We start from the raw sequence: 57,671 nt of genomic DNA, 5'->3' as shown, positions 1-57,671 counted from the left end.
GCATGCGCCGCGTTATACTCCGGCCCCAGGCCGTTCCCGTAATAGCCGCAGCTCGCCGCCAGCATGGCCTTTAGCCAGGGTTGCGTTTTTGCTCCTTTCCAGCCGTTCAGCACCGTGACGCGCTCTCCGTTTGCCAGCCGAAAAGCGGCGATATCCAGCGCCTCCGCCGTGGCATGTTCACTGCGTCGCGCGTCGGGGCGGTGATAAATATTGCGGCAGGCAAAGCTGCCGAGGTGATCGATGCGCGTCAGGTCACTGCCCATAAAGCGTTTTGTCAGTGGCCGGGCCTGCTGGTGGATATAGAGCGCTGAGCCGAGCGCCAGCGGACAGCTGGCAAGGAAACTGCTGTTCAGGCTGACCGGGCCAAAATCGCGCACGCGCACGACGTTGTTAAGCGGGCACGCTCCGCCGCTGTCCACCACCGGCTGGGAGCGGATTAGTGCGCGTTGGTTAGCCTGGGACAGCAGACTCGTGCATGCCTCGGGGGTTAAACGCCGCAGCTTATACTGGGTGATTCGGCCGGGTGGGTCGTCAAGCGTCAGCGGTATGAAAGGGTTGTAGTAAGGCGGCAACCAGTGGTAACCCACCGTTGCGACTGCGATAAGAATCAAAACGGTCAGCAGCGTTTTTACTTTCACTCGCCCCCCTCAACATTCCCCAAAACATTATGGCAGAAGGTCGCGAAACCCGCCGGGCATCGTGGTATGTTATTGGCTTTTCGTCAGACTGGAAGAGAGTGAGATGGCTAAGCAGCGCGTAGGTATTGTCTTTGGGGGAAAATCAGCGGAGCACGAAGTGTCATTGCAATCGGCCAAAAATATCGTCGATGCGATCGATAAAAGCCGTTTCGACGTGGTGCTGCTGGGCATTGATAAACAGGGCCAGTGGCACGTTAACGATGCCAGCCAGTATCTGCTTAATGCCCACGATCCGGCACATATCGCCCTTAATCCTTCGGAAATTAGCGTCGCCACCGTACCCGGCGTCGTGAAGGGACAGCTCATCGACGCAGGTAACGCACAGGCTCTCGCCCAGATTGATGTTGTTTTCCCAATCGTTCACGGCACCCTGGGCGAAGATGGTTCTCTGCAGGGAATGCTGCGCATGGCCAACCTGCCGTTCGTCGGCTCGGATGTTCTCGGTTCCGCCGCCTGCATGGACAAAGACGTCACCAAACGCCTGCTGCGCGATGCCGGGCTGAATATTGCGCCGTTCGTCACCCTGACCCGCGCCAACCGCGACAAACACAGCTTCGCGCAGATTAGCGAACAGCTGGGTCTGCCGTTGTTTGTGAAGCCGGCCAACCAGGGTTCCTCCGTGGGCGTCAGCAAAGTGACAAACGAGGCACAGTTCACCGAGGCCGTCCGTCTGGCGTTTGAGTTCGACCATAAAGTGGTGATTGAGCAGGGCATCAAAGGCCGTGAAATTGAATGCGCCGTTCTGGGCAACGATTTTCCGCAGGCGAGCACCTGCGGCGAAGTGGTTTTAAACAGCGACTTCTATTCGTACGACACCAAATACATTGATGATAAAGGCGCCCAGGTGGTTGTGCCTGCGGCTATCGATCCGGACATCAACGATAAGATCCGGGCGATCGCCATTCGCGCCTATCAGACGCTCGGCTGCTGCGGCATGGCGCGCGTGGATGTGTTCCTGACGCCGGAAAACGAGGTGGTGATCAATGAAATCAACACGCTGCCGGGCTTCACTAACATCAGCATGTATCCGAAACTGTGGCAGGCCAGCGGCCTGAGCTACTCAGACCTGATCACCCGCCTGATCGAACTGGCGCTGGAGCGTCACGCCGCCGACAGCGCGCTGAAAAGTTCCGTAAACGGTTAATCGGCTCTCTTCGCCGTTTCCGTCTCATCCGCTGTCGTCTCTTCAGGACGACGGCGGATAATCAACCCCGCCAGCCAGAAACTGATGACCCAGGTCACCAGCCCAACAGCATAGGTTTGCCACCCTTTTGCCTCAAATCCCAGCAGGCCCACGACACCGTTAAGAATAAAGATGAGCCCGATAGCAAAGGCGTAGTAGTGCCAGTCTCGGCGTAGTTTGGACGTGAGCTTCATAACAACTCCGGCAGGAAAAAAAGACATCCTCTCACAGTTTTACGGTCAGGTCTGTGGCAGATGCGGAAAATCTGAAACGCGACGCAATTTCACTTAAGTGACAAAATTGTGATGTGCTGCAGAAATCGACAATCCAGGAGAATTCCGGCAGGGAAATTACCACGATTCTGATATTGACAAATGCGATGACCTGTCAAACTCACCCCGTAAGAGGCTTATTGAAACAGAGTGATATTTTCGGGAGGTCATATGGCTGACTTTACATTGTCGAAACCGATTTTTGGCGGCAAACCAAAAACCTCCACGGCGGGTAATATCGCTTATGCCCTGTTTGTCCTGTTCTGCTTCTGGGCCGGCTCGCAGCTGCTCAATATGCTGGTCCATGCGCCAGGCGTTTACGAACACCTGATGCAGGTCCAGGACAACGGACGCCCGCGGGTTGAGATTGGATTGGGTGTCAGCACCCTGTTCGGTCTGATCCCCTTCCTCGCGGGGTGTATGATTCTCGGCATGGTGGCGTTAGTTCTGCGCTTTCGCCGCCGCCATTAAAGCCCCATACAGCGAGCCCGGCGGTCATCCACGCGTTTTGCGAACCATGCGGTGGTCAGGTTACGCGTGATCTTCGGGCTTTCCAGCTGGATGCCCGGCAGGATAGCCCTCGGTAGCGTTTTCCCGCTTTTCTTCTCTGCCAACGCAAACACCTTTCTGTACAGATCCGTTTTCTCAAATGCCAGGCTGTCGCCTTTCTCAAGCTGACGGCGGATGTCGCTGTTGCTCATGCCAAGCGTTGTCGATAATTTCCGTACTGCCAGTTCGGTGCTTCCCGCCTCGCTGCTTCCGTAAGCGATGAGATCGCCATCCAGCGCCAGCTTCACGCCGCTTGCGCGGCTGACCGCACTCTGAAATGCCGCATTACGGCTGGCATACCAGCCCGCGTTAAAGTCGGCAAAGCGGTACAGCGGCTCATCGTAGTTCGCCGGGTAGTTCAGCAGATGATATGTGCCAAACCACAGTCCACCGCGCAGGGAGAAGACCTCCTGGCGCACCGTACCGTCGATTTTCCACGGGTAGCCGTCAGTATGCTTCTCTGCGAACGCAATACTCACCTGCATCGGGCCGCCGGTATGCACCGGGTTAAGTGAGCCAAACAGCTTCTGCCCCATCGGCACCATGTTGATGAAATCATCGAAAATGGCGCTGAGCTGTTTTTCGGTTTTCACCGTATCCAGCCGGTCACTGTAGCTTTTGCCGTTCGGCGAGGTAATTTTAAGCGCGGTGTGCACGAGAAATACCGGGATATGCATGGATTCCGCGCGACGGTCGATCTCTTTCCAGGCAATTTTATTCAGGCCCGGCACAACCGGGTCTGACTGATACATCGACTCCTGCTGCGCCACCGCCAGCACCGAGCAGATATTCTCCTCAGTGGGGGCAATCTTTTGGCTCTCAAAGGTTTTTGCCAGCGCGTCTGCCCAGGCGTTGCGATCCTTCACGCTGGCGGGCATTTTCTGCCGTACCACGCTTGCCACATCGACGGGCTTCTCCCCTTTTTTCAGCGGAGCGGCCCCTTTTTCGGCACAGCCCGCCAGGACGAGGGCGGCCAGTAAAGACAACGGTAACGCGCGCGGTACGGCAAAAGACATAGCAACTCCCTGTATTAGCTAAACGTATTGGTCACTTCCTGCAGGTCACGATCGTCCAGCTCGCGTTCAAAGCTGCGCAGACGTTTGTAGATGGACATCAACTCTACCAGCGTGGTCCAGGAGCTGATCAGGTACTGGAACGACCCACGAACCTGACCGAAAACGTTGGTGATCTGCGTCATCAGACCGAGCGTAATCGTACCCGCAACAATCGACGGGAACAGCAGGAACAAACCGAAAACGTTATCCACCTGCAGATACAAAATACGGGCTATGTTGAAATACATATAGTGGAAGTAGAGTCGGAAGTAGTTACGGCGTACGGCGCCAAACAGCTCGCGGACGGTCGGCGGCGAGGCGCGGTTGGCATCATCTTCACCGTAAACCAGCTCTTTACGGTAAGCGGCTTCCACGCGTTGATTTTTAAACTCCAGACCCGGCAGTTTGATCCCCACCACCGCCAGCAGGCCCGTCCCCATCAGCGACCAGACGATCGCGGCAATCACCAGACCATACGGCAGATGACCAACAATCGGCAGATCCGGCACGTGCGCCGAGAGCGTTACCAGCACGGGCAGGAAAGCAATCAGCGTCATGATGGCATTGATAAAGCTGACCCCCATGTCTTCAAGGGTGGAGGCGAAACGCATGGTGTCTTCCTGCACACGCTGCGCGGCGCCTTCGATATGGCGCAGGTGCTGCCAGTGCGCCATGTAATGTTCGTTCATAGCGGTACGCCAGCGGAAAACGTAGTGGCTGACGAAAAAGTTGTTCATCACGCCAATGACCACCGCAATAAGAGCGATACCGAGGAAGATCCCCACTTCATGGTAGAACTGGTTGATGGTTACCTTATGCGGTGAACTCAGGGCAGTCTGGATCAAATCGTAGAACGGCGCATACCAGGCGTTCACCGCCACGCCCACTTCCACGAGGAACCAGGTCACAAAGATAATCAGCGATGTGCCGAGAATTGACCAGTACTGCCAGCGGTGCGGAGAATAAACAAACCAGAACAGCGCAAACAGCCCCACACATACCATGTAATAGGCGTAAAACAGCAGGTAGCTCAGCGACCAGAAGCGCGCGGCGCTAATCGGTACTTCGCCCGTCGCGCCGGTAATGCGAGCCAGCCACGCGCCGCCGCCCGCCTGCCAGAAAATGACAGCGATCAGTGCCCAAATAAATGCCGACAGGAAAAAAGGCCCCGGCTTTGGGAAAAAAGACTTAAACATAATGCTTCCTTCTTGTTGTTATGGCTGTTGCTGTGTACAACACATCACCACACGAAAATCTGCCTGAGCCAGTCTCCCGACGCAGGCAAAAAGGTCAGACCCAGGGGTTGATAATTAGTTCGCTTTCCAGTTTTCGAGAATTGTTTCGGTGCGTTTCACCGCGAGAGGATTCTCCGGCGCAATGAAGTTGCGCCAGACGTCGTTATGGTGGTTGATCAGGATCTGTGCTTCTGCAGCCGGGCGGTTGGATGTGGTATGGGCATCCTCTGCGACGGTGATGTGATACCCGCGACTGACGCCGTTCTTGATTGTCGCGTCAACACAATAATCCGTGGCGCAGCCGCAGATCACAAACTCGCGAATGCCCTGCTCACGCAGCAGCGTCTCAAGCCCGGTGTTGTAGAAGGCGTGACAGGCGGTCTTCGTCACGTAAAACGCGCCGGCTGGCTGGTCCAGCTCGGGAAGCAGGGCAAACCCTTCGCTCCCCTCCTCCAGCCCACCCTCTTCCGTGTGCTGAATAAAGATGACGGTATCGGCCGCCTGCGTAAGCTGGTTGATACGCGAAACACATTTTTCTCGCTGAAGACGAGGGGTCTCAAATACCCCTTGCTGCATATCGACAACCATCACCACACGCTTCTCAGACATACCGTTCTCCGTAAAATTGAGTGACACTGGTGCCTATCATAAGCCCGATGTCACAAAATGGGAGATGGCTCCTGAGTAAATTGTTTATATTTACCCATGGTTACGTTTTTCTCGCTATGTTATGTAATTCGGGGCATTGCGCGACACCGATTAGTAGTATAAATACCCATTACTTTCCTCATTCACTTCATGGATGCTCTTCGTTGAAACGTTGTCTGCTCTTTTTTGCCGCGCTGTGTGCGGTGAGCTTTTCTACCGCCCAGGCAGCCCAACCGCTGACGGCGCCGGTTTTAGCTTCTGATATTGCCGATCGCTACGCGAATCTAATCTATTACGGCAGCGGCGCGACCGGGATGGCGTTGGTCGTGATCGACGGCAACCAGCGAGTGTTCCGCAGCTTTGGCGAAACGCGCCCGGGTAATAACGTTCGCCCGCAGCTGGATTCCGTTATCCGCATCGCGTCCTTAACCAAGCTGATGACCAGCGAAATGCTGGTGAAACTCCTCGACCAGGGCGTGGTGAAGCTCGACGACCCGCTCAGCAAATATGCGCCCCCGGGCGCGCGGGTACCGACGTATCAGGGGACACCGATCCGGCTGGTGAACCTTGCCACCCATACCAGTGCCCTGCCGCGTGAGCAGCCAGGCGGCGCGGCGCATCGTGACGTCTTTGTCTGGCCTACGCGCGACCAGCGCTGGAGTTACCTGAGTACCGCCACGCTGAAGGTGGCGCCGGGTTCGCAGGCCTCTTATTCAAACCTGGCGTTTGACCTGCTGGCAGATGCCCTCTCTACGGCGGCCGGCAAACCCTACCCTCAGCTGTTTGAAGAGCAGATCACCCGACCGTTGGGGATGAAAGACACCACCTTTACCCCTTCCCCGGATCAGTGCCGTCGTCTGATGGTGGCCGAGAAAGGCGCAAGCCCCTGTAATAACACGCTGGCTGCCGTAGGCAGCGGTGGGGTGTATTCCACCCCTGGTGATATGATGCGCTGGATGCAGCAGTTCCTCTCCTCGGATTTCTACACTCGCAACAGCCAGGCCGACCGAATGCAGACCCTGATTTATCAGCGTACGCAGTTGAACCGCGTCATCGGGATGGACGTGCCGGGTAAAGCCGATGCCCTCGGCCTGGGCTGGGTCTATATGGCGCCGAAAAATGGCCGTCCGGGCATTATCCAAAAAACGGGCGGCGGCGGTGGCTTCATTACCTATATGGCAATGATCCCACAGTCAAACGTAGGGGCGTTCGTGGTGGTCACCCGCTCGCCGCATACGCGTTTCGTCAATATGAGTGACGGTATTAATAATTTAGTGGCTGAACTGAGCGCCAATAAAGCCCAGGTGCTCACCGCGTCGAACTGATCTTAATACTCCATGGGCAAGCGGTTGATGCTAACCAGCTTGCCCCGGCTCATGTTGATGTAGTTTCCTTGCCGAAGCGCGGCGAGAACCTCTGCCACCACCGAGCGCGAAATTCGGGTGCTTTGTTGAATATGATTCATTACACCTATTTTTGAGCGCAGCGTTTCATCCCACTCGGCCATATTCAGCAGCATGGCGCGGATCTGGTGGTAGGAATTATTTCCCACCAGTTGCATATCGCGTTTCGCAAGAAGGTAATTTATCCACGATAACCAACTGAAGGCCTCTTTCCAGAGCGCATTCTGTTGTATGAGTTGCCGGGTGGTGTCAGTCGATAAATAAAATCCCGTGCAGGGTGTTTTGGCGACCACGTTGTATTTCTGGCAATGTTTAATCATCACGGTGGACAGGCCAAAAATAAATGGCGCTTTTGCGATACCCACCAGCAATTCATCAGAATGACGATAAATATCCATTATACCGGTTTGTAATACGATCGTGCGGGGCTCATTACACTCACCGGATAGAATGAATTGTTGTGGCGCAGATTGAAAAGGGGTACTGGCTGCTATCAGACACTGTTCGAGCCGGCTTAATTCAGCAAGTGGTTTCGCATTAACGTTCATGCAGACCTCAAGACATCCGTATTTGTCGGTTCAATATTATTTTTTATTTTTATCGATAAAAAAGCGGGGGATAATTTCCCCCGCTGACAGACATTACCAGGTATATTTCACGCCCACACTGGCGCCCCAGTTCTGGTCAACGTCGCCGCCGCCCAGATAAGTGGCATCCGTGTAAGCACTGAAGTTCTTCGTAAAGCTGAACTGTGTCCCCAGTCCCACGCGCACAGCGGAACCTTCTACGCCGTTATTGATGCTGTCACCGTTAATATCAGCATTGTTATCAGCGTCATCATAGACCCAGGCCAGTTTGAAGTATGGCGTCAGAGCCTGCTCACCGCCGTAGTTGAAGGTGTATCCCGCATCAATGCCGAGTTCATAACGCAGGCTATCGTAAGATTGCCCGTCAACGCGCATGTCGTTACTCAGACGGTAATCATCACCCGACTGGAACAGGCCCGAGACGGCAGCGTATGGCGTCAGGTAGCCAGACAGGTTGGGTTTCCAGTCATAGCCCAGTTTCATTCCAAAGCCGACCGCATCTGTCGTGGTATTACCGTCCACGTACTGACCGTTGCTCATAGTTGCGGAAAGATCATTATTGAAACGGGTATAGCTCAGGGAGCTGTCGAGGAACACATCGTTCGCAAACTTCGCTGAGGCATAGATCATCGCCGTCTGGCTATCCTGATCAACCTGACCGGTACGATCGCTGATATCCCCCTTCGCGAACCCTGCCGCACCACCGACGATCCACTTCGCGTTATTACCGTCGATCTGCGTATCCAGACCCACCATAATGCCGCTGACGTCCTGATCGTAGCGGATAACGCCGTTGTCACCGTCGACGTTGCCGCCAAAGTAGCTCACCCACGCCCCACCGTTATCCGCCAGGCCGTGACGGCTGTTGGTCAGACGCGTCCCTACGGTATCCTGCTGCAGGTTCCAGATGTTGGTATTAGCAGAAGGAATGCTCAGCGCCATATTGGCGTAGTCGGTCAGCTCTTTCTGCTGCAGAACGACGGTATCCCCCTGCTGCTTCGCCTGGTAGGTATAAGCGCCTAAATCGGCTTTGTTGGCGGCAGTGAAGCTGGCTGCCGTATCCGCGTTATTGTCATAGACACGGACGATCTCTCGGTTTTTGTAATCGGCAACGGAACCGGCCCCCGTCGCATCGTCGATACGCACCTTGTAGTTGCCTGCGACATCACCGTTCACCGCCAGATGGCCGTCAGAATTCAGCGCCACAACACCATAGTCGTACTCGGCTTTGTGCGTATCGTTAGTGATATAGCGTGCGTTGTTCAGATCGCTGTTCAGCACGTAATCACGGCTGGCTACGTTCAGCACACCGCCATCGGTCAGTACCATATTGTGCGTATCAACCTGACCCAGTCCCAGTGCCAGCTCAGCACCGTTATCGACGGTGATGGTGTTGGCATACAGCTCAGCCGTTTCTTCCGTCAGTGCCGCACGGCTATAGCTGTCCAGATACAGATGGTCGGTCGCCACGCCACCGCTGTCGCCCACGTTCAATGATGAGCCATTGGTCAGGGTGATGGTATCCGCCAGCAGGCCAGAATTTTCAACATTCACCTGCGACTGGTGGTTTACCTTCAACGTATCGATATTCGACTGCTTACGGGTATCCCACTCAGAGCCGTTATCCAGCGTGACGTTAAACAGACCGCTCTGATAAACATCCTCCCCGGCAACGTGACCGTTGCTGTCGTAGGTGGAATCCGGCCAGATACTGTTCGGAGAGAGCGCTCGCCAGTCAACGTTGCTGTATCCCTGGCCATACATTTGTGACGTACCGATGGCCTCAACGCTGGACTGCGCAGCACCCACCCATTTGCTGCCGTTGGTCAGCGTGACATCCAGTTTATCGGTGCCATCCCAGCCGTTGGTGGTTGGGTTATACACGCCGTCTGCGGTGGTATCGGTTGCCGGATCCCCATTCTCGTAGAAGTTATTGTCGAAGGTGCTGGAGAAGAGAATATCGCCCGTCACGGTGGAGTGATCAAACGTCGCGGTCGTTTGCATCGCGTTGTCAGACGCACCGGCAGCAACGATCAGCGCCGCGTCGTCTGCCGCGGTGGCATTATTTTCACCATAATCACTCGGCTTCGCCGTCTGGCCGTAGAACCCGCTGGTGCCCAGATCGCTATAGGCGCCAGATGTCAGAACAGAGTCTTTTACCACCAGGGTATTGGTGAAAACATGGCTATTATTCGCCACGCCTTCAACGCCGTCATACGGGGTGTTATCCGGTTGTTGATAACCCTGCGTCAGCGTAATACCGGCAACGTGAGAGTTATTCTGGATAACAATATCCGATTCCACATCCAGGGTAATCGCATTGCCCAGCCCGTAGATATCCAGTGAGTGGGTATCGGTGTTATCGCCGTTTACAACATCGTAAGCATAATGCTCATAGGCGTCGTTAATGGTGGAGTGATCAACCGTCAGGCTAAAACGATCGTATTGCGTATGGGTTGTACCATCCGGATCCACACCATTATCACAGGTTGTGGTCATACACTTCGAAGTAATCATGCCATTAATGGTGCTGTTGGAAATGCTTAACGCATTTGCCCGACCATTAATACCATCGTCCAGATAATACGTTGAAATAACGCCATTCACGGTGGATTTATTAATCACCGGATAAATATCACCGTCATGACTGTCACCGGCGTAATCCCAGTCAGCATACCCATAATACCAGGGTGTCGTCACGGTATTATCATATCCAAAAGTATTATATGTCGTGTCGGAAATATCTTTCGCATTGGCCTGAGAAGCGATAGCCAGGGTACAGGCTAATGCAAGTTGAGATACAACCAGTTTCTTTTTCCATGTTTGCATTGGGTCATCCCTCCTCAGGGACGTAAGCAAGTTTGTCCATCAAATCATTTGGCAATATTTTATTGCGCAGCGAATTATGCATTTTCATTTCGAAAAGGTTCAATGAATGATTCAATTAAGTCCGGATACAGACAAACAGCATCAAAAACGCGTAAACAAACACGACAAAACAGTCACCTGGGAAATAAACACCCTAAGCACAGGGAATATTTTAAAGAATAAGAAATCATTATTTATGATATATTTATTTCAATACAGAAATTTCACAAATACTTCACGCCGTTAAAAACCGCGCTTTTCGCGTTATATAAAGTTATCGCCTGAAACATCGCAGAACGCATTTCGCATTAACAAAAAGCCCACTTTCGTAAAACCACAGCCGCCACTTTGATGTACACTAGCCCTCTTTGTTCCACAAACATCAGGCATACCATGACCGATTTAATTGCACGCCCCCGCCGCCTGCGCAAGTCACCTGCACTGCGCGCCATGTTTGAAGAGACAACCCTGACCTTAAACGATCTGGTGTTGCCGATTTTTGTCGAAGAAGAGATTGATGACTACAAGGCCATCGAAGCCATGCCTGGCGTGATGCGCATTCCTGAGAAGCATCTGGCGCGTGCAATCGAACGCATCGCCAACGCGGGGATCCGCTCGGTGATGACCTTCGGCATCTCCCACCATACCGACGCGACCGGCAGCGACGCGTGGAAAGAGGATGGCCTCGTCGCCCGCATGTCGCGTATCTGCAAAGAGACCGTGCCGGAAATGGTGGTGATGTCCGACACCTGCTTCTGCGAATATACCTCCCACGGCCACTGCGGCGTGCTGTGCGATCATGGCGTAGATAACGATGCCACCCTGTTGAACCTGGGCAAGCAGGCTGTCGTCGCGGCCGCTGCAGGTGCCGATTTCATCGCTCCTTCTGCCGCGATGGACGGACAGGTTCAGGCAATTCGCCAGGCTCTGGATGCGGCGGGCTTTACCGACACCGCCATCATGTCCTACTCCACCAAATTTGCCTCTTCCTTCTACGGCCCGTTCCGTGAAGCTGCCGGTACCGCGCTGAAGGGCGATCGTAAAACTTATCAGATGAACCCGCTGAACCGTCGGGAAGCGATCCGCGAATCCCTGCTTGATGAAGCCCAGGGTGCTGATTGCCTGATGGTGAAACCGGCTGGCGCGTATCTGGATATTCTGCGCGACATCCGCGAGCGTACCGAGCTGCCGCTGGGCGCTTACCAGGTCAGCGGTGAGTATGCGATGATCAAGTTCGCCGCGCTGGCGGGTGCAATTGACGAAGAGAAAGTGATCCTGGAAAGCCTGGGGGCGATCAAACGCGCGGGTGCGGATCTGATCTTCAGCTACTTCGCACTGGATCTGGCCGAGAAAAAAATCCTCCGCTAATCTTCACCAAACTGCAATACAATCGACATCTCCTCCTTCTACTGTCTGGGCAAGACGGCAGGAGGAGTGACCATGTTTAGCCTCGATAGCGTTCTCGACGATCTTTGGCCTCAGGCGAGGCCTGCACCCTGGCAAAAAAGTCTGTTAAAAAGACTGTTTTACGAAGACGAATTTCAGCAGTTTGCCGCCGCCCACCGCCACCTGAAAGGGCTGGATATGGTGGAGCAGGTTCTGGAACACCTTGATATCGTCTGCACCATTTCCGCCCGCGACCTCGAACAAATCCCCGAACATGGCCCGCTGGTCATTATTGCCAACCACCCGACAGGGACGCTGGACGGGCTGGCGTTGCTGTATGCCGTTTCCCGCGTGCGGCGCGACGTTAAAGTCGTCACTAACCGGATGCTGACCCACCTTGAGCCCCTCAGCTCGCTGTTTATTCCGGTGGACAATATGGGCGGCAGGACGGCGAAAACGTCTCTGGTGCAGATGGAACAGCATCTGCAAAATGCGGGCGTGCTGATCTTCTTCCCGGCGGGCGAAGTCTCTCGCCCCACGCGCAAAGGCATTCGCGATAAAAAATGGCACCCAGGATTTATCAAACTCGCCGGCAAGCTGCGCGTCCCGCTGCTTCCGGTACATATTCAGGCCCACAACAGCCTGCTCTTTTATGCCAGCACGCTGCTCTCCCCAACGCTGTCGATGCTGCTGCTGATGCAACAGATGTTTCGCCGCCGTCACAGCCAGCTGCCGATAAAAATCGGCCAGCAGATTGCGTGGCATCACTGGCATAGCGCCACCCTTTCGTCGCGTGAGATGGCCGAGCAGTGTCGTCAGCACGTGATGCGTCTTGGCAAGGGAGTGCCTGGCATCTTTAAAACCCAGTGCGCCATTGCCCGTCCGGAAGATCGTGCCACCCTGAAACGCGCGCTGGCGCAGGCCGAATGTCTGGGCAAAACCAGTGACGGTAAAACCATCTATCTTTGGCAGCGCAACGGTCAGGAAGATGCCCCGCTGCTGCGCGAACTGGGCCGTCTGCGGGAGATTGCTTTTCGCGCGGTGGAGGAAGGGAGCGGTAAACGTCGGGACACTGACCGTTACGATGATGATTATCTGCACCTGATCCTCTGGGATGATGAGGATCTGGAGATCGTCGGCGCATATCGCTTTATGCCGACCGCCAGCCAGGTTGAACGTCGCGGTCTGGAAGGGTTGTACAGCTACAGCCTGTTCCACTACGACGATAAAATGCAGGACGTGCTGGAACACGGCATTGAGCTGGGGCGCAGCTTTATTCAGCCGCGCTACTGGGGTCGCCGCGGTCTGGATTATTTATGGTCCGGCATTGGGGCTTACCTGGCGCGCTATCCGCACTATCGCTACCTGTTTGGCCCGGTCTCCATTTCCGGCGGCTTACCGCCTGCCGCGCGGGATCTGCTGGTGGCCTTTTACCGCCTGTGGTTTCCGGCGACGCATCCGCTCGCCGCGTCACGTCAGCCTTACCCGGCCTCCCTGCCGGACGTTCTGGCGCAGTTTGGCGGCGTGGATTACGTGGACGATCTGACGAAGCTGAAATCCCTGCTCGGCAATCTTGGCTGCGGAATTCCGCCACTCTACAAGCAGTATTCCGAGCTTTGCGAACCCGGCGGCGTGCAGTTTATTGATTTTGGCAGCGACCCGTCGTTCAACGACTGCGTCGACGGGCTGGTGCTGGTGGATTTGTGTTATCTCAAGGCGAACCGCTATCAGCGGTATATTGAGGCGCATTTAATACCCTCACCCCAGCCCTCTCCCTAAAAGGGAGAGGGTGAAAACCGCACATGGCAGTCCCCTCCCCCCTTTGGGGAGAGGGTTAGGGTGAGGGGATCAAGATGCACGGTAAAACGGTTTATCCCCTAAAATCGTCGCCCGCTGCATAATCCGCCGCTGGGGCAGATAGTCTGCATTGGCATAGTGCTGCGTCACGCGGTTATCCCAGATTGCCAGATCGTTCTCCTGCCAGCGCCAGCGCACCTGGAACTCCGGTTTGGTGATATGCGCGAACAGGAAACTTAACAGCGCCTCACTCTCTTTTTCCGTCACGTCCACAATGCGCGTCGTGAACCCTTCGTTCACAAACAGCGCCTGCTTGCCCGTGACCGGATGGGTGCGCACCACCGGGTGCAGCAGCGGTGGATGTTTCGCAACCGCCTCCTGCCAGCGCTGATGTTCCGCCTCGGTTTTCCGGTACTTGTATTCCGGGAACGACTTTTTGAAGTCATGCTCCGCCCGCAGGCCGATCAGCAACGTCCGGAACGGTGCCGACAGCGCCTCATAAGCCGCGATACCGCTGGTCCACAGCGTATCGCCTCCCGTTTCCGGCAGCTGCTTCGCCGCCAGAATCGCCCCGGCCGGTGGCGTCTCGATAAAGGTCACATCGGTATGCCAGTTATCGTTATCCGGCGGGTTATCGTTGTGGGTATCCAGGACGATAATCTCCTCTACCCCTTCGGCATGCGGATAAACCGGATGAATATGCAGATCGCCAAAGCGCAGGGCCAGCGCACGCTGCTGCTGCGGGGTGATCGCCTGCTCGCGCAGGAATACAACCTGATGGCGCAGCACCGCATGGTACAACTGCTCGAACTGGTTATCGCTCAGGGGACGGGTTACATCCAGGCCCGACACCTGCGCGCCAATAAACGGCCCCAGTGGGGTAATGGTCAGACGTTCACTCATTGTATTTCTCCATGCCAGGGCGTCAGACGGCGCTGTAACGCGCGCAGCCCCAGTTCTAATCCGAAGGCAATCACGGCGATCACCGCGATCCCTGCCAGCACCACGTCAGTCGCCAGAAACTCTCCCGCCGACTGCACCATAAACCCTAATCCCCGCGTGGCGGCGATCAGCTCAGCCGCCACCAGCGTTGACCAGCCCACGCCAAGTCCAATGCGTAACCCGGTTAAAATCTCCGGCAGCGCGCCCGGTAAAATCACGAACAGCAGCACCTGCGTTCGGCTGGCACCCAGCGACTGCGCCGCGCGGATCCTTACCTGCTGGGCGCTTTTCACCCCCGCCAGAGCGGACATGGCAACCGGGGCAAAAATCGCCAGATAGATCAGCAGGATCTTTGACGTTTCACCAATACCAAACCAGATCACCATCAGCGGCAGATACGCCAGCGGCGGCACCGGGCGGTAAAGCTCAATCAGCGGGTCAAGAATGCCGCGCACCATCGGGCTTAACCCCATCGCGATGCCGACCGGAATACCCAGCACCACCGCCGCCAGCAGCGCCACCAGAATGCGCGTCAGGCTTGCACCGAGATGCTGCCAGAGCGTGGCATCCATAAAGCCCTGCGGCCCGGCGATGGTAATCAGTTTGGCCAGCACCTGTCCCGGCGGCGGCAGGAACAGCGGGCTGACCCACGCCTGCGCGGCAACCAGCCACCACACCGCGAGTAACGCCAGCAACGTCCCCATGCTGAGCGTGATCTGGCGGGAGAACGGCCAGCGTAAGCTGAGGCGCGTGCGGCGCGTTTTTTCACTAAAGACAATGCTCATGAGAAAGCCTCCCGTTGGTCAAACACGCGGCTTAAGACGTATTCACGCTGTTCAATAAACAGCGGATCGGATTTGATGCTGCGCACGGGTTCCCCCGCAACGTAGCGGCGGGCAAAATCCAGCGGTAAGCGCTCCCGCACGCGACCCGGCCCCGGTGATAGCAGCACCAGTTCGGTGGCCATAAATACCGCCTCTTCAATATCATGGGTGATCAGCAGCACCTGCTTGCCCGTTTCATGCCACAGGCGTAAAAGCAGGGTTTGCATCTGTTCCCGGGTGAACGCATCCAGCGCGCCGAACGGTTCATCCAGCAGTAACAGCTGCGGGTTGGCCGCCAGCGCGCGGGCAATGCCGACCCGCTGGCGCTGGCCGCCGGAAAGCTGCCAGATAAACCGCTTTTCGGCCCCTTCGAGCCCCACCTTTTTCAGCATCTCCCGCGCGATAGCCAGCCTTTTTTCACGACTGACGCCCGCAAGCTGCAGCCCAAATGCCACGTTTTCCTGCACGTTGCGCCACGGAAGCAGGCCTTCGTTCTGGAAGACCACGCCGCGCTCGGCGCCCGGGCCTTCCACCTTTTTGCCTTCCAGTTGAATGGTGCCATGCTGATACGGAACAAACCCGGCGATCAGATTCAGCAGCGTGGTTTTCCCGCACCCGGACGGACCCAGCACCACCAGCAACTCCCCGCTGTCCAGCGTCAGGTTGATCTCTTCTAACGCGGGTTTACCACCGTAATCGGCAGACAGATTTGTAATATTCAGCATGGCGGACTCCTTATTTCACAAAGCGGTCGGTCACGTACTGGCTGTAATCCGTCGCCACAGCGGGCACTTTGCCCTGCTCTTTCAGGAAAGTGGCCGTATCCACAATCGCTTTGTTTACCGGCCCGGTCAGCTGTTGTACCTGCTGCGCGGGGGTCAGATAGGTATTACCCTTCACCAGCCCCGGCACGTCCGCTTCCGGCACACCACTCAGGCGCGACAGTTTTTCCAGGTTGGCAGGCTGCTTCAGCCACTCATCCGGGTTGCTGATATAGGGCTGCTGGGCGTCAATGGCGCTTTTGGCAAAGGCCTTCACCACCTCAGGATGCTTCTCAGCGAAGTCTTTACGCACGACCCATACGTCGAGGGTTGGCGCGCCCCACTGGCCCACTTTTTCGGAGTCGGTCAGCACGGTGCCCTCTTTTTCCAGCTCGTTCACGGCCGGTGCCCAGACGTAAGCCCCGTCAATATCGCCGCGCTGCCAGGCCGCGATAATGGCCGGCGGCTGCAGGTTGATAATTTGTACCTGACCCGGTTTGATGCCCCAGTGTTTGAGCGCCGCCAGCAGGCTGTAGTGAGTAGTGGAGATAAACGGCACGGCGATACGCTTGCCGATCAGATCTTCCGGTTTGGTGATGTTTTTCTTCACCACCAACGCTTCGGAGTTACCGAGCTGTGACGCCAGCAGGAACACCTCAATCGGCACCTGCTGGCTGGCCGCGACCGCCAGCGGGCTGGATCCGATATTGCCGATCTGCACATCGCCGGACGCCAGCGCGCGCACCACGGCCGCCCCGCTGTCGAACTTACGCCAGTCAACTTTTGCGCCGCTCTCTTTGGCAAAGGTGTTATCCGCCTGCGCGACTTTCGCCGGTTCCGCAGAGGTTTGATACGCGACGGTGACGTCCACCGCCTGCGCCTGAAATGCCCACAGCGCCAGGGCGCCGAGTAGTGTGATTCGCGATGAAATTGCCATAATGCCTGCTCCCCTTGTTGTTATGAGGGCAGTATTTCCGGCGGAGGAATTTTGATAAAGGAATTAAAATGAATCGCTAATAACCATTCGTTTTTAGATAAAAAACGGGAAAGGATAGTGAATTTTGTACGGTGTTTTTTCCCTCTCCCCGTGGGCTGAGGGATCCCCAGTAATTTTTTTACCGAAAGCGACGAAGGTTGTTTCAGGAAAATGAATGAATTACAGCGATGCCCTGGTCCGGCTGTAAATCGCCGAGGCGTTTCCGTAAGGCCGGGGCGAGGCGCAGGGATGCGCCGAGAGGGCGTGGCCTGCAGGGATGCAGGCTCATGCCCGACCCGATAGCCTGAAGGAATAAGCTGAGGGTACCGCGAAGCGGCGATTTACCGCCGGGAGCCCGGGTCGCCAGGGTGGTGGCGATTGAGCCACCCTGGCACGTTCACCGGTCATGTCGTTACAGAGTAGCAAGGTACACAAAGTGAACGGAATTACCTCCACAGTCGTATGTTCCCCCCTCACCCTAGCCCTCTCCCTCAAGGGAGAGGGGGTCGACTGTGCAGACATTATTTTGTGGGGATCCCTCAGCCCCGTGGGAGAGGGTTAAGGTGAGGGCCTCAGCGCTTCGCGTTAAGCTCAGCGATATCCTTCGGCGTGGTGCGACAGCATCCGCCAATCAGCTTCGCACCGGCGTCCAGCCACTGGGGCAGATACCCCGCCAGCGTCTCACACGCTTCGCCGTGGTGGTGCCAGGTTTTGGTCACCGCATCATAATGCTCGCCCGAGTTCGGGTAGACCACCAATGGCAGCGCCGTCAGGCTTTGCAGATGTTTCAACGCCGCCGTGGTGTTTTCCAGAGCGATACAGTTAATGCCCAGCGCGACAATCTGCGGAGCGCTTGCCAGCACGCTGACCACATCACGCAGCGGCGTACCGTCGCTCAGGTGTTCGCTGTCCCGTAAGGTAAACGAAAACCATGCCCGGGCGCGGGGATATTCGGCCAGAAGTGCCGCCAGCGCCCTGATTTCCGCAAAGGACGGCAGCGTTTCACACGCCAGCAGATCGGCACCGGCATCCAGCAGCGCCTCCACGCGCGGGCGGTGGAAAGCAGTGAACGCTTCAGCACTGCGCACATAGTCGCCGCGATATTCCGAGCCATCCGCCAGATAGGCGCCATACGGCCCCACGGAACCTGCGACCAGCAGCGTGCCCGCATGCGGATTTTCAGCCAGATACGCTTCACGCGCCTTGCGCGCCAGCGCCACGCTTTTGCCGATCAGCGCCCGGGATTGCGCTTCATCGAGGCCGCGTGCCGCAAAGCCCGCAGGCGTCGCCTGATAGCTGGCGGTGATGGCCACCTGCGCGCCAGCCCGGTAGTAGTCGAGGTGGACTTCGCGGATAAGCTCCGGGTTTTCCATCAATACTTTGGCAGACCAGAGGTTGTCTGCAAGATTACATCCCCGCGCTTCCAGCTCCGTCGCCATCGCGCCATCCAGCACCACAAACGGCTGTTTTTCGAGGATGGCGGTAAGCGGATTATTCTGCGACATGTTCAGGCTCCTGCGATGTCATATTTCGGGTCAGGTAGTACGCACCATAACACAGGGCGACAAACGGAATCCCGCAATAAAGGGCAATGCGCTGGCTCGGGTCAAACCACAGGCCGACACAGGCCACCACGCAGAGGATAAAACCGAGTACCGGCACCAGCGGATACCACGGCGCACGGTACTGCAGCGCAGAGAGCGGCTGGCCGGACTGCAGATGACGACGACGGAAAACGAAGTGCGACGCGCAGATGCTGATCCAGACCGCCACCACGGCAAAGCCCGAAATTGCCGAGAGCGCCACGAACACCGTGTCCGGCGCCACCACGCTTGAGAACAGCGCCAGCACGCCACCGAGCATGGAAACGGAGAGCGCCGTCAGCGGCACGCCGTTTTTGTTCACCCGGGCAAAGCAGCGCGGCAGCGTTTTCTCATTAGAGAGCGACCAAAGCATGCGCCCGGAGGCATACAGCCCGGAGTTCGCCGCCGAGAGGATCGCCGTCAAAATCACAAAGTTAAAGATGTCCGCCGCGTAAGGAATACCCACTTTTTCAAACACCAGCACGAACGGACTCTTTTCCACGCCCGCCTGCTGCATCGGGATCAGCGCCGCCAGCACAAAAACAGTACCGATAAAGAAGATAATCAGCCGGGCAATGGTGGTACGGATAGCCACCGGGATCACCTTGTGCGGGTTTTCCGTTTCACCCGCCGCGATACCGATCAGTTCGGTCCCGGAGAAGGCAAAGTTCACCGCCACCATGGTCATCAGGATCGGCAGGCCGCCGTGCGGGAACCAGCCCTCCGCGGTAATGTTACTCAAGCCTGGCGCCAGTGAACCGTCCTGCATCGGGATAAAGCCAAAGACCGCCGCCCCGCCCAGGATAATAAAGGCGATAATGGTGATGACTTTGACCAGTGAGAACCAGAACTCACCTTCCGCAAAGAAGCGCGTGGAGATGACGTTAAGGCCAAAAATCACCACGCAGAAGACCACGCACCACGCCCAGACGGGCACCTGCGGGAACCAGTACTGCATACAGAACCCGGCGGCGGTAAAACTCGACCCGAGCGCCACCGTCCAGGTGAGCCAGTAGAGCCACGCCACGGTGTAACCCGTCGCCGGGCCAAGATAACGCGCGGCATAGACGTGGAACGCGCCGGTTTCCGGCATCGCCACGGAGAGCTCGCCCAGACACTGCATCACCAGCCAGACCACCAGCGCGCCTATCAGGTACGCCAGTAGCGTACCGGCCGCCCCGGTCGTCGAAATAATGTATCCGGTATTGAAGAATAACCCTGTCCCAATCACGCCACCCAGCGAGAGCATAATCAGGTGGCGTGTTTTCATGGTGCGCTTAAGCTGCCCATTTTCTTGTTGTGTTTGCATATTACCTTCTATACGTATGGACATCTAAACATCCAAAGAAGGTGTGTTATACCGCGATTGTTAATAAAAAGCTAGATGACCAGACGTAAACGGGCACGCCGCGCGCTGAGTCTGGGGTGGGTGGTGAGGATCACATAGAGAATCGGACGCCAGGCCATAGGCACCTCCGCAAGCAGATACTTACAGCATGGTGCCGGACGAGACGTTCTTCGGTCAGTCGAAAGTAGTATCCATGAAGAGCGGCGTCATACCGCAACGCCACCCGGCGCAAGGGTTGGTAATTCTCACAATCAGTTCTATAGTCGACACAGTTTCTTAGTAACCAGGACTGACTGATGCGCTTTAACGGACTGACCAAAGGTTTCTTTATTTTCATCCTCGCCCTTGTGACATGGGCGTTCTTCGACGTGCTGTCGCCCTACTTCTCCGCCATTCTGTGGGCCGCCATTCTGACCGTCATCTTTAACCCGGTAAAAAACAAGCTGCGCGCCGCGCTGGGGGATCGCAACGGGCTGGCCTCGTTGTTGACCATCGGCATTATCTGTCTGATCGTCTTTATCCCGCTGATGGTGATCCTCTCTTCACTCGCCATTGAGCTGAACGTGGTGTACACCAAACTGCAGGAGAACAACACCCAATTCCCGGAGGTGGTGGCCAGCATTTTCAATCATCTGCCTGACTGGGCCAGCGGTTTCCTCGCGGATCACAACCTGACCAACGCCGCGCAGATCCAGAAAAAACTCTCCGATGTCGCCCTGCAGGGCGGGCAATATCTCGCCGGCAGCGCGTTTCTGATTGGCAAAGGCACGTTTGGCTTCGCCATTAGCTTCGGCATCATGCTCTATCTGCTGTTCTTCCTGCTGAAAGACGGCCCGTATCTGGTGCGCCAGATCCTCGACTCCCTTCCGCTGTCCGATTTTGCCAAGCAGCACCTGTTCGCCAAGTTCGTCGGCGTCTCCCGCGCCACGGTAAAAGGGACCGCAGCGGTGGCCGTGGTGCAGGGCATACTCGGCGGAATTGCCTTTGCGATTGCCGGTATCGACGGCAGCGTACTCTGGGGCGCGCTGATGGCGTTCCTCTCGCTGGTGCCGGCCATCGGCTCAGCGATTGTCTGGGTACCGGCCGCCATTTTCCTCTTCGCCACGCATCAGATCTGGCAAGGGCTGTTTATTGTCGGCTTCTTCGTGATCGTCGTCGGGCTGGTGGACAACATCCTGCGCCCGCTGCTGGTGGGGAAAGACACCAAAATGCCGGACTACCTGATCCTGATCTCCACCCTCGGCGGTATGGAGCTGTACGGCATTAACGGCTTTGTCATTGGGCCGCTGATTGCTGCGCTGTTTATCGCCTGCTGGAACCTCTTCTCCGGGCGCGACCACGAAGGCAACGCCGAAGAACTGGACGCGGATTTCATTGAAGAGGGAAAAAACCCTCCAGATTTGTAAGGATGTGACGATAAAGACCACACCAGGCGGCACTGTGCCGCCTTTTTTTTCGCCTTAAATCAAACGTTTTCTATAATTTGAAGAACGCCGTCCTCTTCATGTTGTAAAAGGATCATCTGGTGCGAATCGCGACGATAACAAACTGGGCCTACGGTGCCACGGTCTGCCTGACTATCGCCTCCGGCATCATCATGCTGATGGCGTCCAATGCCGACACGCTTGAGCGTCAGGCCGTTGAACAACGCCAGCGTTTTGATGCGCTTACGGAAGATATCGAAACCGATATCTGGGCGCAGTCTGATTTAGCCCGGCTGTACGTCATCAAAAAAGATCCGCAGGTTCTCAAAGAATATAACCAGGCCGAAAACAGCCTGAAGCGCATCGAGCTTCGGCTGGAAAAGCTGCAGGATAATGGCGCTTCGGATGAAGAACTGGCCCTGCTGCATGAAGGAATAAAGATCGTCGATGAACTGCAGGACGAACAGCAAACCGCACTGAACAGCCTTGAACAGGGTGACGACGCTCAGGCCGTTGCCCTGCTTTATGGCGCACCCTATGAGCAGGAGCTTGAGCGCGCCCAGAACCAGATCGATCACTTTCGCCAGATACTCGACAAGCGCGTTATCGCCTCCGTTCAGGAGGCGACAAAAAAATCGAAAGCGCTCCGTACGGCTTCTGAAATGATGGTCGGCCTGACCGCCCTGCTGTTCCTGTTTGTCCTTGGTTTTATCCTGAAACGTCGCGTGCTGCGCCCCGTGGTGCGGTTGAGCGACGTGGTGCACCGCCTGGCGTCACAGGATTACGCGGTTGAAACGCCCAATTTCAACCAGATTGATGAGATAGGTGACATGGCGCAGGCCATCCGCATCTTCCGTGAAAACGGGCTTGCGCGACAGCGTCTGGAAAGAGAGCGCGATGCCGAATGGGCCATCCGCGAGCTGCTGGCGCGCATGACCCAGCGGCTGCAGGGGTGTGAGAACGTTAACGATGTGATTAACGTGGCGGAGCTGTTTGCCCCCAATATCGCGCCGGGGATCGCGGGCCGGCTCTACGTCCTCGACCGCGATCCGTGGCAGATGCGCTGCGTCGCGCACTGGTTGTCGCCGACCGGTGAAGAAGCCACGTTCCATCCGGATGAGTGCTGGGCCATACGGCGCGGGCAGAGCCACCCGCCGGTAAACGGTGAACCGGATATTGCCTGCTATCACCTGCCGGCGTCAGAAGGGGACAGTTCGCTGTGCGTCCCCCTTATCGCCCAGGGCGAGGCCATTGGTTTACTCTCCTTCCAGAATATCACTGCAGAAAATGCCCCTTACCGCGCCTATCTGGAACTGATGGCTGAAGCACTTGGGCTGGCGCTGGCCAACCAGCGTCTGCGCGACGCGTTGCTGGAAAAAGCGTTGTTTGACCCGCTCACCGGCCTGCGTAATCGTCATCATCTGGAAGATACCCTGCAAACCCAAACGGCACAGGCGATGCGCAGCGGCGAACCGTTAAGCTGCATGATGATCGATATCGACCACTTCAAGAGCATTAATGACCGGTTCGGCCATGAAGCGGGCGATCAGGTGATCAAAAGCGTGGCGTCGATTGTTCAGCGGGCCACACATGACAACGGGCTGGCATTTCGTTACGGAGGCGAAGAGTTTCTGGTGCTGCTTTCCGGTGCCGATGAAGAAGAAGCGCACGCCTGTGCGCAGAAGATTTACGCCGGCGTGCATGAGCTGTCGCTTCGCTACGGGCTGACCGAGATTGGGCCGGTGGACGTGTCGATTGGGATTGCCAGCTATCCGCAACATGCCCAGACCGACAATCTGCTGCGCGCCGCGGATGTGGCGTTATACCGGGCGAAAGAGCTGGGCCGGTCGCGGATCGTGAGCTTTGGCATGCTGGAGGCAGGTTAGCGGGGTTCGCGCCCCCCGTTAAACGGCTAAAGGATCCTGAGCGGGATAAGCCTCTTTTCTCACAGGGAAATATTCCGTGTCGTTGCTCTGATAACAAGCCAGTGCAGCGAATGCGCCGACCTTACTTCACGCTTCACCGAAGTAAACTACGTCTGCACCACATAGACTGGGCCTTTGTTAATCAGAGGATGAGAAAATGAAAACCCAGCAAGTCGATTTTGCCTCTTTATATTTTGGTACCCCTGTCGCCATTATCTCCAGCCAAAATCCTGACGGTTCAACCAACCTGAGCCCGATCTCGTCGTGGTGGATCCTTGATCAGAATATCGTATTCGGCCTTGGTACCGACGGAAAGTGTTATGAAAATATAAAGGATAATACGGGTATTGTTCTCAATATTCCGGACAGCCGCTTATGGCCGAATATTGAAGCGCTCGCCAATAAAACAGGCAAAGCCTCACCACCAGAATGGAAGAAAAAGATGGGGTATATTTTTGAACAGGATAAGTTTAGCTGCGGAAATTTTCACAAAATGAAGTCGGAGACAGTTAACGCAGTGAGAATTAAGGAGTGTCCGATACAAATAGAAGCTACGGTTTGCGGGATATCGCCCCTTGCCGGTTCCCGGGAAAGCCTGGTATCCGTTGATGCCACGATAACCTGCGCGCACATTTCCGAGACGTTATTAATTCACACCGGGAAAGGGTTAAAATTTAATGTGGAGAAATGGCAGCCCTTATATTACCTGTTTCGTCACTATTTCTCTCTGGGCGCCCGGCTTGGTCATAACTTCCGATGTGATGAGTAACCCCACCATTCTGGCAACGGAAAGTTTTAAACTTTTCGTGATATTCTGTCTTTATGCCCCTGGCCTCATATAATCGAGTCATATTCGCCACTGTATTATCGCCTGCCACGCACAACATATTGTGCATGGCAGGTGATGATAATTTTTATGGAAAAACGTCTATGTCGAAACTGGATTTGAGGTCCAAAAAAACCTGGGGCGCCCTGGCATCGATCGCTGTTGTCGCCGGTACGCTGGCATCGGCTTTTGCATGGACTGCGGGCTGGCTTGGGTCACGCACGGTCAGCCAGGCACTGGTGAGTGAAACACCAAAACCCTTTCCGCCGGGCTTTCGCCGTGCGCATGGCAAAGGCATCTGCTTTGCCGGCACCTTTGTGCCAAACGGCTCAGCGGTTTCTCTGTCCACCTCCCGGCTATTTTCTCAGCCGGAAATCCCCGTAGTGGGCCGATTCTCAATTGGTACTGGCGATCCCCACGCCCCGGATAGTACAACCAAAACCCTGAGCATGGCGCTGTTGCTGAAAACGGATGACAAGCAACAATGGCGGATGGCGATGAATAACGAACCTTACTTCGCCACCCGCAACCCGGAAGGATTTCTGGCCTTGCGCCAGGCCACGGCAGTTGATGCGGCCACCGGCAAGCCGGACCCGCAGCGTCTCGCGGACTTTTTGAAAGCCTACCCGGAGGCAGAGAAATACCTTAAATGGGCGGCGCAGAAACCCGCCCCCGGCAGCTTCGCCGGGGCGACGTTTTACAGCATCAACGCTTTCTACCTTGTGAACGCGCAGGGGGAGCGACAACCTGTGCGCTGGATGATGCGTCCGCACGATCCGTTCTTCTCCCTGAGCGATGAACAGCGAAAGAAAGCGGATGATAATTTCCTGTTCGAAAGCCTGCGCCAGCGCCTGGCACAGAAACCACTCTACTGGGATTACGTTTTGCAGCTCGCGCAGCCGGGCGATCCGGTGGATGACCCTTCCCGACCCTGGCCGGATAATCGCAAGCAGGTGGTGGCCGGTACGCTGGAAGTGACGCGTGTCGAAGCGCAATCCGTGGGCGCGTGCCGCGACGTTAACTTTGATCCCTCTATCGTTCCGGCGGGCGTTGCGGTGACGGATGATCCCGTCTTAAACGCGCGTTCGGCCGCTTACTCGCACTCTTTCAGTCGCCGTGAGCGAGAAATTGGCTATGGCAAAGCCACCGAAGCCGAGCAAAAGCAGGAGGTAAAATGAGCACGAATAAACGTCTGCGTGAGCACGCCCCACAGCATTTCAATACCCTGGCACGAAGCCTGCACTGGCTGATGGCGGTTATGATCCTGGCGATGCTTTTCATTGGTGCCGCCATGATGACGTCGTTACATCATCGGATTTGGTTGATCGACCTGCACCGGCCACTGGGTATCGCCATTTTACTGCTTGCGCTGGTTCGTCTGGTCAATCGGCTCCTGAGCCGCACGCCTCCTCTGCCTGCGGATTTGCCCGTCTGGCAGGTGCTTGCAGCGAAGGCATCTCACTGGGTGCTGTACGCGTTGATGCTGGCAATGCCGCTGCTGGGCTGGGCACAGCTTTCGGCGGCGGGCGTGCCGATCGTGATGTTTGACGGTTTCAACCTGCCTCCGATTGTTCCCGCCAGTCCGGCACTGTATGCGTGGTGCCACGACGCCCATAGTCTTCTGGCAAAATTACTTTTTGCGGTGGTGCTGGTCCATATCTCTGCCGCATTAGTGCATGCGTGGATCTACCGGGACACCGTTTTTGCCAGCATGGCGAAAGGAAACAAGTCGGCATCAGCCGTCCGGGAGGAGCTGAAGTAAGGAAAGCGGTTCTGGACAAGCACACCCGGAATGCTCGTGTCCTCGCTAATCGTCATCCTGAAACGGCAGATTCAACCGGGGCGCGTATTTTGTCTTCAAATTCGCGCCCCCAAAAAGCCACGGATACCCCACCGCTCATGGGGTGGAAGATAATATCAATCAAATAAAGTGATCATTTTTTAAACACAAGAGCATTTCCGCCCGCAATTTATGCTTTTATCAAAACGTTAAGCGGCGCTCGCATAACAAACACCCTGCCAACAGAAACACCTAACTCGTTGATAAAGATGAGTTTACATCAATAAAAACGATAAAAACCCTTGCTCACCAACAAAATATATCAACTCGTGTGATATCTAAATTATAATTCTTATACTTCTGTTAAAAAGGTGGAGGCCGAAATGCGATTAACCTTACTGCTGTTATGCTGTCTGGTACAGAGTGTAACCTGGGCAGGCGAACTGCCAAAACCTGTTGGTAAACCCATTTTAACGATTTACGGTAATATAGAAAATACCAATGAAAATGGAAAAGCAGTGTTTGATCTCGCCAGCCTTGAAAAACTGGGCATGGTAAGCTTTGAGACGACCTCCCCCTGGTATAATGGTCGAACTAGGTTTGAGGGGGTTCCGATGCGTAAACTCATGGATTATGTGGGTGCAAAGGGTACTAACATTAATGTTATTGCGCTCAATGATTACTCAACCGTCATCCCGCTCAGCGACTTTAAAAAATACAATGCCATACTTGCTTTGAAGGTGAATGGCGAATATATGCGCATCCGCGATAAAGGTCCATCATTCATTGTATACCCCTATGACAGTCTTCCTGAGTTGAATAATCAGATTTATTACTCGCGTTCAGCATGGCAGGTTAGCAAAATGAAGATTGAATAGCAGTTCAGGAGAACATAATGAACAGGATACTGGTTGGTATCATTTTTTCTCTTTTTATCACGACAGGATATATTGCATTCCTTGTTTACGATCGCCAGCAGGAATTGCAAAAACTGACTCAGTACACCGAGTCCTGGTCCGTGGCTCAACTGGTATCCGAGTATTACCGCTTTGAATCATGGCTTGGTCTATACGCAACCGATACCGATGACGTTACGATAGACCAGGTCCGCATGCGTCTTGAAATTATGCTCAGTCAGGGCGATTTAATGAAGGGGGGTGATTTAGGTCGCTACATTGACAGCGATAAAACGCATCAGGAGCTCGCTTTACGCTTAGAAAATATACTGAATTATCTGGATAGCCATCTTGAAAACATGAGCCATGCCGAGTTACAGGCCTACCTGAAAAATATGCATGAGCTCGATGCACCGCTCAGCCAGCTTTCTGCCACGGCATTAACAAAAGATATTAACACGGTTAATGAATCCAACACAAAAATACAGATCCTTTACTATATTTATTCCGCGCTTTCATTGCTGCTGGTGATCCTAAGCTTTATTCTTGGCTTTTTAATGATCTACCAGAATAAAAATATTCTCAAAGCGCACATGCAGGTTAAAAGCCTGGCTGACGAACTCCAAATATCAAAAGAAACACTGCAAATTCAGAATGCGAAGCTGGAATATGATGTTTATCATGATTCCCTCACTGGCATGAAAAACCGTCTGTTCTTCTGGGACGATCTCAACAAAATTAATCTTCAGGCGGATAAAAACCATACGCCTGTCACGGTGATGTTATTTGATTTAGACCGGTTCAAAGAGGTCAACGACACTTATGGCCATGATACCGGCGATTTACTGTTGAACCAGGTATCCCGACGTCTCACCTCAATGAGCAGCGCTTCCGATACGTTTTACCGGTTGGGCGGCGACGAATTTGCCCTTCTGTCCAGTGGCTTGACCGAAAACGCGGCAATTTCGCGCGCCAAAGAAATCAGCGATCAGATCAGCCAGTCCTATACGATTAATAACCAGCTGATAAAAATTGCGACCTGCGTGGGTATCGTTTTATCGGATAATGAACGACGCTCTGACTTTCTGTATAAATTTGCCGACCTGGCCCTGTACGAAGCGAAAAAAGCCGGTTCCCAGCAGATAAAAGTGTTCCGTCAGTGGATGATGCAAAAATTGCAGGAGAGCAGAACCCTTGAACATGACATGGCACTGGCGCTCGATCACAATGAATTTGTGATTTATTACCAGCCGATTGTCGATTCATTCAGCAATGACATTTACGGCTACGAGGCGCTTATTCGCTGGATGCACCCGGTAAAAGGGATGCTGTCGCCTGACTACTTTATCTCTGTTGCTGAAAAAACCGGGATGATCAACGCGATCGGCAAAATTGTGCTTGAGCTTGCCTGCCGGGAAGCGGTCTCCTGGGCGGTTCCGGCACGGATCTCGGTGAACGTCTCACCTATCCAGTTGGGTAATAAATCGTTTACGACGATGGTGCAAACCATCCTGAAAGAGACCGGATTACCGGCTAACCGGCTTGAGCTGGAGGTGACAGAGTCTTCGCTCTTCAGTGACAGCACAATGCCGATTACGATCCTCAAAAAACTGCGTTCGCTGGGTGTGAAAATTTCCATCGATGATTTCGGCACGGGATATTCGTCGCTCTCCAGATTGAGTGAGCTTAATTTTGATAAAATCAAAATAGACAAATCCTTTGTGAATCCGATATCCACGCAAGATGATGCGCTTAATATCGTCAAACTGATTACCGGTATGGCGAAGAGCCTGAATATGAGCGTGATTGCAGAAGGTGTAGAAACCGAAGCGCAGCTTGAACGTCTTCAGGCCCTTGGCTGCGATCTGGTGCAGGGATACCTGTTTGGAAAACCACAGCCGGAGATTGACAGCAAGATTAGATGCGGTTGAAATGGTTCGCGGTTGCTTCTGGCCCAACACCATTTAGATGACAGCGAATCAAAGGTTAAAAAATGAAAAAGACCGTCCCGGAATATACACCTGTTGATTTATCTCGTTGGGCAAGGAAGGAGCATTTTGAAGTTTTTCAGTCGTTTGCTGAATGTACCATCAACCAAACGGTTCTGATCGACATTACCGTGCTGCGAAAACATATTAAAACGGTTGGCTGGAAGTTTTACCCCACTATTATTTTCCTCCTCTCTAAAATCATGAACCGGCATCCTGAGTTCCGTATGGCCATGAAGAACAATGAGCTTGTCGTATGGAATGAAATTCATCCCAGCTATACCATTTTCCATCCCGAAACGGAGACCTTTTCGTCATTGTGGAGCCACTACGATGGCAATATGCAACACTTCCAGGACACGTATGCAGAAGATACGGCGCGCTATGGCCATAACCTTTCCTACTGGCCTAAGGAAGAGTCCCGGGAAAATGTCTTTTTCGTATCGTCTATTCCATGGGTAACGTTTACGAACTTTAATATGAACATTGCGCATATGAAGAACTTCTTTTCACCTATGTTCACGTTTGGAAAATACTACGAACAGGATGGGAAAGTGTTGTTGCCTATGGCGGTGCAGGTACATCACTCGGTGTGCGATGGTTTCCATGTGGCGAGGATGTTTAATGAGTTGCAGGAGATGTGTGATGGGCTGCCGGAGCTGTCAGCGGAACTTAACGAATGATGCGTAAGAAGTCGTGATGGTTTCTTTTGGTCGGGATTGAGCATTAAGTCTGCCAGACATCTATGCTAAGCAAGGACTAGCCTGCGCACTGTCATCAGAAAATCGAAAGGGGTCGAGTCCCACAGCTCAGGTGAAAAATCAAATCCATATCGCATTTTGAACTCATCATCCAGCCTGCCTTTATTACACTCAATAAAAGTATCAACTTCTTCGGCTAACGCTTTTAGCATCCAACCGGGGGCTGTTTTTTTATACAGATTAATGATGCCCTCAATGGTATCCTCCCCCTCATTGATGAGGTCATGATCCTGATTGAAATAACCCTGAATCAGCTGATCAAGATGATAAAAGCTTTGCATAATCCTTCTACTCTATAGGTCGGAACTGCACATATTTGTCAGCGCGTGTGAGAAGCCAACCGGCCTTTCATCATTTTATGCGCTTTCCATGAAAGGCCAAGTGGTATCAGATACCAGACCGCAATAACACCAAAAACTGCAACAGGTAAGTAATATAACAGCAGCGAGTACGTATAAAAGACAGGAAGCAAAATCAGCGGTACCAGGATAAGCAACAGACAAATCATCCCACCATAAAAACGCTTACTTAGATCATCCACTAATATTGAAAGCGTTTCGTCAGCATTTTCATCCCTGCTCAATACCTCTTTCAGACGAGATAATTGCTTACTTGAAAAACCATTATCCAGCAGGTCTTTTTCCGTCAGTTGACTGGTCATATGCTCGTCTGTTTTCATGATTGGTATATTCATGAAAGGATAACCTTAAGATGGGATTTTTTAAACACTTGACTCAATGACGAATTGCCGGACATTGCAGGCAGGCTTGAAGATCAACCAGTACGATCGGCGGAGTTCAAGGTTTTCTCTGGGGTTAGCAATTTCTACAAGTCGCACGTTAGACATCATTGTAGGCATCGCCCAAGACTTAACATTGAATGTCCGAAGTTATGCCCCAGCAGTGACTTGGTCCTGGTTGAGTCCAGTTACAGGATATAAAGTACCGTCTATAAACAGCGATAATAGAAACAGAACAACACAGTGCAGCGCAACTAATTGATTAATAATTATTTTATTCTATATGATATTTTTACAGACCCCTTTAATACCCCCAAAGGTTTGTTTGAGGAACATACGTGTTGATTCGAGCCGCGAGTTCTATCAGTGTTTTGACACCTTAAATAAATGGGTATGCTGTTCAGTTTTTTTAGTTGCTCTCAAAAGTATCAGGTGTCAGCCGTGATAGATGGAATCATTCTGTGTAGCAGTCAACAAAATTGGTCGTTTCATTAGAACTTTCCTGCACAGATCTACTGATTCGTTTGGTGGTAATTCACTGTTATGTTCATGTAGCCTGAGCGCCCTTAATTTTTCTAAAATGTAGTCCGTAACTGCGTAATGAGCCCCACAACACATTAAGTAACCTATCACCATCACTCACTCATTAGTATGGTTCCTAATGAAGACATTATTAACTTCGGTGTGTATTAATCAACGGGGAGCAGGTCAGCCGGGCGCTGTGCTATCGGTATGTCATACGATTGTGAGAAGACGACGCCTTGTAGCGCTTCTGGTGGAGCATACGGGGCTATCGGGTAGACTGTTTGCATTGTTGTGGGAAATGGTGCAGAAGGGTGACGGCTAGGCCGGGAGAATATCGCTTGTTAGTGGCTGATCTTTAGCCCGCTTTGGTAATGTTGCTGGAGTAGTTCTGTGTCTGCTGGCAAATGCGCAATTGTGCTTTCAGCAGGTTTGACACGCTGGCAGGTTCAAAGGTTTGAAATCTGAAATTGTGCGATGAACTTGCAAATTCAAACAAAATCCTTGAACAAGAGAACTCACCTAAAATCCTCCCGACTGTCTCCCTTCTGTTGATGAAATAGCTACTGGTTGCCCTGCTTTGCGTCAACGTTCCGAAAAGCAATACCTGCCCAAGCTTGTTGCAGTGAGGCGTGTCGCTGAAGGCATCACGTAGCGATATTTGGCGAAGAAAAGCGCTTTTCACCGAGGGCCTGGGCTGACGGTCTAGCAGATCATCAACAGAGCCGGGGATATTTTGAACAGGAGAATGTAAACTGGAAGGATAAAGCAACGGGACACCCACGGGGGCGGGTTGTGAAAGTATTTCCTGTTGTCTTCGACCTTATTGCACGTAAAATGACCAGACACATTTTGGGAAGGAGTCTTTAATGGATATCGCGCTGCTCAACAGGGGCTGGAACAGAACATGGTCAGATACCATGGTAAATCTGGAAGCCCGGAAACTCGTCGAAACTGCAAATCGGCTATCAGCATTCTATTTGCAAGATGGGATAACACGTATCAAGTTTGTCGAAGAGATAAGGCAGGTCGTAGAGAAAGAATTTGAAACTGCACGACGGGCCAAAACCGATGAAGAATGCATTGTATGCATCAAAAATCTGCGTGCCGAAACAGATAATCTGCAAGAACAAGAACGCCTGTTAAGAACCAGAGCCGCCCAACTTTATGCAAAGGTCGAGTTTGTCAGGGAAAATAATAAAATCGTCGGATACATGATTTCAGCAATCCATATAGTGGTATCTGGAGCAGCATTATTTGGTGGGATGGTTATGATGTCCACTATGATCCCTGTTGGAGTTCTTGCAGGAGCAGTTTTATTTGTTGATGGTATTAACGGTATAACAAAAGAAGCAAGCCATCTTCGCTATGGTGAACAATCCAAATCGGAAGGAATTTTTGCTGATGGCGCAATGGAGACCGCACAATTTATGGGGTTTAGCCCAAAAAGTGGATTAGCTCTTTATAATACGGTGACTCTAGGGGCGAGTGTCTATAGTATCTTCGGCTTAGCAAGGAAACCCGGAGCTTGGCGATTATTCCGTTGGCTGCCGCGTGATTACTACCGAAAAGTTGACACAATGAGCAAGCCTAAGCTAACGATGAAAATCGCTGGATATGGTGTCAAAGCGAAAGTCATTTTTGATCTTCTGGCTACTGATAACAGTACTAATTAAGATTTGTTCGCTCTACAGAATCGCCAAGATTTATAAGCAAGTACAGGCGGCTGTATAAAAATTGCAACCGCTGCGCCACAAGAAAGGCCAATAGCACCAGAGAAAACACTCTGCTCAGATGCGAACATCACAAGAAAAATGAATACAGCAAGGCAACCGGATACAACCCACACGGCAAGAATAAATCGCCTGGCCAGGTCCCTGATTGCATTCCCCAACGTTCCACCATAGCTTTCAACGTTGTTCTTTATCTTCTTCAAATCCGATGGTGTAAAGCCAGAACTCAACAAAGCCTCATCAGTAACATCCATATTGTCCTCTCCGCATTTCTTAACTGGCAATGGCACACATAATCATAGTGATGAACTTTACAGTAATCCACATGATGTTTGTGCAATGTATTAGATTTCAGACAATAGAAGCCATAAAGCCCCGTTAGTGGTACAAGCAACAAACGGAGCGTAGCGACTGCATCAGGCCAACCTAGTTGATTTCGCTTTGCGAAAGCACCAGTGACCAAATCAGATTGTCAGAGGGATCACACCTTATCAGGGTGCTCGTGTACCTTTCGGAGCGTGAGCGAAGCGCTTGGAGAGCCTGCATATCGTGTGCAGGTACGTTTACCACTATTCACCTGTTTACGTGGCTCACAGGCCACACATCGGGCTTAAATGCGTATGATCAATCTGTTTGGCAGCGTCATCAGCTTCGAGTTGATAGCGGTTCGTGGGGACTGTTCACGCTTTGTACCTGTTCGAGCTTTACAACTTCAAGCCGCTACGTGCTAAGATCCCTGAATTGCCACTGTTAACCATAGCGGCAACTGTTGGTCATAGAATCCCTTAAAAAAAGACTGTACCTTGAGAGCGACAATCGTCTCAAGTCATTATTTTTAAAGGATTTTGTTGTGTGAGTGCCGATAATAGGAGTCGAACCTACGACCTTCGCATTACGAATGCGCTGCTCTACCAACTGAGCTATATCGGCTTTGGGGCGCGTAACCATAAAGCATTAATCAATGATGAAATCGCATTGTAGGACAGTTTTGTAGGAGAGCCAATGTCCTCTACAGAGCACTAAAAAACTCATGACGTAAAATAGCCTAAAATGAAAATAATTATAAAACAATATGTTATGTTACCGTTTAAAAATAGCCAACCAGAAGCATTGAAAAGCCTAAGTTCACAAAATAATGTCCCGCTTATTCAACTAAGGAGTGGGAATTATGTCATCAGAAACTAGTTTACGTAGTCAGCTTGAGCTTCCAAATGATCAGCAAATTGATGTCCTTGCTGCGATTCTCGACAAAGAGAACGAACAGGCGACATCAGCCCGTAGTATGTCTACCGAACCTCAAGAAGTTCTTGAGAAACACCCCGGTATTACTCCTTTTAAAGATCTCGTTTCAAAAGCATCAGAGATCGTTTTGACAAAAAATGGTAATGATATAGCGCAATGTCTACGCTCTATCCTTGAAAACAAAAATGATTACCTAAACCATCGAGATGAAGCAGTGTCATTGTCAATTGCGTTGAATATTTCACAATACATAGCTCCGAGATTTCGTGCGCTTCCTCCATCACCTAAAAGAACGTCTGATGATGAACCAAACCAATTAAGCATTGACCGCCAAGTCATCGATATGCACTGGACATGGATACAAGGACAAAAAAAAGCGGTAGGTGCAGAAGAGTTTGAGCACCTATTTCAGCGTGAAGAATTTGACTGGATCTTGGCAGAAAAATTTGCGCGTCTAAATTGGACAACTGACGTAAAAATCAGGGCATTACAGATCAATGTAAACCTTCAATGGGAGTTAGCACAGTATCAATCTAAAAAACACCGTGATTCATGGCGGAAACTTCAAAAAGGAGATGTCCGAGGTGGCAAGTTGCATTCATTGGGGATTGCACAAGTCACGGAGAGACTTGAAGTTTCAGTAACAAAACGGAGAAATCTAGCAAAACATATTCCTCATTGGGTTAATGTTTGGCTTGCTTCCCGCATATCCGATAAATCATACATGAGTTTAGCGCAGATAATGAGATTTATGACAGGGGAAAGCCACGATGAGAAGAGGCTTAAATCATCATTAAAAGCTGTTTTACAACGTTTAGATTCATATGAGAAAAAGATGTGAACTCAAAATTTGAATGAAACGATAGCCTTGAAAAACAATTTACCGAGTTTATGCGCGATTAGTTTACCCAGTATGGGAGCTATCTCTTTTGCCATAAAACCCGCGTAAATCATAGTTCTTTGTATGACTAGGGTATTGCTTAGCTTTCTAACTTTTGTAACTAATTACCCAATAACAGGGTCGCGACTTTGTCGCGACGGGCTGCTTACGCAGCCTGAGTTATCATAGAAGAACAACTCTCGGGAAGGGTGAAGATTCGGAGCAAAATAAAACTGGCAAAAACTCACGGAGTGAGTTTATTTTTTGAATCCACCACAAAAATCATAACAACTTGAATCTAATAATAAAAAACATTAAAAGCGATACGTAACGCCTCTGTAACGCACCCGTGTTTCATGATTATCTATATACAGCCGAAAGAATCAAAAGTCCTAGGGTGGACAGCATCCATTATGGGGATGCAATGTATAAATCCTATTTGCCAAATTTATATCCTTATACTGGCACTACTTCCTAAGCTTATCCCATTTAACAGCAGACACAATTCCCCAATTGCCCGCAGAATTCGGCCTACGCCACTTTGCCGTCTCCATGCTACGGAGATATTCAAGGGCTTCGATAAACGAGCCAAAACGCTTCTGAGCGGCTTTATCTCCTACTGCAAATGAACCATCGCGACTACTCGCCAGTTCGGGATTAAAGCACGTCCCATCCGCCGCATAGGGAACCAGTAGTTCTGGGTCGTTTTCTTCGGATGAGTCGAATACTAACAACTGCCACGGTTCAACACTGAGAGCGCTAGCCAGCACCTCAATGGCATCGAGAGATGCATTAGAACCGCCACGTTCAATGCGGCTCATATAGCTACGTGCAAACCCACACCGATCCGCAAACGCTTCCTGGCTCATTCCGGTGGCAACGCGCAACTCTTTTACCCGCTCGCCAAACTGTATTCTTAGGGATTTTTTCATGCACTGAATGTGCAATTTTGACCACTGTAAGGCCACGCTCCATATGAGACATTTCGAATCTAACGATCCCTATTGTGAGCACAATCACCCTCACGAGAAGTCTGTATCGCTACAATCAAAGATTCAAAATGAATACTATTAGTGACAAATCAAGCCAATATCGTATGATGGCTGTCACAGGTTGGGTGTCTTCAGCGCTCACTATGAGATGTGATGTTGTTTGGCAAATGAGGAAATCATGGCGGGATCAGATTTTATATTACCTATGATAGCGGGAGCCGTGCTCAGTTGGGCCAGTTACAGCATGGTCGCGCACGTTACATCAAAACGGCAGATCAGCACTCTACGAGCAATCTCATGGGGTGTTCTGGGAACGCTCTCACTAGTGCTGGGATTAAGTGCATTCGCAGCTGTTAGCGCTGAACTCCCGGGAGAAAAACAAAATGCCTTGTGCTTGATTAACGAGCCAGAATGCTATGCAAAAGCACATCATAACCCCGTCAAAAAGTGCAAACAGGTAATGGATGAGAAAGCGACATTTCGCCATGTGTGGCTAGATAGCGAAGAGCAACCAGTTTTCAGCACCTACCTCTGGCACGACAAGAGCAAACAAACTATTCAAATATTCGGGCAACAAGCTAAGGCGATTAATAGCCTTGGGATTCAAACACCACTCCAATATTTTTGTGTATTCAACGCCAACACCGGGGAAGTCATCGCGGCTTCATTTGAGTAACCACTATAAGCCCCCCGAACTTATAAGTGGGGGCATTCAACCTCGTCGATCTTCTTTGCTGCTCTAACCGGAAACGGTGTCACAATCTTTCTTTCGTTTTGAATCTCTCACGCTAACCAACCCAAAACTCGGGGTTGCAATGAAAGTTTAGAAGCATTTAAAGCAGCGCGGCTATAGTCGCTCTGGAAACACCGTATTCACGCGCTAACGCACTGATACTGGTCCCGCTATTCTTTTTCTCTATAATCGCCCTACGGGCTTCTGGTGCGATTTTCGACGGTCTGCCCAGCTTCTTTCCTTCAGCTTTTGCTCGTGACAGCCCCGCCTGAGTGCGTTCAATAAGTAGGTCACGCTCCATTTCCGCAACGGCTGCCAGCATAGACAACAGAAGCTTACCGGCAGCAGAAGTGAGGTCAGTAGTTCCAAGCTGGTGGACGATCACCTTGATATTACGCTCTGCCAGTGCCCTGACCGTCTGGAGAACATCAATCGCATCACGTCCCAGACGGTCTAGTTTTGCAACTACCAACGTTTCACCATCGCGAATTTTGCTAAGCATTTCAGAGAACGCTTTACGTTGCATAGCCGGAACCTTCCCACTGACAATATCGGCAAACCAATAGTCAATTTGCCACTCAGCTTGCTCAAGCTCCAGTCGCTGGTTCTCAGTATCCTGCTGCGTTGTTGAAACACGCCCGTAGCCAAAAGTAGCCATTGTTATCTCCTCATCTGACCCCTGCCAGAAAACGAGGCCAACATTAGGATGGCCTGTCAGAAAAGCCAAGGCTATTTTTCCAACAGTGTGAAGGCGTGCGATTGGGAGGTGCCAGAAAACGGTCGATTTCTTACATCATGGTTTCTATTGACTACACAATCAAAGTGGTTATGTTCTAATCGAAACGTAAACATTTCTTTAGCACAGCAAAATAATTTCATAAGGATATTATTAATATGAAAATAAATTTCATTGAAATTAAGAATTTCAGAAAGTTGAAGTCTGTCCGCATAGATATTGCAGAAAAAACCACTCTCTTTGTTGGTGCTAACAATAGCGGTAAAACGGCTGCAATGGAGGCCTTAGGACATTTCCTCGTTGATGCCTCGCGGTTTAGCGTAAATGATTTGACACTTTGCAATTGGGCAAAAATAAAAGATATCACTGAACAATGGTTAACTGAGGAAAATATAGACCTTGCTAAATCACAGGAAGCTTTCTCAGATCTTTTTCCTTGCATGGATATTTGGATCGAAGCGAAAGAAAATGAGCTCCAATATGTCAATCATATACTACCAACGTTAGAGTGGAATGGAGGTTTAATTGGAGTAAGACTGAGATATGAACCCAAGAAATTTGATGTTTTCTTTGAGGACTTCATATCTTCCCGCCAAAATTCATTAGATATACACGACCGAATTTCTGAGCGGATTGATAAAGAAAATTACACAATAGCATTGTGGCCTAAAGATATTTATGAATATCTTTCAAGAAAGTTGAACTCAATGTTTACAATTAAGTGTTATAGCTTAGATCCTTCGAAATTAGAATCATCTGATAATGGAATAGCCAAACCCCAAAGAATAGACAGTCAGCAAACATTACTTGATGGCATACCTCTCAAAGATCTAATAAGAATTGATGAGATCAATGCACAACGTGGCTTTGGAAGCCCCTCTGCTGCCGACAAAGAGAATAGCAAATTAAACACACAGTTGAGAGATTATTATTCGAAACATCTTAACCCAATAGAAAGCCCTGAACTATCAGATATCGAAGCTCTACAAGCCATTCGTGATGCTCAGGATACATTTGATGAAAGATTAAAAAACTGTTTCTCCCAAGCCATAAAAGAAGTTGAAGGCCTCAACTATCCAGGAGTAACTGATCCTAAACTAAAAATCTCTACAAAAATAGAACCAATTGATGGCTTAAATCACGACTCAGCAGTTCAATATGAGTTAACTAATGCTTTAAGCAATGTATCTTTAGACTATTTAAGATTGCCAGAGAGTTATAATGGACTAGGTTATCAAAACTTAATCTCAATTGCATTTAGACTAATGGGGTTCAGAGATAGTTGGATGAAAGTTGGCAAAGCTACAAATAAAAAATTAGCAGACGACAATCAAGAGGATTTTCCAGCTCCCCTGCATTTGGTTTTGATTGAAGAACCTGAAGCTCACTTGCATGCACAAGTGCAACAAATCTTCATTAGGAAAGCATATGATATATTGAGGAATCATAATAATTTAGGCGATAAAGAAGAGCTTCATACGCAACTCATTATAAGCACACATTCGAGCCATATTGCCCACGAGTGTAAATTTTCTTCTTTACGATACTTTAGAAGAATTCCTGCTTGTAAAGAACATGAGATCCCTGTATCAACAGTAATCAATCTTTCCAATGTTTTTGGTGTAAATGATGATACGGAAAAATTTGTAATAAGATACCTAAAGGCAACACATTGTGATTTATTCTTTGCAGATGCAGTAATTCTTGTTGAAGGCCCAGCCGAGAGGATTTTAGTTCCTCACTTAATTAGAAGACACTACCCTTTCTTAAATCAAAGCTACATTACCTTATTAGAGATTGGTGGTAGCCATGCCCATCGACTAAAGAATCTGATTGTTAGTTTGAATCTTTTAACTCTAATTATTACGGATTTAGACCCTAAGGATTCACAAGATGGCAAGGTTAAGCCCTCTAAGAAAGGCAGCGGTTTCGTTACAAGTAATACAACGCTTGCAAGTTGGGTTCCAGAAGTTACCGGTGTCGATGAATTGTATAAACTCACGGAAGATAAGAAAGAAAAGAAATATAATGATTTCTTTTATGTTTACTCAGCTTTTCAGATTCCTGTTTTGGCTGCATTCAAAGGTGTTAACCAAGAATTTTTACCAAACACGTTCGAAGACTCATTAGTCTACAATAATCTAGATTTTTTCAGTAATCTTACTGGTAATGGTTTAGTGAAGAAATTCAAAGCATCAATTACTAATTGCAAAAATGCAGAGGAATTTGGAGAGGAATCATTTTTACACTTATCTAAAGGTAATAAAGCTGAATTTGCATTAGATATACTTTACCATGACGAAAGCGATAAATTAAACACACCTAATTATATAAGTAATGGTCTAAAGTGGCTCGAAGAAAAGATAAAAATAAAACAATTAGAGCTTGTTTCTGATTTAGCCAGTGATGGAGAAAACAAATGACTATCAAACAAACTGAGGAAATATTAGATTCTAATATACATAATTACTTAACGGGCACTCAAAAGCATAGTTTCCTTCTTTATGCTGGAGCTGGCTCTGGTAAAACCAGGACTTTAGTTAATGTTCTGGAAATGATTTTGAAGAGTCACTCAGAAGAGTTCAGGCTAAGAGGAAAAAAAATAGCCGTGATAACATACACCAATGCGGCTTGTGATGAAATAAAAAGAAGAGTTAAATTCAACAAATTAATAGATGTGTCTACAATTCATAGTTTCCTATGGGAGCTAATTAGGCATCACTCCAGTGATATAAAATCTTGGTTAATGGAAAACATTGCTGCGGAGATAGCTGATTTAAGGGACAAACAAAGCAGAACAACTAGAGTTTCACAAGCTTCTTTAGAAAGAGAAAGAAAAATAGTTTCCAAAGAAAAACGTCTGCAAAACTTATCAGATGTATATAAATTCACATACAACCCTACCGGGGATAATAGAACTAAAGACTCTCTAAATCATTCAGAAGTCATTAAACTCGGTTCTTATTTTCTAGACAGAAAATATACAATGCAGAAAATATTGGTTAATCGCCATCCAATTCTTTTAATTGATGAAAGCCAAGATACTAACAAACTGCTAATGAATGCATTACTCGAAGTTGAGAAAAATAACAGAGATACATTCTCGGTGGGTCTGTTAGGGGACATGATGCAAAGGATATACTCTGATGGTAAAAGTGATTTAGAGGCATGCCTTGACGAACACTGGAAAAAACCTGAAAAAAGCATTAACTATCGTTCTCCAAAAAGAGTGGTTGCTTTAATTAATTTAATTAGAAGTCAAGTGGATAATCATAAGCAAAAGGCCAGAGAAGATGCCGAGGAAGGATATGTAAGAATTTTTATAAAAGAATGTCATTCTGATAATAAAGATAGAGATGAATCGTTTGTAAAAAAAAGAATGAGAGAAATTACTTTAGATGATGATTGGGAAAACCATGATTCATTAGTAAACACCCTAATATTAGAACATCATATGGCCGCAACACGTATGGGTTTTATAGACATGTTCACTCCTCTCTATCAAATTGAGCGATTAAAAACTGGGCTTTTAGAGGGCTCTCTGGGTAATATAAATTTCATTTGTGGAATTGTTTCACCATTAATATCCGCCTGTATTAAAAATGATACTTTTACTATCACTAACATTTTACGAACAAATGCACCCTTATTAAAAAGAGAACATCTTTTAAAAAACACAAATAATACCTCGCCACTTACACAGATCAGAAACTCTCTTGATATGTTAAAGAGTTTTATTTCTACAAACCCCGAACTTATCACAATTAATTTACTACATAAGATAAATGAAATAAAATTACTTGACGTCCCAGATTCTATACAAGAAATCCTAGAAAGTAACAATAACTCACAAGATGATATCATTGAAGCTTGGCAGAAAGCGTTTAGCTCTCCTTTATGTCAATTTGATAAATATTATAATTATGTCAAAGGGAAGACAAACATCGATACTCATCAGGGAGTTAAAGGTCTAGAATTTCCTCGTGTTCTAGTTTTAATTGATGATTCTGAGGCTAAAGGTTTTATGTTTAGTTATGACAAACTTTTCGGTGTTAAAGAAAAAACCAAAACTGATTTAGATAATGAGAAAGAAGGTAAAGATACTAGTGAAGACAGAACTAGAAGACTATTTTACGTCACATGTAGTCGAGCACAAAAAAGCCTCGCCATTCTTGCTTATACAGATAATACAGAAATGCTAAGAAAAAACCTACTACATAAAGGATGGTTTGATTCGAGTGAAATAGAAATAATTTAATTAAAAGCAGTAATAGGATATTTTAAAGTGAACTGACATCATAAAAATGTTGGTTCACTTAATACGAACCATCGGTAAGAAACAAAAGTTGGTGTTGAATAATATGTTCACTTATACATCTTGTTATTTTAAGCACACAGTCGACCATTAATGGAGAATAAAATTGAGAACCGTCGAAATACTGCAATACACCTTACGAAAAGGCAGCGGCGCCGCTTTTCACGCCATAATGCAGAAAATCAGTGTTCCCCTGCACCAACGCCACGGGATCGATGTTGTTTCGTTTGGTAACTCGTTACATGACCCGGATTGCTACTATCTGATTCGCGCCTTTGACAGTGCTGAAAGCATGGCTACGGTTCTTAATGCTTTTTACGCAAGTGATGACTGGCGCAGCGGCCCACGCGAAGACATCTTTGGCAGCATAGAGACCAGCATTAAAACAGTGATGAATCTACCATCAGAAAACGTTGAAGGGCTGCGGGTGCAATCGTAGGTCATCAAATTTCACCAAACGCGTTTTGAGCGTATCCAAATTCAGCACTATGAAAATCACCACCCTTAATAAAAAACGCGCCAAAATCGTTCTGAGCGCGTTAGAGCAAAAGAGAAATTCAGGCTATTGCGGTTCTTTTCGCGATTTGTTGCTCTGTTTAATCCGTAGCGCATCAGCTACAGCAACCACACCATCTTCGCAAACAAATGGAGCAACTTCCGGTAGCCCTAACGTAACGCTCTCAAGCACAGCATAGAGGGCTGCTGGTGGATGATCTTTGCTATACCGGTTCTCTGTCTCGCCAGAACCGCGGATATGCCCAACAAACTGCGCACGCGTCTCGCTGTCGATTCCAGCTTGTTTAAGTCTAGTAGAAAACGTGTGACGGAATGAATGGAAAGATTTTTTGCTCTCTTTTTCAAAGCCTAACCGTTCTTTGAGCAACGAGCGATTAAACCAGTCCGAAGCTTTATCGCCATATCCTTTTACAGGGTGGTAAGGAAGCTCGGGAAATAAACGTTCATGGCCTGCTTTCTTCAATGCTTCGCAATAGCGGACTAATCCAAGTTTGATCAATGTCGGATGCAACGGTATTTTCCGCCGCGAATGAATAGTTTTTAGCGACTGATCGGCACGCTCATTGCTGATTTCGAAGAAATAAAACCCGACCGCATCCTGCTTAATATCGTCAAGATAAAGCTGACATAATTCATTTATCCTCGCGCCGGTAAAAAAGCCAATTAGCGGTAGCCAGTAATGAAATGCACGATAATGATGGAATTGCCCCTAACTATTTTTATCGACAGTCCCACGTTTATACCAAGGCATACCAAAAATAGCTTTCAAATCCTCATCAGTGAAATTAGATTTGAAATCCTGATCCATCTTTTCATTTTCAATAGGTGCAAAGAATTTATTCGCAGGAGACTTAATAAAAATGCCTTCTCCATCAGCCCACTGGAAAGCCTCGAAGAGAATTCGCATATATTTACGAACGGCATTATCGCTCATTAGAGGATCACTATTCTCTTTTGCCTTGACAATCAATTCATGAACATCATTGATTTTATATCTTATTTTTGCCAGATCGCGCCTTGCAGGTATCGACCTTAGTAAGCTCTCATATTTACGAAGGAAGTCACGGTCAACTTTTTCAAGCGTTGAATCACCCATGACTTCAAGGAGTAAGCCAAAACCTTCCCGAACTCGATTTTCTGCCTTTTCCGTGAATTTCCCTCCACGCTTGTAGCGAATATATTTTTCACATAACTCGCTCATTTTCACTGAGTAGTATTTACGATTTACATATTCATTATCCGGTATTGATGAGGGCAATAATACAGGGGGAATTGCTTTTGGTTTTTCAGGCATGATTGGAGAAACCGCTGCGCTATGTGACAGCCAAAATAATCGTAAGCGCTCAGCTTGCACACGATGAATCATTAATGAACTAGGCGAGATTTCGACACCGGGAAAGTCAACAAACCAAGCGGCTTTGGATGAAGCCTCTGAGGATTTAAATGCGGTTTCTGCATCCAGCAGCTCGCCAGCGATCATCTGACGTAATATACGTGATAAAACCAGGGGCTGAACATAACCGGTCAGAGAACCTCTGATCCCGATGTTAATGGCACTATCGATGATAAATCCAGAAGCCTCAGGATCATCCTTATCAACGAGTGAAAGATCTTCTACATAGTAGGCAGGACGCCCATCAGCAAGCCAAAAAAGCGGGATATTTGTATCAAGTAGTCGCTGCGCCACTTGTTGCAGGGAAGCGCTCGTTAAACCGCAAAATTCAGCGAGGCTGATCATTCCTTCGCCAGCCAAAGCAGGCGCACTGCTTACCAACTTTTCTCTATCCAATTCTTGATACTCACCCAGACATCGCTGCCAAACAACCAATAGACCTGCGGCAATCGCTCGCGCTTTTCTGATGTCGTTTGTTTCTGTTGAAGCGTGAATCTCACGCTGTCCCGTGTAGAGACGGTATCGGGCGGGAACTGCAATACGGACAACATAAATACCGCTGCTACGGCGATACAGATTATCACGTTGAGCCATCGGCTGTATGACCTCTATGTAGGAGAGGCTACGCGATTTCACTCTGAATGAATTTAAAGTTAATTAAATCAATGAAATAGAAGTGACTGGTGCCGATAATAGGAGTCGAACCTACGACCTTCGCATTACGAATGCGCTGCTCTACCAACTGAGCTATATCGGCCCTAAGAGGCCGGTTACGAATGTAACCACGGGGCAAAAGGTTAGATCTATCCGGGTGATGCGTCAATGCCCTTTTGAATCAAACGGCTATTTTTGCATCACCCGTGATTATTTACGCACGAATCGTATCGTCGCCGAAGCCGATCCACTTATACGTGGTCAGCGCTTCCAGCCCCATCGGACCGCGCGCGTGCAGTTTCTGCGTGCTGACCGCCACCTCTGCGCCAAGGCCGAACTGGCCGCCGTCGGTGAAGCGGGTGGAGGCATTCACATACACCGCAGAGGAGTCCACCTCGTTCACGAAGCGATCGGCATTGCGCAGCGTACGCGTCAGGATAGCGTCGGAGTGCTGCGTGCCATGCTCACGGATGTGCGCAATCGCGTCGTCGAGATCGGTAACGATTTTCACGTTCAGGTCCAGGGACAGGAACTCATCGTCGTACTGCTCCGCTTTTACGGGCACGACTTTCGCCGGGCCATCCTGAAGCAGTGCCAGCGCGCTGGCGTCAGCATGCAGCGTTACGCCACTCTCTGCCATCTGTTTGCTCAGGGCCGGCAGGAAGGTATTCGCGATACCCTGATGCACCAGCAGCGTTTCTACCGTGTTACAGGTGCTTGGACGCTGGGTTTTCGCATTCACGATAATCTTCAGCGCCGGTTCAATCTCAGCGCTGTCGTCCACCACGATATGACACACGCCAATACCGCCGGTGATCACCGGGATCGTCGACTGCTCACGGCACAGCTTATGCAGGCCCGCGCCACCGCGTGGGATCAGCATGTCGATGTACTTGTCCATGCGCAGCATTTCATTGACCAGCGCGCGGTCAGGGCTCTCTATCGCCTGCACGGCGCCCGCAGGTAAGCCACACTCTTCCAGCGCCTGCTGAATAACTTTTACCGTCGCGGCATTGGTGCGCCAGGTCTCTTTCCCACCACGCAGAATAGCGGCGTTACCGGTTTTCAGGCACAGGGAGGCGACATCCACCGTTACGTTTGGACGGGCTTCATAAATCACGCCAATGACGCCGAGCGGCACGCGGCGACGCTCAAGACGTAAACCGCTGTCGAGCAGTCCACCGTCGATCACCTGCCCGACCGGGTCAGCCAGATTGCAGACCTGGCGAACATCGTCGGCGATACCTTTCAGGCGTGCCGGGGTCAGGGCCAGGCGGTCGAGCATCGCTTCGCTCAACCCGTTACGACGCGCTTCCAGCAGATCCTGCTCGTTGGCGAGCAAAATCTCCTGGGACTGGGATTCCAGATAATCAGCGATTTTTTCCAGCACGCGGTTTTTCTCGCGGCTGGAAAGGAGCGCCAGTTTGTAAGAGGCGGCCTTCGCGGCGGCGCCCATTTGTTCCAGCATGTTCTGGCTCCTTAACGAATAATCATGTCATCGCGATGCACGGCAACCGGGCCATATTCATAGCCCAGAATGGCGTCGATCTGCTGCGAGTGTTGACCCGCGATGCGGCGCAGGGCATCGCTGTTATAGCGGCTTACGCCGTGGGCGATGTCGCGACCTTCGAGGTTACTGATACGGATCACTTCACCACGGGAGAAGTTGCCTGTCACGCTTTTAATTCCTTTAGGTAGCAATGAACTTCCACGTTCCAGAATCGCGGCGGTTGCCCCTTCATCAACAACAAGCTCGCCCGCAGGCGGCGCACCAAATATCCAGCGCTTACGGTTTTCCAGCGGGGATTCCTGGGCGTGGAAGCGGGTACCGACGGAGATGCCTTCCATCACGTCACCAATCACCCCAGGGCGGCTACCCGCCGCAATGATGGTGTCGATACCGGCACGGCATGCTACGTCAGCGGCCTGCAGCTTGGTTCCCATGCCGCCCGTACCCAGGCCGGATACGCTGTCGCCGGCAATAGCGCGCAGCGCATCGTCGATGCCGTGAACGTCGGTAATCAGCTCGGCTTCCGGGTTGGAACGTGGATCGGCGGTAAACAGCCCCTGCTGGTCGGTCAGAAGCAGTAATTTATCCGCACCGGCCAGAATCGCCGCCAGCGCAGAGAGGTTATCGTTATCACCCACTTTGATTTCAGCGGTGGCAACGGCATCGTTTTCGTTAATAACGGGAACGATATTGTTGTCCAGCAGCGCACGCAGGGTATCGCGGGCGTTCAGGAAGCGCTCTCTGTCTTCCATATCCGCACGCGTCAGCAGCATCTGCCCGACGTGGATGCCATAAATCGAGAACAGTTGTTCCCAGAGTTGAATGAGTCGGCTTTGTCCCACGGCGGCCAGCAGCTGTTTGGAGGCGATCGTCGCGGGGAGTTCGGGGTAACCCAGGTGTTCACGCCCGGCGGCTATCGCCCCGGAGGTCACAATCACAATACGATGCCCTGCGGCATGTAACTGAGCGCACTGACGTACAAGCTCAACAATGTGGGCGCGATTTAGGCGGCGCGATCCGCCTGTTAACACACTGGTACCGAGTTTTACCACCAGCGTCTGGCTGTCACTCATGATTCTCTGCCGTTCAACGATAAGGGAAAGTAATGTCGAACGAACGTTTTAACAGGAGTCAGCCCGGTTGCCAACTGCCTTAGCACATCGCGAAACACTTTGTTGCGCGGGATCAGGAAGCGTAGCGGTGAAAATTGACACTTTTATTACCGAAATAATAAATCACAGTTTTTTAAAATTATTCTTAGTTTGTCATAAAAGTTTCATTGCAGAGCGATAAAACCCTTCCTGTTTTTTCACGGGACTTAAGCCGACGCTTATCGTCCAGCGAATTTTTTAGCGCGTTTATAAGACAGGATCGAAAATGAAAAAGAGCACTCTGGCATTAGTGGTTACGGGCGTAGTGGCTTGTGCATCGGTTCACGCCGCAGAAGTTTATAATAAGAACGGTAATAAACTGGACGTGTACGGCAAAGTAAAAGCCATGCACTACATCAGTGATGATGATTCTAAAGACGGTGACCAGACGTACGTTCGTTTCGGTTTTAAAGGCGAAACACAGATTAACGATCAGCTGACGGGCTATGGCCGCTGGGAATCCGAATTTGCGGGTAACAAAGCCGAGAGCGACTCCTCTCAGAAAACGCGTCTGGCGTTTGCTGGTCTGAAACTGAAAGACTTCGGTTCTCTGGATTATGGTCGTAACCTGGGCGCACTGTATGACGTGGAAGCCTGGACCGATATGTTCCCGGAGTTCGGCGGTGACTCTTCCGCCCAGACCGATAACTTCATGACCAAGCGTGCTACCGGTCTTGCCACCTACCGCAACACCGACTTCTTCGGCGTGGTTGACGGCCTGGACATGACACTTCAATACCAGGGTAAAAACGAAAACCGTGACGTTAAAAAACAGAACGGTGACGGTTTCGGTACTTCTCTGACCTATGACTTCGGTGGCAGCGATTTCGCGATGAGCGGCGCATACACCAACTCTGACCGTACCAACGCTCAGAACCTGCTGACGCGCGGCGAAGGCAAAAAAGCCGAAGCCTGGGCAACCGGCCTGAAATATGACGCGAACGATATCTACCTGGCGGCAATGTACTCTGAAACCCGCAATATGACCCCAATTTCAGGTGGCTTCGCCAATAAAGCCCAGAACATCGAACTGGTTGCACAATATCAGTTTGATTTCGGTCTGCGTCCGTCCCTGGGTTATGTCCAGTCTAAAGGCAAAGATATCGAAGGTATCGGTGATGAAGATCTGGTGAAATACATCGATGTCGGCGCGACATATTATTTCAACAAAAATATGTCCGCGTTTGTTGATTATAAAATCAACCAGATTGATGACGATAATAAACTGGGTGTGAGCAGCGACGATATCGTTGCCCTGGGGATGACCTACCAGTTCTGATAATGCAGACATAAAAAAACCGGCTTGATGCCGGTTTTTTTATCGGGGATTAATGCGGTCTGGTGCCCTCTCCCACAGGGAGAGAGAAGAGCATCAGGCCGTTAGTTTCGCCGCTTCACTGGAAAAATTATCTGCGGGCTCAAGCTTCAGATCCAGCGTGGCCAGCAAATCTCGCGCCTTGTCGTGGAACTCTTTGAGCGTATATTCCAGGCGATCGATCACTTCCTGATCTTTAATGGTGGTAGCCTGCCAGTTGCCGTCTTTATTAAACAGGCCAAACTGGTAGCTATAGGTAAAACGTTTCTCTTCTGCTTCCATTTCCATCCACCAGCCCCAGAATTCACGTTTTTCGGGTGCAGGCTTCACGTTGACGCATACAGCCAGGCAGTCGAAAAAAAAGCGATTCTCTTCACACTGCTCTTCTCGAATATACGGGCCAAGAGCCATGAACTTCTTAATCAATCTACTTTTCGGGTGTCCACTCGGTAACGTCATTGCGATCTCCTTTTGTGAAGCCACTGTTTTACCAAACCAGCGAAATTTAGCAATCTATTAACACAATCTCTGCGCGATCCAGCGCGTAATCTCTTTCAGCGCTTTGTCGAAATTCTGATAGACCGGGCTGAACGGCACCTCAAGCAATTTGCCATCCGCAGATGACGACGTGATTAAACGCGACTCTTCTTCCGGGCTGAACGGATCGTTCTTCCAGAACCCCGAAAGCATCGGCGTCGGGCAGCGGCGGCCCAGCAGGCCCTGCGTTTTTAACGAGTAGCGATTAAGCTCAACGCGCAGCGCTTCGTCTGATGCATCATGCATACCCAGTCGGCTGGCCAGCACGTCGAGGTACATCTCCGGCACGCTGCCCTGGCGGGCGGGGTCGCTGAGCAGAGCGTGAACCACCGGGCCAAGACAGGCCACGGCTTTCAGACGAGAAGATTCAAGGTAGGCCAGACGCACCGCAACGTTCGCGCCAAAACGGAAGCCAAATGCCGCCACGCGGGTGTGGTCGACCCAGGGAATATTTTCCAGCGCTTTTAGCGCATGCTGGTGCAGCAGGCTGGAATCCTGAGTCAGTTTCCATTTGGATGAAAAACCAATAGAGGGCATATCCAGCGTCAGCATCGCGATCCCTTTTGGTGCGAAGTAACGCTCATACAGGCTGTAATAGTCGATCTGCAATGAATCCAGCCCCCCGCACATCAGTACGGTCGGGAACGGACCTTCACCTTCCGGCATATGCAGGAACCCGGTAACGGATGACCCACCCGGAATGGTAAACTCGAGCTCACGCATCTGGCCCGGCAAGCGTTGAGCCGCCTCTTCATAGGCGCGATTGGCCAGCGCCTGCGCCTGCTCGGCCAGTTCGTCGCCTTTTAAGTGAGGATAGGCGGCAATGGCGTAGAGATTGGCCGCATGCAGCCAGTGCTTGCCGCTGAGCATGGCATCCTCTTCCTGGCTGGCTTTTTGCTGCCAGAGCATCGCCTGTTTAGACCATTCGTAGATCCAGTTTCCGCCGCGGTAGCCCACCACCGTATCGTAGAGTTCACTGTCGGTCCGTTCGGCTTCACTCATCACGATGCGCGCCTGCACATCGAGAATTTCACGGGGGTCGATACCGCGCCAGATCCACATCAGGCGGTTAATCATTCGGTACCAGTGGGGGACGTTTTTACCGTCTAACGCGGACTGGACGGCAGGCTGGGTACCCGGGTTAAAACGGCGCACCAGCGTCGAGGTTTCAGGGTGCTTGAAACGGGGTTTGAACAGCGTCTCGGTGAGATTGGCCTGCGTCATTGCGTTGCCTCCATGGATACGTCATATAGAGACTATTGTAACGCGCGTCAGACTAAAAAAAACAACGCCCGGCATCACCGGGCGTTAAAATAATTGCGGTCTGGAATTAACGACCTGAGATTGGCGGTACGAACACCACGCCCATATCCCATGGCTGTTCAATCCAGGTATCCTGAGGAATATCAATCACGTAATCGTCAACCAGAGGGCGACCCGCCGGTTTCGCGAAGATAGTGACGAAATGCGCTTTCGGGTACATTTCGCGGATGGCCACCGCAGTACCACCGGTATCCACCAGGTCATCAATAACGATGAAACCTTCGCCGTCGCCTTCCGCGCGTTTCAGCACTTTCAGCTCGCGCTGGTTGTCATGGTCATAGCTGGAGATGCAAACGGTATCGACATGACGAATACCCAGCTCACGTGCCAGCAGCGCCCCCGGTACCAGGCCGCCACGGCTGACGGCAATAATGCCTTTCCACTGTTCGGAAGGCATCAGACGCGCAGCCAGTTTGCGTGCGTGGATCTGCAACATGTCCCAGGTGACGACGTATTTTTCGCTCATGTGAAGTGTCCCAGCCTGTTTATATACGGCTTAAAAAAATGAGGGTGAACCAGGTTGCGCGAGATTATAGAGATCTGACGCACTAAAAACCAGTGTTTAGCGCCCTCTGCCTGAGTTTTTACATGCTTTATGCTACCAGCCAGCAGAGAAAGTGGTATTCTCAGTTTCATCTCGCAAGCCTGACTTGTGGTGACTATTAACCTGCTAACCCTGTGACCTGCAACCCTGTTTGCAGAGCATCGACAAGGAGACTTATCGTGTCTGAACTGTCTCAACTATCTCCGCAGCCGCTGTGGGATATTTTTGCCAAAATCTGCTCCATTCCACACCCGTCCTACCATGAAGAACAGCTTGCCGAACATATTATGGGTTGGGCGAAGGAAAAAGGTCTGCACGCTGAACGCGACCAGGTTGGCAACATTCTGATCCGCAAACCGGCTACTGCAGGCATGGAAAACCGTAAACCGGTTGTGCTGCAGGCGCACCTGGACATGGTGCCACAGAAGAACAACGACACCGTTCACGACTTCACTAAAGATCCTATTCAGCCCTACATCGACGGCGACTGGGTGAAAGCGCGCGGCACCACTCTGGGTGCAGATAACGGAATCGGTATGGCCTCCGCGCTGGCAGTGCTGGCTGACGACAGCGTTCAGCACGGTCCACTGGAAGTGCTGCTGACCATGACCGAAGAAGCGGGCATGGATGGGGCGTTTGGTCTTCAGCCGAACTGGCTGCAGGCGGATATTCTGATCAACACCGACTCCGAAGAAGAAGGCGAGATCTACATGGGCTGTGCGGGCGGGATTGATTTCATCTCTACCCTGCCGCTGTCACGCGAAGCGATTCCTGCCGGTTTCCAGACCTTTAAGCTGACGCTGAAAGGGCTGAAAGGCGGCCACTCCGGCGGTGACATTCACCTGGGTCTGGGCAACGCCAACAAACTGCTGGCGCGCTTCCTGGCAGGCCACGCGGCTGAGCTGGATCTGCGTCTGGTGGATTTCAACGGCGGTACGCTGCGTAACGCGATCCCGCGTGAAGCCTTCGCGACTGTCGCTGTACCGGCCGGAAAAGCGGACGAGCTGAAAAAACTCTCCAGCGTTTACCTGGATATCCTGAAAAACGAACTGTCCGCGAAAGAGAAAAACCTGACCGTGGTGCTGGAATCCGTCTCAACGGATAAAGCCGCGCTGACCGCACAGTCTCGTGACACCTTCGTTCAGTTGCTGAACGCGACGCCAAACGGCGTGATCCGTAACTCCGACGTGGCGAAAGGCGTGGTGGAAACCTCACTGAACGTGGGCGTAGTAACCATGAGCGACGACAGCGCAGAAATCATCTGCCTGATCCGTTCCCTTATCGACAGCGGTAAAGAGTATGTGGTGAGCATGCTGGAATCTCTGGGTACGCTGGCCGGTGCAAAAACCTCCGCCAAAGGCAGCTACCCGGGCTGGCAGCCGGACGCAAGCTCGCCGGTGATGGCACTGGTGCGTGAAACTTACCAGCGTCTGTTCAACAGCACGCCGAACATTCAGGTGATCCACGCGGGTCTGGAATGTGGTCTGTTCAAAAAACCGTATCCAGACATGGACATGGTTTCTATCGGGCCAACCATTACCGGGCCGCACTCGCCGGATGAGCAGGTTCATATCGAAAGCGTGGGCCATTACTGGACTCTGCTGACTGAACTGCTGAAAGCGATTCCTGCTAAGTAATAGCCTTACCCCAGCCCTCTCCCATAGGGCTGAGGGATCCCCACAAAATAATGTCTGCACAGACAACCCCCTCTCCCTTGAGGGAGAGGGCTGGGGTGAGGGGGAACATACGGCTGTAGAGGTTATTCCGTTCACTTTATGTTCCTTGCTACTCTGTAACGGCATGACCAGTGAACGTGCCAGGGCGGCTCAATCGCCACCGCCCTGGCGACCCGGGCTCCCGGCGGTAAATCGCCGCTTCGCGGTACCCTCAGCTTATTCCTCCAGGCTATCGGGTCGGGCATGAGCCTGCATCCCTGCAGGCCACGCCCTCTCGGCGCATCCCTGCGCCTCGCCCCGGCCTTACGGAAACGCTTCGGCGATTTACAGCCGGACCAGAGCATCGCTGTAAGTCATTAATTTTGCTGAAGCAACGTTCATCGCTTCAGGTAAAAAATTACTGGGGATTCCTCAGCCCAAAGGGAGAGGGTGAACACCGTCGCGCCACCGGTTTTTTTACAGGCCCAATACCAGCTGTCGCTCTAACTGCGGATCCAGCAACGTGACGTGCAACCCCACCAGCCTGACTCCGCGCCCTGCCCGCCGCTCATCCCAGGCCTTTTTCGCCGTCGCGATGAGATCGTCTTTATTCAGACGCGGCCAGACGTGTTCCTGTGTGGTCTGCTGAAAGTCATTGAATTTCAGCTTGATGCCCTGTCGTGCAATAAGCAGGTCCGGCTTCACCTTGATTAAGCGTCGTTCCAGCTCCGGGTAGAGCTGTTCTGTGATAATAAACTCGCATTCGGACCAGTCATGAATATCTTCACTGAGGGTTCGCTCAACGCCGACGGATTTCCGTAACCGTTCGCTGTTCACATCGCGATCGTCAATCCCCTGGCTGCGCTCCCACAGCACGCGGCCAAACTTCCCAAAGCGTTTGAGCAGCATGGCCAGATCGCTGCGCTGCACATCTTCGCAGGTGCGTAATCCCATACTTTCCAGCTTTGCGGCAGAGACTTTTCCCACCCCGGGAATTTTGCCAAGCGGCAGCGTTTTTAAAAACGCAGGCACCTCCTCCGGGGTAATAACGTACTGACCGTTGGGCTTATTTAAATCGGAGGCAATTTTGGCGAGGAATTTTACGGGTGCCACGCCCGCCGATGCCGTCAGATTGAGCTCGTTGAAAATTGTCTGACGGATCTCCTGCGCCATCAGCGTGGCGGAGCCGTGGCAGTGCACGCTGTCGGTAACATCCAGATAGGCCTCGTCCAGCGACAGCGGCTCTATCAGGGAGGTATAACGGGAGAAGATTTCACGGATATGGTTTGAGGCTTCTTTGTATGCCTCAAACCGACCGGGTAAAAGCGTGAGATGAGGGCAGAGCTTCAGCGCCATCGCCGTCGGCATGGCGCTGCGCACGCCATATTTGCGCGCAGGATAGTTGGCGGTGCTGATGACCCCCCGCTGAACGCGGCTGCCGCCTATCGCAATGGGGATATCCCGCAGCGCCGGGTTGTCACGCATCTCCACTGCGGCAAAAAAGCAGTCCATATCAACATGGATAATTTTGCGCATAGTAAGCCCTCACTCATCACTGGATAAGTATACAGTAAATAAATGAGGGTTGAGAAGTGGATATAAGAACGCCGGGTGGCGGCTTCGCCTTACCCGACCTACCAGACTAAATAATGCGCTGCTGTTCGCGGGCCATCCGTTTTTTGCGCGCATCGCACGGTTCCGGGCAGTCGCACACCTTTTCCATCCCAATGGAAGTAATGCCGCCGCAGCTGCCCTGAAGGCTTTTCCGCTTAACGATCCAGCCTAACGCCATGCCGAAAATGACGAGCACGAAAACCACGAAGGTAGCCAGAAAGGTCAGCATCATCAGCCTCCAAAGTCATCGAGCAGGATGTTCTCATCTTCCACACCGAGATCTTTTAGCATCTTAATCACGGCAGCGTTCATCATCGGCGGCCCACACATATAGAACTCGCAGTCTTCCGGTGCCGGATGCTGTTTAAGGTAGTTTTCATACAGCACGTTATGGATGAACCCGGTATAGCCCGTCCAGTTATCTTCCGGCTGTGGATCGGAGAGCGCCACATGGAAGGTAAAGTTCGGATTTTCACGCGCCAGCTGTTCAAACTCATCGTCATAGAACATTTCGCGCAGGGAGCGCGCACCGTACCAGAAGCTGATCTTACGCTGGCTGCCCAGTCGTTTGAGCTGGTCAAAGATGTGCGAGCGCATCGGGGCCATACCGGCACCGCCGCCGATAAACACCATTTCCGCGTCGGTATCTTTGGCAAAAAACTCACCAAACGGGCCGGAGATCGTTACCTTATCGCCCGGCTTCAGGGACCAGATGTACGACGACATGACGCCCGGCGGGGCATCCGGCACGTTCGGCGGTGGCGTGGCAATACGCACGTTGAGCATGATAATGCCCTTCTCTTCCGGGTAGTTGGCCATAGAGTAGGCACGCAGCGTCGGCTCTTTCACCTCCGACACAAAGCGGAAAAGATTGAATTTGTCCCAGTCGGCACGATACGCCTGCGGCACGTCAAAGTCCGCATACGCCACGGTGTGCGCCGGACATTCAATCTGAATGTATCCCCCGGCTCGGAACGGGACATCTTCCCCTTCCGGCACCCGCAGCTTCAGCTCTTTAATAAAGGTGGCTTTGTTATCATTAGAGATAACCTCACACTCCCATTTTTTGACGCCGAAAATTTCCTCCGGCAGCTCAATTTTCATGTTCTGACGCACCGCGACCTGGCAGGCCAGACGGCAGCCCTCTTTTGCCTCACGTTTGGTGATATGCGCCAGCTCGGTTGGCAGAATATCGCCACCGCCCTCTTTTACCGTCACGCGGCACTGCCCGCAGGAGCCGCCGCCGCCGCATGCTGAGGAGACAAAAATGCCGTTACCCGAGAGCGTATTGAGCAGTTTATCCCCCGCCGGGGTGCGGATCTGATTCTGCGGCTCGTCGTTAATATCAATCACTACGTCGCCGGAATTCACCAGCTTCGCACGCGCCGCCAGAATAAGCCCTGACAGCACCAGTACAATCAGCGTGAACATCACCACGCCAAGTATTATTTCCATCTGTTAGCCCTTATAGCTGCACACCGGAGAAGGACATAAAGCCCAGCGCCATCAGCCCGGTGGTGATAAAGGTGATCCCTAAGCCACGCAGCCCTGCAGGCACGTTGGCATATTTCATTTTTTCGCGGATCCCCGCCATGGTGACAATCGCCAGCATCCAGCCGATGCCGGAACCGAAGCCGTACACCACGGACTCACTGAAGTTGTAATCACGCTGAACCATAAACGAAACGCCGCCGAAGATGGCGCAGTTCACCGCGATCAGCGGCAGGAAGATCCCCAGCGCGTTGTAGAGTGACGGGAAGTACTTATCGAGGATCATCTCCAGGATTTGCACCAGCGCGGCAATCACACCAATAAAGGTGATGAAATTCAGGAAGCTGAGATCAACGCCCTCTACCAGCGCGCCGTCCCGCAGTACGAAGTTGTACACCAGGTTGTTAATCGGCACCGATAAGCCGAGCACCACGGTGACCGCCACGCCCAGACCAAATGCCGTCGACACTTTTTTGGACACCGCAAGGAACGTACACATGCCGAGGAAAAACGCGAGCGCCATGTTTTCAACAAACACCGCCCGCACAAACAAACTCAGGTAATGAGCCATCGTCGGTTACTCCTTTTCCTGCTGTTCTGGTCTCAACGTACGAATCAGCCAGATCAACAAACCGATAATGAAAAATGCGCTAGGGGCCAGCAGGAACAGGCCGTTTGGCAGATACCAGCCGCCGTTTTGCACCGTCTCCAGCACCGTGATGCCAAATAATTTACCGCTGCCAATGAGCTCACGCAGGAACCCCACTGTCAGCAGGATCACGCCATAGCCGAGGCCGTTGCCGATACCGTCCATAAAGCTCGCCAGCGGCGGCATTTTCATGGCGTAGGCTTCCGCACGCCCCATCACGATACAGTTGGTGATGATAAGCCCAACAAACACCGAGAGCTGTTTCGAGGTTTCATAGGCGAAGGCGCGCAGTAGCTGATCGACCACGATAACCAGCGAGGCGATGATCGCCATCTGCACGATGATCCTCACGCTGTTGGGAATGTGGTGGCGGATCATGGAGATAAACATGCTGGAAAACGCGGTTACCAGCGTTACCGCCAGCGTCATCACCACCGCCGTTTCCAGCTTGGTCGTTACTGCCAGGGCTGAACAGACGCCCAGCACCTGCAGCGTTATCGGGTTATTGGCGAGCAGTGGGCCAATGAGAACCTTTTTGACTTCTTTCAGTTCACCGGTATCAGCCATTGTTCAGCGCTCCTTCACGTACGTTTTTCAGGAAAGGCCCAAAGCCCAACTCGCCCATCCAGAAATCAAAACTGTGCTGCACGCCTTTTGAGGTGAGCGTGGCGCCGGACAGTCCGTCTACCGCGTAGTCGTCACCGGGACGTGCCGCCCCTTTCATCACTTTCAGCGCGGGTAGCCCGTTGTCATCAAGCACTTTCTTGCCGATAAACTGCGCCCGCCAGTTCGGGTTTTCCACTTCGCCACCCAGACCCGGTGTTTCCCCCTGGTCGTAATACGTGATGCCTTTTACGGTGCGACCATCTGTATCCAGGGCCACAAAGGCATACATCATTGACCACAGGCCGTTACCGTAGACAGGAAGCACTACTTCCTGAATGCGTTTTTGGGCGTCACGAACGAGATAAATTTCAGCAAGATTGCTGCGACGTTTAATGCCAGCCGGATCCTGTGACGCGTCCAGCGTCAGGCTCATCTGCGGATCTTTCAGCGCCAGCGCCTGGTTATACTTCGCCGGGTCTTTATCCAGCAGTTGTCCGGTTTTTAAATCCACCAGACGTGGCGAGATACGCTCCGCAAAGACCGCCGAGACGTCGTCTGCACTCATCCCTTCCTGCATCAGCCCGGCGACGGCCAGGATATTGCGCTGTTTATCCAGCGCACGTTGCGCCTGCTGCAGGGGTTTTAACCCCACGGCAGAGCCGGCCACGACAATCGAACAGACCAGACAGAGCACCAGCACCACCAGCAGCGTTTTGCTGATGCTGTCGTTATTTTTAACCTCAGCCACGCGCCTTCCTCCGCTTAATGTTGGCCCGCACCACCAGGTAATCGAAGAGTGGCGCAAACAGATTGGCAAACAGAATGGCCAGCATCATCCCTTCCGGGTACGCCGGGTTAACCACGCGGATCAAGACACACATCGCGCCAATGAGTACGCCATAGCTCCATTTGCCTTTATCCGTAAACGAGGCAGAGACAGGGTCGGTTGCCATAAACATCATGCCGAACGCGAAGCCACCCAGCACCAGATGCCAGTACCAGGGCATGGAGAACATCGGGTTGGTGGTCGAACCGATAACATTGAACATCGTGGCGGTCAGCACCATGCCGATCATCACACCAGCCACAATTCGCCAGGAGGCCAC

53 protein-coding genes and 2 tRNA genes (2 of these 55 cut by a window edge) are annotated in these 57,671 nt (G+C 51.4%); 21 read left to right on the top strand and 34 right to left on the bottom strand.

Features of this window, described 5'->3' with window-relative positions; translation table 11 throughout:
• On the bottom strand, positions 1 to 638 hold the 5' portion of the coding sequence (locus GM298_RS10680; RefSeq protein WP_266154094.1) for an extensin family protein. Its footprint begins 46 nt before the window's first position; only the first 638 of its 684 coding nucleotides appear in the window; the start codon lies at positions 636 to 638; the stop codon falls past the left edge of the window.
• Positions 639 to 741: 103 nt separating this feature from the next.
• On the opposite strand from GM298_RS10680, the gene ddlA reads away from it, so the two are divergent.
• Positions 742 to 1,842, top strand: a complete 1,101-nt coding sequence (gene ddlA / locus GM298_RS10675; RefSeq protein WP_095441172.1) for a D-alanine--D-alanine ligase — start codon at positions 742 to 744, stop codon at positions 1,840 to 1,842.
• On the opposite strand, the gene GM298_RS10670 is transcribed toward ddlA, so the two are convergent.
• Complete coding sequence (locus GM298_RS10670) at positions 1,839 to 2,075, bottom strand: DUF2754 family protein (protein ID WP_025756225.1); 237 nt, start codon at positions 2,073 to 2,075, stop codon at positions 1,839 to 1,841. The two genes, ddlA and GM298_RS10670, sit on opposite strands and share 4 nt — an antisense overlap.
• Positions 2,076 to 2,324: 249 nt before the next feature.
• Between GM298_RS10670 and GM298_RS10665 the strand changes: the two genes are divergently transcribed.
• On the top strand, positions 2,325 to 2,624 hold the full coding sequence (locus tag GM298_RS10665) for a DUF2755 family protein (protein ID WP_045285199.1): 300 nt from the start codon (positions 2,325 to 2,327) through the stop codon (positions 2,622 to 2,624).
• On the opposite strand, the gene GM298_RS10660 is transcribed toward GM298_RS10665, so the two are convergent.
• The 3 genes from GM298_RS10660 to GM298_RS10650 all read right to left on the bottom strand — a co-directional run bounded on the left by GM298_RS10660 (position 2,621) and on the right by GM298_RS10650 (position 5,601).
• Positions 2,621 to 3,718, bottom strand: a complete 1,098-nt coding sequence (locus GM298_RS10660) for a DUF1615 domain-containing protein (protein WP_025756227.1) — start codon at positions 3,716 to 3,718, stop codon at positions 2,621 to 2,623. The two genes, GM298_RS10665 and GM298_RS10660, sit on opposite strands and share 4 nt — an antisense overlap.
• Positions 3,719 to 3,732: 14 nt before the next feature.
• A complete protein-coding gene (gene sbmA / locus GM298_RS10655) occupies positions 3,733 to 4,953 on the bottom strand; it encodes a peptide antibiotic transporter SbmA (protein ID WP_095449276.1) in 1,221 nt (406 codons plus the stop codon).
• 114 nt (positions 4,954 to 5,067) lie between these two features.
• Entirely contained in the window at positions 5,068 to 5,601 is a 534-nt protein-coding gene (locus GM298_RS10650; protein WP_266154093.1) for a cysteine hydrolase family protein, read from the bottom strand.
• 203 nt (positions 5,602 to 5,804) lie between these two features.
• Here GM298_RS10650 and ampH point away from each other — a divergent pair, with 203 nt between their 5' ends.
• Complete coding sequence (ampH, locus tag GM298_RS10645; protein WP_045285196.1) at positions 5,805 to 6,965, top strand: D-alanyl-D-alanine-carboxypeptidase/endopeptidase AmpH; 1,161 nt, start codon at positions 5,805 to 5,807, stop codon at positions 6,963 to 6,965.
• A gap of 2 nt (positions 6,966 to 6,967) precedes the next feature.
• Here the strand turns inward: ampH and GM298_RS10640 are convergent, their stop codons facing one another.
• Both GM298_RS10640 and GM298_RS10635 read right to left on the bottom strand, forming a co-directional pair.
• Positions 6,968 to 7,591, bottom strand: coding sequence for a helix-turn-helix domain-containing protein (locus tag GM298_RS10640; protein ID WP_266154092.1), 624 nt, complete (start codon positions 7,589 to 7,591; stop codon positions 6,968 to 6,970).
• Between the two features lie 93 nt (positions 7,592 to 7,684).
• Positions 7,685 to 10,459, bottom strand: coding sequence for an autotransporter outer membrane beta-barrel domain-containing protein (locus GM298_RS10635; RefSeq protein WP_266154091.1), 2,775 nt, complete (start codon positions 10,457 to 10,459; stop codon positions 7,685 to 7,687).
• Between the two features lie 432 nt (positions 10,460 to 10,891).
• Between GM298_RS10635 and hemB the strand changes: the two genes are divergently transcribed.
• Together hemB and GM298_RS10625 are read left to right on the top strand one after the other, a co-directional pair.
• Entirely contained in the window at positions 10,892 to 11,866 is a 975-nt protein-coding gene (hemB, locus tag GM298_RS10630; protein ID WP_266154090.1) for a porphobilinogen synthase, read from the top strand.
• A 72-nt stretch (positions 11,867 to 11,938) separates the two neighbouring features.
• Positions 11,939 to 13,663 (top strand): lysophospholipid acyltransferase family protein, encoded by a 1,725-nt coding sequence (locus tag GM298_RS10625; protein ID WP_025756234.1) that lies wholly within the window; start codon positions 11,939 to 11,941, stop codon positions 13,661 to 13,663.
• 69 nt (positions 13,664 to 13,732) lie between these two features.
• Here GM298_RS10625 and tauD read toward each other — a convergent pair whose 3' ends face one another.
• The 6 genes from tauD to mmuP all read right to left on the bottom strand — a co-directional run bounded on the left by tauD (position 13,733) and on the right by mmuP (position 20,076).
• A complete protein-coding gene (gene tauD, locus GM298_RS10620; RefSeq protein ID WP_266154089.1) occupies positions 13,733 to 14,584 on the bottom strand; it encodes a taurine dioxygenase in 852 nt (283 codons plus the stop codon).
• Positions 14,581 to 15,408 carry a taurine ABC transporter permease TauC gene (gene tauC / locus GM298_RS10615; protein WP_266154088.1) on the bottom strand — a complete coding sequence of 276 codons (828 nt, stop codon included), beginning with the start codon at positions 15,406 to 15,408 and terminating at the stop codon, positions 14,581 to 14,583. Before tauC ends, tauD begins: the two co-directional genes overlap by 4 nt.
• Positions 15,405 to 16,172, bottom strand: a complete 768-nt coding sequence (gene tauB, locus GM298_RS10610) for a taurine ABC transporter ATP-binding subunit (RefSeq protein ID WP_262784048.1) — start codon at positions 16,170 to 16,172, stop codon at positions 15,405 to 15,407. The genes tauC and tauB overlap by 4 nt, the downstream gene beginning before the upstream one ends.
• Positions 16,173 to 16,182: 10 nt before the next feature.
• Positions 16,183 to 17,145 (bottom strand): taurine ABC transporter substrate-binding protein, encoded by a 963-nt coding sequence (gene tauA / locus GM298_RS10605; protein ID WP_025756238.1) that lies wholly within the window; start codon positions 17,143 to 17,145, stop codon positions 16,183 to 16,185.
• A 611-nt stretch (positions 17,146 to 17,756) separates the two neighbouring features.
• Entirely contained in the window at positions 17,757 to 18,689 is a 933-nt protein-coding gene (gene mmuM, locus GM298_RS10600) for a homocysteine S-methyltransferase (RefSeq protein ID WP_045286817.1), read from the bottom strand.
• Positions 18,676 to 20,076 (bottom strand): S-methylmethionine permease, encoded by a 1,401-nt coding sequence (mmuP, locus tag GM298_RS10595; protein WP_266154087.1) that lies wholly within the window; start codon positions 20,074 to 20,076, stop codon positions 18,676 to 18,678. The genes mmuM and mmuP overlap by 14 nt, the downstream gene beginning before the upstream one ends.
• A gap of 335 nt (positions 20,077 to 20,411) precedes the next feature.
• Here mmuP and GM298_RS10590 point away from each other — a divergent pair, with 335 nt between their 5' ends.
• The 8 genes from GM298_RS10590 (at position 20,412) to catA (ending at position 29,637) form a co-directional block, all read left to right on the top strand.
• Complete coding sequence (locus GM298_RS10590; protein ID WP_008503245.1) at positions 20,412 to 21,521, top strand: AI-2E family transporter; 1,110 nt, start codon at positions 20,412 to 20,414, stop codon at positions 21,519 to 21,521.
• 119 nt (positions 21,522 to 21,640) lie between these two features.
• Positions 21,641 to 23,425, top strand: a complete 1,785-nt coding sequence (locus tag GM298_RS10585; protein ID WP_266154086.1) for a diguanylate cyclase — start codon at positions 21,641 to 21,643, stop codon at positions 23,423 to 23,425.
• Positions 23,426 to 23,621: 196 nt separating this feature from the next.
• A complete protein-coding gene (locus GM298_RS10580; protein ID WP_266154085.1) occupies positions 23,622 to 24,233 on the top strand; it encodes a flavin reductase family protein in 612 nt (203 codons plus the stop codon).
• Between the two features lie 161 nt (positions 24,234 to 24,394).
• Positions 24,395 to 25,468 (top strand): catalase family peroxidase, encoded by a 1,074-nt coding sequence (locus GM298_RS10575; RefSeq protein ID WP_266154084.1) that lies wholly within the window; start codon positions 24,395 to 24,397, stop codon positions 25,466 to 25,468.
• Positions 25,465 to 26,052, top strand: coding sequence for a cytochrome b (locus tag GM298_RS10570; RefSeq protein WP_266154083.1), 588 nt, complete (start codon positions 25,465 to 25,467; stop codon positions 26,050 to 26,052). Before GM298_RS10575 ends, GM298_RS10570 begins: the two co-directional genes overlap by 4 nt.
• 401 nt (positions 26,053 to 26,453) lie before the next feature.
• On the top strand, positions 26,454 to 26,948 hold the full coding sequence (locus GM298_RS10565; protein WP_266154082.1) for a molybdopterin-dependent oxidoreductase: 495 nt from the start codon (positions 26,454 to 26,456) through the stop codon (positions 26,946 to 26,948).
• A 17-nt stretch (positions 26,949 to 26,965) separates the two neighbouring features.
• Complete coding sequence (locus tag GM298_RS10560) at positions 26,966 to 28,897, top strand: GGDEF domain-containing phosphodiesterase (RefSeq protein ID WP_266154081.1); 1,932 nt, start codon at positions 26,966 to 26,968, stop codon at positions 28,895 to 28,897.
• A gap of 62 nt (positions 28,898 to 28,959) precedes the next feature.
• Positions 28,960 to 29,637 carry a type A chloramphenicol O-acetyltransferase gene (gene catA, locus GM298_RS10555; RefSeq protein ID WP_266154080.1) on the top strand — a complete coding sequence of 226 codons (678 nt, stop codon included), beginning with the start codon at positions 28,960 to 28,962 and terminating at the stop codon, positions 29,635 to 29,637.
• Positions 29,638 to 29,702: 65 nt separating this feature from the next.
• Here the strand turns inward: catA and GM298_RS10550 are convergent, their stop codons facing one another.
• On the bottom strand, positions 29,703 to 29,996 hold the full coding sequence (locus GM298_RS10550) for a contact-dependent growth inhibition system immunity protein (RefSeq protein ID WP_266154079.1): 294 nt from the start codon (positions 29,994 to 29,996) through the stop codon (positions 29,703 to 29,705).
• A gap of 38 nt (positions 29,997 to 30,034) precedes the next feature.
• On the bottom strand, positions 30,035 to 30,409 hold the full coding sequence (locus GM298_RS10545) for a hypothetical protein (RefSeq protein ID WP_266154078.1): 375 nt from the start codon (positions 30,407 to 30,409) through the stop codon (positions 30,035 to 30,037).
• 1,436 nt (positions 30,410 to 31,845) lie between these two features.
• Here GM298_RS10545 and GM298_RS10540 point away from each other — a divergent pair.
• Positions 31,846 to 32,652 (top strand): DUF4225 domain-containing protein, encoded by an 807-nt coding sequence (locus tag GM298_RS10540; RefSeq protein ID WP_266154077.1) that lies wholly within the window; start codon positions 31,846 to 31,848, stop codon positions 32,650 to 32,652.
• Here the strand turns inward: GM298_RS10540 and GM298_RS10535 are convergent.
• Positions 32,649 to 32,963 (bottom strand): hypothetical protein, encoded by a 315-nt coding sequence (locus tag GM298_RS10535; protein WP_015673660.1) that lies wholly within the window; start codon positions 32,961 to 32,963, stop codon positions 32,649 to 32,651. The two genes, GM298_RS10540 and GM298_RS10535, sit on opposite strands and share 4 nt — an antisense overlap.
• Before the next feature lie 603 nt (positions 32,964 to 33,566).
• A tRNA-Thr gene (locus tag GM298_RS10530) sits at positions 33,567 to 33,639 on the bottom strand.
• A 238-nt stretch (positions 33,640 to 33,877) separates the two neighbouring features.
• On the opposite strand from GM298_RS10530, the gene GM298_RS10525 reads away from it, so the two are divergent.
• Positions 33,878 to 34,792, top strand: a complete 915-nt coding sequence (locus GM298_RS10525) for a hypothetical protein (protein WP_094395956.1) — start codon at positions 33,878 to 33,880, stop codon at positions 34,790 to 34,792.
• A 506-nt stretch (positions 34,793 to 35,298) separates the two neighbouring features.
• Here the strand turns inward: GM298_RS10525 and GM298_RS10520 are convergent.
• Complete coding sequence (locus GM298_RS10520) at positions 35,299 to 35,763, bottom strand: helix-turn-helix domain-containing protein (RefSeq protein ID WP_001580470.1); 465 nt, start codon at positions 35,761 to 35,763, stop codon at positions 35,299 to 35,301.
• Between the two features lie 238 nt (positions 35,764 to 36,001).
• On the opposite strand from GM298_RS10520, the gene GM298_RS10515 reads away from it, so the two are divergent.
• Positions 36,002 to 36,499: a hypothetical protein gene (locus GM298_RS10515; RefSeq protein ID WP_000919052.1), complete on the top strand. Its 498-nt coding sequence runs from the start codon at positions 36,002 to 36,004 to the stop codon at positions 36,497 to 36,499.
• Between the two features lie 157 nt (positions 36,500 to 36,656).
• Here GM298_RS10515 and GM298_RS10510 read toward each other — a convergent pair whose 3' ends face one another.
• On the bottom strand, positions 36,657 to 37,214 hold the full coding sequence (locus GM298_RS10510; RefSeq protein WP_047653282.1) for a recombinase family protein: 558 nt from the start codon (positions 37,212 to 37,214) through the stop codon (positions 36,657 to 36,659).
• Positions 37,215 to 37,450: 236 nt separating this feature from the next.
• On the opposite strand from GM298_RS10510, the gene GM298_RS10505 reads away from it, so the two are divergent.
• The 3 genes from GM298_RS10505 (at position 37,451) to GM298_RS10495 (ending at position 42,046) form a co-directional block, all read left to right on the top strand.
• Positions 37,451 to 39,715, top strand: a complete 2,265-nt coding sequence (locus GM298_RS10505; RefSeq protein WP_072657363.1) for an AAA family ATPase — start codon at positions 37,451 to 37,453, stop codon at positions 39,713 to 39,715.
• Entirely contained in the window at positions 39,712 to 41,550 is a 1,839-nt protein-coding gene (locus GM298_RS10500) for a UvrD-helicase domain-containing protein (RefSeq protein WP_127729696.1), read from the top strand. The genes GM298_RS10505 and GM298_RS10500 overlap by 4 nt, the downstream gene beginning before the upstream one ends.
• Positions 41,551 to 41,713: 163 nt before the next feature.
• Positions 41,714 to 42,046, top strand: a complete 333-nt coding sequence (locus GM298_RS10495; protein WP_266154076.1) for an NIPSNAP family protein — start codon at positions 41,714 to 41,716, stop codon at positions 42,044 to 42,046.
• Positions 42,047 to 42,169: 123 nt separating this feature from the next.
• Here GM298_RS10495 and GM298_RS10490 read toward each other — a convergent pair whose 3' ends face one another.
• From GM298_RS10490 to proB, 5 genes are all read right to left on the bottom strand, one after another.
• The gene (locus GM298_RS10490; RefSeq protein ID WP_266154129.1) at positions 42,170 to 42,787 is read right to left on the bottom strand and encodes a site-specific integrase; all 618 of its coding nucleotides are present in this window, start codon (positions 42,785 to 42,787) and stop codon (positions 42,170 to 42,172) included.
• Between the two features lie 45 nt (positions 42,788 to 42,832).
• A complete protein-coding gene (locus GM298_RS10485) occupies positions 42,833 to 44,110 on the bottom strand; it encodes a DUF6538 domain-containing protein (protein WP_266154075.1) in 1,278 nt (425 codons plus the stop codon).
• An 87-nt stretch (positions 44,111 to 44,197) separates the two neighbouring features.
• Positions 44,198 to 44,273, bottom strand: a tRNA-Thr gene (locus tag GM298_RS10480).
• Positions 44,274 to 44,384: 111 nt separating this feature from the next.
• Positions 44,385 to 45,638, bottom strand: coding sequence for a glutamate-5-semialdehyde dehydrogenase (proA, locus tag GM298_RS10475; RefSeq protein WP_262784460.1), 1,254 nt, complete (start codon positions 45,636 to 45,638; stop codon positions 44,385 to 44,387).
• An 11-nt stretch (positions 45,639 to 45,649) separates the two neighbouring features.
• The gene (gene proB / locus GM298_RS10470; RefSeq protein ID WP_266154074.1) at positions 45,650 to 46,753 is read right to left on the bottom strand and encodes a glutamate 5-kinase; all 1,104 of its coding nucleotides are present in this window, start codon (positions 46,751 to 46,753) and stop codon (positions 45,650 to 45,652) included.
• A 304-nt stretch (positions 46,754 to 47,057) separates the two neighbouring features.
• On the opposite strand from proB, the gene phoE reads away from it, so the two are divergent.
• Positions 47,058 to 48,110, top strand: a complete 1,053-nt coding sequence (gene phoE / locus GM298_RS10465) for a phosphoporin PhoE (protein WP_266154073.1) — start codon at positions 47,058 to 47,060, stop codon at positions 48,108 to 48,110.
• Positions 48,111 to 48,203: 93 nt separating this feature from the next.
• On the opposite strand, the gene crl is transcribed toward phoE, so the two are convergent.
• The 3 genes from crl to gpt all read right to left on the bottom strand — a co-directional run bounded on the left by crl (position 48,204) and on the right by gpt (position 50,472).
• The gene (gene crl / locus GM298_RS10460) at positions 48,204 to 48,605 is read right to left on the bottom strand and encodes a sigma factor-binding protein Crl (protein WP_025760274.1); all 402 of its coding nucleotides are present in this window, start codon (positions 48,603 to 48,605) and stop codon (positions 48,204 to 48,206) included.
• 57 nt (positions 48,606 to 48,662) lie between these two features.
• Positions 48,663 to 49,907, bottom strand: coding sequence for an esterase FrsA (frsA, locus tag GM298_RS10455; protein ID WP_025760275.1), 1,245 nt, complete (start codon positions 49,905 to 49,907; stop codon positions 48,663 to 48,665).
• A 106-nt stretch (positions 49,908 to 50,013) separates the two neighbouring features.
• Entirely contained in the window at positions 50,014 to 50,472 is a 459-nt protein-coding gene (gene gpt / locus GM298_RS10450) for a xanthine phosphoribosyltransferase (RefSeq protein ID WP_003863205.1), read from the bottom strand.
• A 257-nt stretch (positions 50,473 to 50,729) separates the two neighbouring features.
• Between gpt and pepD the strand changes: the two genes are divergently transcribed.
• Positions 50,730 to 52,187 (top strand): cytosol nonspecific dipeptidase, encoded by a 1,458-nt coding sequence (gene pepD / locus GM298_RS10445; RefSeq protein WP_262784461.1) that lies wholly within the window; start codon positions 50,730 to 50,732, stop codon positions 52,185 to 52,187.
• 495 nt (positions 52,188 to 52,682) lie between these two features.
• On the opposite strand, the gene dinB is transcribed toward pepD, so the two are convergent.
• The 7 genes from dinB to GM298_RS10410 form a co-directional block, all read right to left on the bottom strand.
• Positions 52,683 to 53,741, bottom strand: coding sequence for a DNA polymerase IV (gene dinB / locus GM298_RS10440; RefSeq protein ID WP_025760189.1), 1,059 nt, complete (start codon positions 53,739 to 53,741; stop codon positions 52,683 to 52,685).
• Positions 53,742 to 53,847: 106 nt separating this feature from the next.
• Positions 53,848 to 54,051, bottom strand: a complete 204-nt coding sequence (gene nqrM, locus GM298_RS10435) for a (Na+)-NQR maturation NqrM (RefSeq protein WP_025760188.1) — start codon at positions 54,049 to 54,051, stop codon at positions 53,848 to 53,850.
• A complete protein-coding gene (nqrF, locus tag GM298_RS10430) occupies positions 54,051 to 55,274 on the bottom strand; it encodes an NADH:ubiquinone reductase (Na(+)-transporting) subunit F (protein WP_025760187.1) in 1,224 nt (407 codons plus the stop codon). The genes nqrM and nqrF overlap by 1 nt, the downstream gene beginning before the upstream one ends.
• Before the next feature lie 10 nt (positions 55,275 to 55,284).
• Entirely contained in the window at positions 55,285 to 55,881 is a 597-nt protein-coding gene (gene nqrE, locus GM298_RS10425) for an NADH:ubiquinone reductase (Na(+)-transporting) subunit E (RefSeq protein WP_023334613.1), read from the bottom strand.
• Positions 55,882 to 55,887: 6 nt separating this feature from the next.
• A complete protein-coding gene (locus GM298_RS10420; protein WP_025760186.1) occupies positions 55,888 to 56,526 on the bottom strand; it encodes an NADH:ubiquinone reductase (Na(+)-transporting) subunit D in 639 nt (212 codons plus the stop codon).
• Positions 56,519 to 57,313, bottom strand: a complete 795-nt coding sequence (locus tag GM298_RS10415; protein WP_025760185.1) for a Na(+)-translocating NADH-quinone reductase subunit C — start codon at positions 57,311 to 57,313, stop codon at positions 56,519 to 56,521. Before GM298_RS10415 ends, GM298_RS10420 begins: the two co-directional genes overlap by 8 nt.
• On the bottom strand, positions 57,306 to 57,671 hold the final stretch of the coding sequence (locus GM298_RS10410; RefSeq protein WP_008500258.1) for an NADH:ubiquinone reductase (Na(+)-transporting) subunit B. Its footprint extends 870 nt past the window's final position; the window shows 366 of its 1,236 coding nt (coding positions 871–1,236); the start codon falls outside the window, past its right edge — the gene reads right to left on this strand; its stop codon occupies positions 57,306 to 57,308. Before GM298_RS10410 ends, GM298_RS10415 begins: the two co-directional genes overlap by 8 nt.

The organism is Enterobacter sp. HSTU-ASh6, assembly GCF_026319105.1.
Lineage (GTDB): Bacteria > Pseudomonadota > Gammaproteobacteria > Enterobacterales > Enterobacteriaceae > Enterobacter > Enterobacter sichuanensis.
Note: the sequence above shows the minus strand (reverse complement) of the source record. Positions and strands in the feature narration are given on the sequence as shown.

Coding starts and splice junctions, on each gene's coding strand:
- ddlA (WP_095441172.1), top strand. CDS start 742: ATGGCTAAGCAGCGCGTAGGTATTGTCTTTGGGGGAAAATCAGCGGAG.
- GM298_RS10670 (WP_025756225.1), bottom strand. CDS start 2,075: ATGAAGCTCACGTCCAAACTACGCCGAGACTGGCACTACTACGCCTTT.
- GM298_RS10665 (WP_045285199.1), top strand. CDS start 2,325: ATGGCTGACTTTACATTGTCGAAACCGATTTTTGGCGGCAAACCAAAA.
- GM298_RS10660 (WP_025756227.1), bottom strand. CDS start 3,718: ATGTCTTTTGCCGTACCGCGCGCGTTACCGTTGTCTTTACTGGCCGCC.
- sbmA (WP_095449276.1), bottom strand. CDS start 4,953: ATGTTTAAGTCTTTTTTCCCAAAGCCGGGGCCTTTTTTCCTGTCGGCA.
- GM298_RS10650 (WP_266154093.1), bottom strand. CDS start 5,601: ATGTCTGAGAAGCGTGTGGTGATGGTTGTCGATATGCAGCAAGGGGTA.
- GM298_RS10640 (WP_266154092.1), bottom strand. CDS start 7,591: ATGAACGTTAATGCGAAACCACTTGCTGAATTAAGCCGGCTCGAACAG.
- GM298_RS10635 (WP_266154091.1), bottom strand. CDS start 10,459: ATGCAAACATGGAAAAAGAAACTGGTTGTATCTCAACTTGCATTAGCC.
- hemB (WP_266154090.1), top strand. CDS start 10,892: ATGACCGATTTAATTGCACGCCCCCGCCGCCTGCGCAAGTCACCTGCA.
- GM298_RS10625 (WP_025756234.1), top strand. CDS start 11,939: ATGTTTAGCCTCGATAGCGTTCTCGACGATCTTTGGCCTCAGGCGAGG.
- tauD (WP_266154089.1), bottom strand. CDS start 14,584: ATGAGTGAACGTCTGACCATTACCCCACTGGGGCCGTTTATTGGCGCG.
- tauC (WP_266154088.1), bottom strand. CDS start 15,408: ATGAGCATTGTCTTTAGTGAAAAAACGCGCCGCACGCGCCTCAGCTTA.
- tauB (WP_262784048.1), bottom strand. CDS start 16,172: ATGCTGAATATTACAAATCTGTCTGCCGATTACGGTGGTAAACCCGCG.
- tauA (WP_025756238.1), bottom strand. CDS start 17,145: ATGGCAATTTCATCGCGAATCACACTACTCGGCGCCCTGGCGCTGTGG.
- mmuM (WP_045286817.1), bottom strand. CDS start 18,689: ATGTCGCAGAATAATCCGCTTACCGCCATCCTCGAAAAACAGCCGTTT.
- mmuP (WP_266154087.1), bottom strand. CDS start 20,076: ATGCAAACACAACAAGAAAATGGGCAGCTTAAGCGCACCATGAAAACA.
- GM298_RS10590 (WP_008503245.1), top strand. CDS start 20,412: ATGCGCTTTAACGGACTGACCAAAGGTTTCTTTATTTTCATCCTCGCC.
- GM298_RS10580 (WP_266154085.1), top strand. CDS start 23,622: ATGAAAACCCAGCAAGTCGATTTTGCCTCTTTATATTTTGGTACCCCT.
- GM298_RS10575 (WP_266154084.1), top strand. CDS start 24,395: ATGTCGAAACTGGATTTGAGGTCCAAAAAAACCTGGGGCGCCCTGGCA.
- GM298_RS10570 (WP_266154083.1), top strand. CDS start 25,465: ATGAGCACGAATAAACGTCTGCGTGAGCACGCCCCACAGCATTTCAAT.
- GM298_RS10565 (WP_266154082.1), top strand. CDS start 26,454: ATGCGATTAACCTTACTGCTGTTATGCTGTCTGGTACAGAGTGTAACC.
- GM298_RS10560 (WP_266154081.1), top strand. CDS start 26,966: ATGAACAGGATACTGGTTGGTATCATTTTTTCTCTTTTTATCACGACA.
- catA (WP_266154080.1), top strand. CDS start 28,960: ATGAAAAAGACCGTCCCGGAATATACACCTGTTGATTTATCTCGTTGG.
- GM298_RS10550 (WP_266154079.1), bottom strand. CDS start 29,996: ATGCAAAGCTTTTATCATCTTGATCAGCTGATTCAGGGTTATTTCAAT.
- GM298_RS10545 (WP_266154078.1), bottom strand. CDS start 30,409: ATGAATATACCAATCATGAAAACAGACGAGCATATGACCAGTCAACTG.
- GM298_RS10540 (WP_266154077.1), top strand. CDS start 31,846: ATGGATATCGCGCTGCTCAACAGGGGCTGGAACAGAACATGGTCAGAT.
- GM298_RS10535 (WP_015673660.1), bottom strand. CDS start 32,963: ATGGATGTTACTGATGAGGCTTTGTTGAGTTCTGGCTTTACACCATCG.
- GM298_RS10525 (WP_094395956.1), top strand. CDS start 33,878: ATGTCATCAGAAACTAGTTTACGTAGTCAGCTTGAGCTTCCAAATGAT.
- GM298_RS10520 (WP_001580470.1), bottom strand. CDS start 35,763: ATGAAAAAATCCCTAAGAATACAGTTTGGCGAGCGGGTAAAAGAGTTG.
- GM298_RS10515 (WP_000919052.1), top strand. CDS start 36,002: ATGGCGGGATCAGATTTTATATTACCTATGATAGCGGGAGCCGTGCTC.
- GM298_RS10510 (WP_047653282.1), bottom strand. CDS start 37,214: ATGGCTACTTTTGGCTACGGGCGTGTTTCAACAACGCAGCAGGATACT.
- GM298_RS10505 (WP_072657363.1), top strand. CDS start 37,451: ATGAAAATAAATTTCATTGAAATTAAGAATTTCAGAAAGTTGAAGTCT.
- GM298_RS10500 (WP_127729696.1), top strand. CDS start 39,712: ATGACTATCAAACAAACTGAGGAAATATTAGATTCTAATATACATAAT.
- GM298_RS10485 (WP_266154075.1), bottom strand. CDS start 44,110: ATGGCTCAACGTGATAATCTGTATCGCCGTAGCAGCGGTATTTATGTT.
- proA (WP_262784460.1), bottom strand. CDS start 45,638: ATGCTGGAACAAATGGGCGCCGCCGCGAAGGCCGCCTCTTACAAACTG.
- proB (WP_266154074.1), bottom strand. CDS start 46,753: ATGAGTGACAGCCAGACGCTGGTGGTAAAACTCGGTACCAGTGTGTTA.
- phoE (WP_266154073.1), top strand. CDS start 47,058: ATGAAAAAGAGCACTCTGGCATTAGTGGTTACGGGCGTAGTGGCTTGT.
- crl (WP_025760274.1), bottom strand. CDS start 48,605: ATGACGTTACCGAGTGGACACCCGAAAAGTAGATTGATTAAGAAGTTC.
- frsA (WP_025760275.1), bottom strand. CDS start 49,907: ATGACGCAGGCCAATCTCACCGAGACGCTGTTCAAACCCCGTTTCAAG.
- gpt (WP_003863205.1), bottom strand. CDS start 50,472: ATGAGCGAAAAATACGTCGTCACCTGGGACATGTTGCAGATCCACGCA.
- dinB (WP_025760189.1), bottom strand. CDS start 53,741: ATGCGCAAAATTATCCATGTTGATATGGACTGCTTTTTTGCCGCAGTG.
- nqrM (WP_025760188.1), bottom strand. CDS start 54,051: ATGATGCTGACCTTTCTGGCTACCTTCGTGGTTTTCGTGCTCGTCATT.
- nqrF (WP_025760187.1), bottom strand. CDS start 55,274: ATGGAAATAATACTTGGCGTGGTGATGTTCACGCTGATTGTACTGGTG.
- nqrE (WP_023334613.1), bottom strand. CDS start 55,881: ATGGCTCATTACCTGAGTTTGTTTGTGCGGGCGGTGTTTGTTGAAAAC.
- GM298_RS10420 (WP_025760186.1), bottom strand. CDS start 56,526: ATGGCTGATACCGGTGAACTGAAAGAAGTCAAAAAGGTTCTCATTGGC.